We start from the raw sequence: 57,245 nt of genomic DNA on the forward strand, positions 1-57,245 counted from the left end.
CAGCCCGTAGCGCAAGATAAAACAAGCATGCTTGCCTTTTTTTGACCTCGCTGCGATGCTGGACCACGGCGGCACACGAAGCGGTGTGCCCGGACCGGCAGGGGAACTGATGGCTGACCTAGAGGCGTTGCTCGGCGACTTCGCCGACGAATGCGCGGGCCTGGAACGACTCGTCGCCCCGTTGGCACCCGCGGAGTGGGCGCGCGCCACCCCCGCGCCCGGCTGGACCATCGCCCATCAGATCGGCCATCTGGCTTGGACCGACGAAATCGCGACGATCGCCACCGCGGACGCCGCCCGATTCCAGCAGTTGCTGGCGGAAGCCGGGCCGCGGGCGCTCACGTTCGTCGACGAGGCCGCCGAGAAAGCCGCCACCGAACCACCGGCCGAGCTGCTCGATCGCTGGCGGCGTGGCCGCGCGGGACTCGTCGCCGCGCTGCGCGCGACGCCTCCGGGCGTGAAGTTGCCGTGGTTCGGTCCGCCGATGAGCGCAGCGTCGATGATCACCGCCCGCATCATGGAGACCTGGGCACACGGGCAGGACGTGGCCGATGCCCTGGGCGTGCACCGCACTGCCACGGCGCGGCTGCGCACCGTGGCCCATATCGGCGTGCGCACCAGGAATTTCGCCTACACCGTGCACGGAAAGACCCCGCCCGCGGCGGAATTCCGGGTGGAACTGACCGCACCGGATCGCACGATCTGGGCGTGGGGCCCCGAAGACGCCGAGCAGCGGGTGACCGGATCGGCACTCGATTTCTGCCTGCTGGTGACCCAGCGCCGCCATCCGGACGACCTGGCGATCCACGCGGACGGCGACGACGCCGCGGAATGGCTCACTATCGCACAGGCTTTCGCGGGCCCGACAGGTGAAGGAAGGACAGCGGGCCAGTTCACCTGACCCGCCCCACACCCGACCCGATCGGTGACGATTCGGGAGCGGGCGAGCGCCACACTTGGGTGCGCCGTGTTCATGTCGACGGCCGGACGCCGTTGGCCGGGTGTCTCGAGATGGCAGTCGAGAATGGCGCTCGCCAGCTACCCGAATATTTACCCGTCCGTGTGACCACGGAAACATTGCCGCCATGTAGGCCGTAGCGTGCATCTCTCCTCGCGCTGACCTGCCGGGATGGACAGACGGCTGTGATCCTGCTCGCATCGATGCCGTATCCCGCGCCGCCCCACAGGTAATCTGGACGGGCGTACAGCTTTCCGCGGTGCCGATCGCCTGTGGGAGCAGCGTCGCAGGGAAAGGAACGCATCGTGACAGCACACCGACCTGTCCAGGTCGCGCGGCATGCCGCCATCGTGCTCGCCGGTGCGGCCAGTGTGAGCCTGACCGCCGCAGCGGGCGCCTATATCGTCCAGCAGATCGCCGACATCCAGCGCCCGGATACTCGGATCGCCGCGCCGGTCGTCCCGACCGCCCCGCATGCACCGGACCATGGCCGCGCATACGTCGCCTATCCGGCACTGACAAGCAGCAGTGTCGTTCTGCCCGTTGACATTTCCACCGCCCCCGCTACCGAGCCGGAGATCGCCGAACCGCTCGTCGATTCGCCCGCCGCGCCGCCCCCGCCCGCACCACTCGCCGGCAGCGTCCGCGTCGGCGAGGCCTATGTCGGCGCGCGAGTCACGCGTACCGAGGCCGATACCGTCTCGGTCACCGTGGACACGAACGCCTTGACGATGCTGACCGGTTTCCTCCGCGCGGATCCCGCGCGAGAGAAGCCGGGCACGTCCGCCGTGACCACGATGCGCACCGACTTGAATACCCGGAACGGTGAAGTGCGGCTCGCGCTTTCGGACCCGGGATCGGGCGAGCGTGACCTGCACCTCGATCGCCACGCCAGGCCCGCGTCCACCGGGCAGGCGACCACCGAACACCCACCCGCGACATCGCCGGACAAGACGAGTTCCGCCACGGTGTGACCGACCGCCTACTCTGCTCGGCATGAGCGCCTACGACTTCTGCGTCATCGGCGGCGGCATCGTCGGTGTGGCCACCGCGCACCGGATCCTGGCGCGCAATCCCGGGGCGAGCCTCGTGCTACTGGAGAAAGCCCAGCGTCTGGCCGCCCATCAGACCGGGCACAACAGCGGAGTCATCCACTCCGGCATCTACTATCCGCCGGACAGCCTGAAGGCCACGCTGTGCCGCCGTGGCGCCCGCTGGACCAAGGATTTCGCCGCGGCACACGACATTCCGTACCGGGTCTGCGGAAAATTGCTGGTCGCCACCGACGACGCCGAGTACAAGCGAATGCTCGCGCTGCACGAACGTTCGATCACCAACGGCGTGGCCGTCGAACTGATCGACACGGCGGAACTCACGCGGCGCGAACCGCGCGTCACCGGCGTCGGCGCCCTTTTCGTCCCGGACACCGGCATCATCGACTTCACCCGGGTGGCCGAAGCGCTCGCCGAGGAAGTCCGCGGCGCGGGTGGTGAATTCGTGCTGGGCGCCGAGGTGACCGCGCTCACCGAGAGCACGGACGCGGTGACCGCCGCGGGGCCGACCGGCTCGTGGACGGCGCGCCGCATGGTGGTCTGCGCGGGGCTGCAAGCCGACCGGCTGGCCCGGGCGGCCGGACTGCGCACCGACTTTCGCATCGTTCCCTTCCGCGGCGAGTACTACCAACTGCCGCAGGAGCGCAACGGGCTGGTGCGCACGCTGATCTATCCGATCCCCGATCCGGAATTGCCTTTTCTCGGAGTGCATTTGAGTCCCATGATCGACGGTTCGCTGACCGTGGGGCCGAACGCGGTGCTCGGATTGGCCAGGGAGGGGTATCGCAAAGGCAGCGTCGACCTGACCGACGCGCGAGAAGTGCTCGGATTCCCCGGATTTCACCGTGTCGCCAAGGCGAACGTGCGCACCGGCCTGCGCGAGCTGCGCAACTCGCTGTTCAAGCGCGGATACCTGGCGCAGTGCCGCCGCTACTGTCCGGAGCTGACGCTCGCCGATCTGCTGCCCCGGGAGGCGGGCATTCGCGCGCAGGCGGTCTTGCGGGACGGAACGTTGGTGCACGACTTCATGATCGAGCGCACGGAACGCTCGGTTCATCTGCTCAACGCGCCGTCACCCGCGGCGACCTCGGCCATGCCGATCGCGGAGCACATCGTCGACCAGCTCTGAACGCCTTTCCTTCCCAAGCAACCAGTCGGTCGCACTCTTGCGAATTGGGTCGACCAAATCGTCCAGAGCCCTCGAATAAAGAGGAGAGCTGTAGTACTTTTAACGCCAGTCGTGGAACAGGGAGGGCCTATGGGCCACATCAAGTACGCGAGTGACGTCGGAGCGCCCGTCGAGGTCGCTTTCCATTACACGGACAACCATCTGTTCGTACCGGACTGGATGTTCGGCATCGCGGACTTCGTCCCGACCGGCGAACAGGACCGCGGACTCGGCGCGGTCTTCGCCACCACCACCCGCCTCGCGCTCTGGCAACCGACATCGACCTGCGAGATCACCGAATACCGCCACAACGCGGTGATCGGGTACACGCTGCGCGGGCGCGTCTCCGGCACGCTGCGGCTGCGCTTCGATCCGCTCGGTTACGGACGCTCGGTGCTGACCTCCGAGGCGGAATACCGTCCACCCCGCGGACCGGTCGGGCGCGTGAGCGCGGGTCTGGTGGACGCCGCGGTCAAATCGGCGCTGCGGCGGACGGAGTCGCGGTTACGGAGGGAGATAGAGGAATTCCACGGTACCGATCTTGTCGGTCGGATTGCGTAGGGTGCCAGCCATGATCATCGTGAGCACCGACGGATCCTGCCTCCGCAATCCCGGCGGCGCCATCGGCTGGGCTTGGGTCAATCATCAGGGCTCCTCGGCCAGTGGGGGAGCCGCATCCGGAACCAACCAGGTCGCGGAGTTGCGCGCGGTGCTGGAGGCGATCGTCGCCCACCCCGGGTCCGAACCACTGCTCATCGAGAGCGATTCGCTCTACGCGATCAAATGCGCCTCGGAATGGGTGTCGGGGTGGCGGCTCAACGGCTGGCGCACGTCCACCGGCGGCGCGGTGAAGAACGTCGAACTCGTCCGGCAGATCGATCGCGCCATCCAGAGCAGGCCGGGCCCGGTCCGTTTCCGTTGGGTCCGCGGACATGTCGGCAACTACTTCAACGAGCAGGCCGACGCACTGGCTGGAGAAGCGGCTCGGCAGGCCGCGGTCACCGCGGCTGTCGCCGAGGCGAACACCGTGGAGATGCTCGCGGTGACTGTGGAGGAAACGCCGACGGCGCCGGAAGCGCCGAAGAGCAAGGCCGCGGGGAAGGCGGCCGCGCCGTCGGCGCCACAGACTTTGACGCTGTTCTGATTCGCCGGGCGAATCGCCGCAGGGCCGCCCGAATGACCTCCGGCGGTGGTGGCTCGGCCCACCGCCGGAGGCGCTCGGCTAGTTGCCCGGCTGCGGTGCGGGCTGACCAGACGGTGCCTGCTGCGGAGCCGGAGTGCCGCCCGGCGCGGGAGCGCCAGGCAGGCCGGTGCCCGCGCCCTTCAGCATCGGCGAATCGAGCTTCTCGACCAGCCACTTGTCGCCGGACTTCTGCAGCTGGGCGATCACCACCACGAACTGTCGCTCGGGGTTGGTCTGGGTGAAGTTGGTCCGATACTGCGTGAGGGTCACCAACACCTTGGCCGAGGTCTTGTCACCGGCCTGGTATCCGCACTGCACGTCATCGACCCAGGACTTGACCTGCGCCTGCACCATGGCGTCTTTCAGCGCCTTGGTCGCGTCATCGAACTCCTTGAGGAACTCGCCCGTCGAGCCGGCCTTCACCGTGGTGAAGTAGTCGTCGAGGTTCTTCGAGTAGTCGTAGACCGAGACGTCCTTGCCGAATGCGCACGCGGCGTCGGTCGAGTCGCGAATCGCGTCGAGCTTGTCGCCGCGATCGGACCCTTGCAAGAAGAACACCACCACCGCGGTGATCGCCGCGACCGCGAGCACACCGGCCGCGAACGCGGCCACCAGCGGAAGCGAGGTGGATTTCCCGGACGGTGCGGGGCCCGCCGCCTTGGGCGCGACCTTCTTCTCGGCCGGCTTCGCGCCGGTCTCGGCCTTGTCTGCCTTCTCCGCCTTGGACAGCTCGGGCTTCGCCGCGCCGGCGGCGTCCCCCGACTGCGCGGTCACCGCGTCGGTGTCCTTGTCGGAGGCGGCGGCCGTGGTCTCGGCGTCCTTGTCGGTCTCGGCGTCGTCGGTAGACATCGATAAAACCTGCACTTTCCCGGCACGCATCGGTGCGCACCGATTGGCTTCAGCGGCCCGCGGCAGCGAACCTTACGCGTTCCACCGGCGAGTATGCCCGCCCGACGGGATGACCGCCGGGCCGGGTACGACTCACCGCACCGGAGGCAGGGTCCGTTCGTTCGGATCCACGCCCGGCGGCATGTGCGCGCCGTTGTTGGGCACGTCGGGCCGCGGCGCGTTGGCGGCGCCGCGGATCTGCTGACCCGGCGGCGGGTTCTCACAGTAGTTCCACTTCGGGATCGTGCCGTCCTGCACGACCTCGTTGCGCATCTTCGGAGTGTTGTAGGTGCAGAACGGCCGCGGCCAGATGTCGATCATCGCGTGGAACTCGCCGTCGTGCGCCGGGACGCCGAGCGCCTCGCCGCCGAGCGCGAGCGAGGGGAACAGGGCGCGCAGCGCGGGCAGCCGCAGCTGCGCCGCCTTCGTGATCGCCTGGAAGTTGGTCGCCAGGCTGGTGATCGGATCGGCCGTGCGGTCCACCACCGCGCCGAGACTGGTGAGCTGCCCGGGGGCCTGCTCGAGCACGCGCTGCAGTTCCGCGTTCGCGTTGTTGAACTGCTCGAACAGCACTCCGGAGTTGCGGGTCAGCGTGGCCAGATCCGGCTGCGCGTTGGAAGTCGTACTGGCGATGGTCCGCAGATTGGTGATCAGATTCGTGGTCTGCGGCAGCAGCGAATCCAGTCCCGCCGTCGCCAAGCTGATGCCGTTGACCAGGCCGCGCAACTGATCCGGGCCACCGCTGAGCGCGATGTCCAGCTCGTTCAGGATGACCTGGAAATGATCCGGATTGATCTGCGCGATCAGGGCGCTGGAGTTGTCCAGGACCGACCACACCGGCGTGGGCGTGTGGATCTTGTCCGGATCGAACTTGATCACCGCGCCGTTGGCCAGATACGGCCCCTGCTCGGCGTTCGGCCGGAAGTCGATGTACTGCTCACCCGCGCCGGACAGCGCCTGCACCGCGATCTGGGTGTCCACCGGGATCTTGTACTTCGACTCGATCTGCGCGGTGGCGGCGATGGCCTGCCCGCGATCGGTCAGCTCGATCGAGGTCACCTTGCCGATGCGCCAGCCGCGCAGCGTCACGTCGTTGCCGGGCTGCAGACCGCCGGAACGGTCCAGATTCACCGTGACGGTGTAGTCGGACCGCAGCGGGTTCACCCGCATCACGTTGATCATCAGGTACGCCGCGCCGACCAGCAGCACGAGCACCAGACCCACGTTCGAGAGGAAGATCTTGCTTCCGAAGAGTTTGCGCGCGGAGGTCATCGCTGTCCGCCCCCCACTCGACTCTGGACCAGTTGCAGCACCTGGATCAGGCTGCCCGCGAAGTCCTGCAGGTCGTTGAGATCCTGGAGCTTGCCGTGTTGCGGATCGGTGAGCGCGCTGATGTCCAGGTTGGTCGCGGTCGCGTACACCGCGAAGCTGCTGCCGCGGAAGGTCGCGTCGACCTTCGGCCGGATCACCCGCAGCCGATCCAGCAGGACGCCGAAACCGTCACCGGTCTTGGCGATCGCGTCCATCAGCTGGCGGGTGTTCTCCAGCAGCCCGTTCAGGCTCTCGGTCGAGGTGTTCGCGTAATCGCCCAGCGCGGCGCTGGAAATGGACAACTTGCTGAGCAGTTCGCCGAGGGCCCGGTTGTTCTCGGCGATGGCGCCGATCATCTGCGGCAGCGTGTCGGCCACCTCGCCGAGCTCCGACCGCCGCCCCTCGATGGTGTTGGCCAGCGTGCTGAATTCACCGAGCACACTGTCGACGCGAGCGGAGTTGGCGTTCAGACTGCCGACCACGCCGGTCATCTCGGTGATCAGGTGGGCCAGTTGCTCGCCGCGGCCGCCGACGATGGAGTCCAGTTCGGCGCCCAGCTTGGAGAGGCTGGCGATGCCGCCGCCGTTGAACAGCATGGAGACCGAGATGAGCAGCTGCTCGACGGTCGCGCCCGCGGAGGTGCTGTCGATGGTGAGCGTGTCGCCGTCGTGCAACATCTGCGCGCCGGAGTCGGTCTTCGGCTTGGACACCGCGACGAAGACGTCACCCAGCGGAGTGGCCTGGCGCAATTCCGCCGTGCTGCCCTTCGGCAACTCGATGTCCTTGCGGATGGTCAGGTCCACGATAGCCTGGAAGTTCTTGGTCTTGATGTCGGTGACCACGCCGACATCCGAGCCGCCGATCTTCACCTTCGCCTGATCGGGCAGATTCAGCGCGTTCTCGAAGACCGCGTGGATCGTGTAGGTCTCCCCGCCCTGGCCCGGTTTCGGCAGCGGCAGCTTCTCCACGGTGAGCCCGCAGCCGGAGGTAACCGCCACGCCGGCCACCGCGGCGAAGGCGACCAGCGCCCTGCGTGCCTTGATCGTCATTCGGTACGTCATTTCGTCAGTCCGAGCAGTGCGGCGGTGAGCCCGTAGTCGGGTCCGAAGTCCTGCATGTTTCCGGTGCGGCAGCCGTCGGCCTTCATCTGGATGCGCTCGCAGAACAGGCTGACGATCTCACCCGACAGCGCGGTGCCGATCACCGCGTGCAGCCGGACGTACCCGTGCTCGCGGTTGATGATGTTGTCGACGTTCTGCATGACCATCGGCGCCAGGTCCGCGACCTCGGTGAGGCCGTAGGCGTTGTCGCGCAGCTGCTGGGTCACGTTGGTCAGGCCGCTCATCGTGCCCTGCAACTGATCCTGGTACTGCGTCAGCGTGGTGCTCGTGTTCCGCAGGAAGGCCAGCAGCTGATCCAGCGTGGCCTGCAGACCCGGGGCCTGGTCGGCGAGCAGGCCGGTCATCTGGGTCACCCGGTTGCTGAAATCACGCACCGACTGGTCGTTCTCGGCCAGCATGGTGGTGAGGTCGTTCAGCTTGATGATGATGCTGGAGATCGCGTCCTTGTTGTCCACACCGACCTTCAACGCGCTGGACAGCGCGTTGAGCGTGTCGCGGATCTTCTCGCCGTTGCCGTTGAGCATCGGGTAGAGCACCCGGCCCGACAGCGGGCCGATGCCCTCCTGGCCCGGCTCCGGCTTCAGCGCGGCGGCGAACTGATCGATGGTCTTGATCATCGTGTCCAGTTCGACCGGCGTCTTGGTCCGCGCCTTGGGCAGATGATCGCCGTCGGACAAGGTCGCGCCGCCGGTGTAGACGGGGGTGAGCTCGACATGCCGGTCGGTCACGATGGACGGCGAGACGATCGCGGCGATCGCGTCCTTCGGGATCTTCACGTCCTTGTCGATGGACATGTGCACCTCGACCAGGGTGCCCTTGGGCACGATCTTGTCGACCTTGCCGACATCGAGCCCGAGCACCGTGATCGGGTTGCCCTCGTAGATACCCGCGATGTTGTCGAAGTCGGCGGTGATTCGCAGGGTGTTGCCCAGCGCGTCGTTCACCGAACTCGGCAGCAGCGAGCAACTGCCGACCGTCAGTGCGGCGGCGCTGATCATCAGCGCCTTCGCGACGGTCCTCAGCGGAAAGCCCGTGCGGAATCTCATCCCTGGCACCCCTCGATGACTTGGGCGAAGCACAACCAGTTGTCCGGGAACAGCCACGGCAGGCCGACATCGCCGTACGGACCGCTGCCGCCCCAGGAGTTCGCCAGGTAGCGCAGGGTCGGCGGCATGATCGACAGCATCCGATCCAGGTTGTCCTTGTTCTTCTGCAGGCCTTCGGCCATGGTGTTCAGCTGCTGGATGGTCGGGCCGAGCTGATCGTTGTTCTCCGCGCCGATCGCCTCCAGCTGCTTGGTCAGCGTCGCGACGTTGTCCAGCAGCTGGCGCAGCAGCGCCTGGCGCTCCATCACCCGGTTGGCGATGGCCTCACCCTGGGTGATCACCAGCAGGATGCTGTTGCGGTTGTCGCCGAGGATCCGGGTGACCCGGTCCAAGTCCTTCAGCAGCGTGTCGACCTCGGCCTTGCGGCTGTCGATCACCTTGGCCAGCGCGCCGACGCTGTCCAGCGCCTGGGCGGTGAGCTGGGGCGAGCCGTTCATCTGCTCGTTGATCAAGTTCAGCGACTCGGCCAGCTTCTTGGTGTCGAGCGCTTCGAACTTCGGGGTGCCGACCTGCACCACGTCGGCCAGGTTGTACGGAACCGTGGTGTTGGACACCGGGATCCGCTTGCCCTTCAGGCCAGAGCCGTCACCCGGCTCGAGGTCGACGTACCTGGCGCCGAGCAGCGTGGCCATCTTGATCGAGGCGCGCGCGTCCGGGCCGAGCTTCACGTCGTTGCTGACGCTCAGCGTGAGCAGCACGTGGCTGCCCTCGAGCTCGGCGTCGACCACCCGCCCGGAGGACACCCCGGCGACGTTCACCTTGTCGCCGACCCTGATGCCCGCGGCCTGCACGAACTCGGCCTTGATCGACTGCTCGCCGACGCCGATGAGCTTGTAGACGCTGGACACCAGCAGCAGCACCACGATGAGTACGCCGCCGATGATGCCCAACCAGAAGTACCGGTTGCTCTCGAACCTGGACCTGAGTTTCGTCATCATGGGCGGCACACCGCCGAGTGCGAGGTGCCGCCGATCTGGGAGAACAGACCGCGCGGGAACAGGACGCCGTAGAGCGAGACGTCCAGCCCGCACAGGTAGGCGTTGGCGTAACCGCCTTCCGAGGTGTGCCTGCCGGCCGCGGACAGGACGTTCGGCAGGTCGATCGCCGCTTGGTCGAGCTTGGCGCCGTTGTCCAGCAGCAGCGTCAGCGCGGCGCTGGTGGAGTTCTGCGCGTTGCGCAGGCTCGGCTGGATCCGGTCCATCATGCCGACCAGCGACGTGGTCGCGCTCGCGATCTGTTCGGTCGAACCGAGCAGCGACTGCCCTTGTTCGTACAGCCCGCCGATCAAGGCCCGGGTCTGGGTCACCAGGGTCTCCAATTCATCACCTCGTTTCGCCAACCCCGACATCACGCCCGACAGGTTGGTGATCACATCGGACAGGATCGCGTCCCTGCGCTGGAAGTCGGTGGCCAGCTGGGCGGCCTGCACGATGAACGCGCTCAACGAGACGCCGTCACCCTGCAAGGCCTGGATGAAGGTCTCCGAGAGCCGGTTGACCTGTTCGGGCTGCAACACCTGGAACAGCGGCTGGAATCCGTTGAGCAGACCGGACACGTCGAACGACGGCTCGGTCCGGTCGATCGGGATGGAACCGTTGTTCTTCAGCGGCGCCGGGCTCGACGACTTGCCGGGAGCCAGCGCCACGTACCGCTGACCGATCAGGTTCTGGTAGCGGACCAGCGCTTTGGTGTCGTTGTAGATCGTCTGGTCGCGCTGCACGACGAAGGTCACCTTGGCGACCGACTTCTTCAGGTTCGCGTCGCGGCCCAGCTCGATCTTCTCGACCTTGCCCACTCGCACGCCCGCCATGCGGACGTCGTCGCCCTCGTGCAGGCCGAGCACATCGGAGAACGTCGCGGAGTAGGTGTAGGTGTCACCGCTGACGATGCGCGCCAGTGTGTTCCACACCACCACCGTGACCAGGATCGACACGATCGCGAAGATGCTGAATCCGATCAGCGGTTTGCGAATGCTCATCGGCGGGCACCGTTGTCGGACACCTGCATGGTTCCGCCCTTCAAAATCGAGCTCAGCAGCAGATATTCGGCTGTGGTCGGCTTGCGGCCGAGCAGCGGGGTGATCGCGGACTCACCCCGGTAGGAGATCGGCGCCGCCGACGGAGCGCCCTCGGGCGCGGCGGCCGGAGCCACGGGCGCCGTGGGCGCGGCCGGCGGGAGCAGACCCGGCGGCAGCATCGGGAACAGGCCCTCGAGCGGGGTGCCCGCGAACGGAGCGGGTGCACCGCCGGTGGGAGCGGCCGCGGTGGCGCGGTTCGGATCGGGGGTGGTGACGCCGGGGATCAGCGGCAGGCCCGGCATCGGCACCACCGGCGGAAGCCCGGCGGCCGAGGCGAGGGCGCGCGGCTTCAGCTGTTCCGGCAGCTCGCCGACATCGGCGACGGCGGGAGCGGTGTAGCAGCTCGGCCCGACCATGTCGCCGTAGCGCGGGCAGTCGGCCACGGTGTAGGGCCGGTACGGGGTGAGCGTGATGCCCGCGTCCCAGACCTGCTGCTTCTGCGGACCCCACTTGAACGTGGTGTCCATCCGGCGCATGGTCTCGCTGAGGTTCAGCAGGCTCCTGGTGATCGCGTCCGGGTCCGCGGCGAGAGCGCCGAACATGTCGTTGGTTCCCGCGGTGACCTCGATGCCCACGTTCGGGTTGCGGGCGAACAGGTCGTTGACCGTGTCGATGGTGCCCGAGGTACCGGTGATCAGCGAGACCAGCTGGCTGCGGCGGTCGGCGATGGTGCGCGCGGTCTGCACCGAGCTGCCGAGCACGTCGACCAGCTCGGGCGCGGACTGGTTGAGCGCGTTGAACGACGCGGAGAAGTCGCCCAGCAGCACCCCGAGATCGGGAATCGACTCGTCGACGGCCAGCAGCCAGCGGTCCAGCCGCTCGACGGTGGAGCCGGGCATGCGGCCGCTGCCGTCCAGCGCCTGCGACAAGGTGCCCAGCACCCGGCCGAACTGCACCGGATCGATCTTGTCGAGGATGTTGCGGACCGTGGTGAGCGTGTCCTGCAGCGCGATGGTGCCCTTGCTGCGGTCTTCCTCGATGACCGAACCCTCGTGCAGGTACTGGTCGGCGGGGCCGTTGAAGACCAGCTCGACGGAGGTGACGGCGAACAGGTTGCTCGGCACCACGCGTGCGGTCACGTTGGCCGGGATGTCGCCGGCGAACTCCGGCTTCATCTCGATGCGAACCTTCTGCAGCTCGCCCTTGGCCGCGACGTCGACCGTCTTCACCGCGCCGACGAGCACCCCGCGGAACTTGACGTCGGCCTGCTCGGGCAGACCGTCACCGGTGGTGGTCAAGTTGGCGGTGACGTTGACCTTCTCCTGGAAGTAGCCCTTGTAGCGCAGCATCAGGAAGCTGAGCACCAGCGCGAACACGACCAGGCCGCACACGCCCGCGATCAGCAGCTGTCGCATCGTGGGCCCGCGCCCACTGGGATCGATGATCATCTGGTGTCTACCCCGAGATCCGGATGCCGGGGTTGACACCCCAGATCGCCAATGTCATGAACAGGTTCGCGAAAACGACCGCGATGATGCACATCTTGATCGCGCGGCCCGCGGCCACGCCGACGCCCTCGGGGCCACCGGAGGCGAAGAAGCCGTAGTAGCACTGGATGAACGTGGTGATCGCGACGAACAGGATCGCCTTGATCAGCGAGTAGATGACGTCGGTCGGAATCAGGAACTGATAGAAGTAGTGCTGGTAGGTGCCGGTGGCGGTGCCGCCGATCAGCTGCACGGTCAGCGAGCAGGAGATGTAGGCCATCGTCAGACCGAGGCAGTAGAGCGGGATGATGGCGATCATCGCCGCGAACATCCTCGTGCTGATCAGGTAGGGCAGCGGCCGGATCGCGATGGACTCCAGCGCGTCGATCTCCTCGGAGATGCGCATGGCGCCGAGCTGCGCGGTGAAGCGGCAGCCCGCCTGCGCGGCGAAGGCCAGCGTAGCGAGCAGCGGGCCGAGTTCGCGAGTGGTCGCGAACGCCGAGATTGCACCGGTGATCGGGCTCAGGCCGAGCAGGTTGAGCGAGTTGTAACCCTGGATGCCGACGGTCATGCCGCCGAAGGCGCTCAGGATGACGACGACGCCGATGGTGCCACCGCCGACGACGAGATTGCCGTTGCCCCAGGTGACGTCCGAGAGCAGGCGCCACACTTCCTTGGGGTAGTGCTTGAGCGCCAGCGGAATCGAGCCGATCGAGCGCAACAGGAAGAACACCTGGTGGCCGAGCCTGGCGAGCAGATCGACCGGCGCCTGAGCGGATTTCCGGAGCGTCTGGAGAGGCCGCAGCAGCGGCGGTACATAGGTTGAGGACACCGGCTCAGACCACCTGTGACGGGAATAGTGCGTTGTAAACCTGGGTGATGATGAGGTTCACCCCGAACAGCATGATGGCGGAGCTCACCACCGCTGAATTCACCGAGTTCGCGACGCCGCCCGGGCCACCCCGGGTGTTCAATCCGGTATCGCAGGCGATGATTGCCGCCAGCAGACCGAATATCAGCGATTTCGCCAGCGCGACAAGAAGATCGGTGGTCACGGCGAACGACGAGAAGGTGCCGACGTAGGAACCCGGCGTACCGTTCTGCGCGAAGATATTGAAGATGTAGCCGGTCAAGAAGCCCACGAAGACGACGAAGCCGCACAGCAGCACGCTCACCAGCATGGCGGCGCCGAGCCGCGGGGCGACCAGCCTGCGCATCGGGTCGACGCCCATGACCTTCATGGCGTCGATCTCCTCGCGGATCGTGCGCGAGCCGAGGTCGGCGCAGACCGCGGAGCCGACGGCGCCCGCGATCATCAGCGAGGTGACCAGCGGGGCGCCCTGCTGGATGATGCCCAGGCCGTTGGCCGCGCCGATGAACGAGGTGGCGCCGACCTGGCCGGCGACCGACCCGACCTGGATGGACACGATGACGCCGATCGGGATGGCGACCAGCAGCGTCGGCGCGGCGGAGACGCTGGCCATGAACGCGCACTGCCGGACGAACTCGCCGAACGGGAAGCGCCTGCGGAAAATCGAGACGAACAGTTCGGCGACGGCCGCGAAGCCCATCGTGATCTGCCTGCCGAAGGTCTCCAGCGAACGCTTGGGGTGATCCTGCCAGTAAGACCTCGTCCAATCGACCGCACCACTGACCCGTGACCCTGATGGTGGACTCTCGGTCGACTGCACTGGCTAATCCTCCTCGACGCCGGTTGGCTGCCCCGGCGACTCGTTTGCTTGACGCACCTTACTACGGAGTAGTGCAGAACACACCATCCACTTGTGATCGCAGTCATAGATGTCGCTCACCGTTGCCGGAAAGCAATGCTTAAGCCGCGGAACATTGGGAACGAGCCCAAACGCCGTGCCCTTACCTCTGGCACAAGTTACAGCCCAACTGGGCGAATCCGCGCTCCGCGGCGACGGAACGGCGAATTACTTCGGATATTTATCATCGAAAATCGGATTTGTTTCCGGAGACCAACATCGCGACTCCTTACTATCACCGTGACACTAAGGGGCACGACATTTTCACAATTGCGATAGCGGAATGCTATTGAGCCCGTAAGATACATTCCATCTCAGTTGTATGAAATGGGGTTGAAGCGCGGAACAGTGGGGACAACCCCGTAGTGGTGACGCGCCCGAGGTCGATTACTGACACGATGGGTGCGACAGATTGATATCGTGCGGGCTTCCGACGTCTGGAGGGACATGTTCAGCAAACTCGCCAAGGTGGCCAACGCCGCCTTCGCCGTCGCCCTGGGCGCGGCGCTGCTCGGCACGGGCGCAGGGGCCGCTAATGCCGACCCGGGCCCGCCGGTCTTGGGCGGTGGATCCGGCATCATCATCGACAACCAATTCGAGTGCACCGTCACGACTGTCGGTCACGACAACGCGGGACGTCTGGTCGGCCTGACCGCAGGCCACTGCGGCGACCCGGGCGCACAGGTCTACGCCGAAGCCGATCGGGGCGCCGGCGTGATCGGCCGTTTCGTCTACTCCAACCACGACCTCGACTACGCCGTCATCCAGTTCGACCCGGGCAAGATCACCCCGGTGAACCGGGTCGGCAACGTCACCATCACCGGTCTCGGCGGACCGGCCAACTTCCCGCAGATCGTCTGCAAGGAAGGGCGCACCACCGGCAACACCTGCGGTATCGCCTGGGGTGACATCTTCAGGACGAACGTCGAGACCTGGAGCCAGATGTGCGTGGTGGAAGGCGACTCCGGTGCGCCGGTGGTCGTCGGGACGACGCTGGTCGGCATGGTGAACGCCTACCTGGCCATCGCCTGCTTCGGTCCTGAGGTCGGTACCAACATGAGCGCGATCGTGGCCGACATCAACGCGCGCGGCGGCGTCGGCGCGGGCTACCTGCCGATCTGATCGGACGACATCCGCTACGAGCGGCCCGAAGGGAGCGATCCGTTCGGGCCGCTCATGCTTCGCTCCGGGCCGGCGCGACCGCCGGTCCCGCGACGCCGCACTGCGGCATGCAGTCGACGCTGTCCAACTTGGGCGCCCGCCGCATCGGGCGCAACAGCACGGCGGCGAGCACCGCGCCGGTCACCAGCAATCCGGCGCACAACCACATCGCGGTGGCGAAACCGTCGTCGAACGCCACCGGGTCGCCCAGCGCCCCCGAGATGCCCACGAGCCCGGGCAGCGTCGCCACCGCGAGCAATTGCGCGGTGCGCGCGACGGCGTTGTTCACTCCGGAGGCGATGCCCGCCTCGCTCGCGGGCACCGCGCCCAGCACCGCACCGGTGAGCGGCGCGACCAGCGCCGCGAGCCCCAGGCCGAAGACGACGACACCCGGCAGGACGTCGGTGAGGTACGCGGTGTCGGGTCCGATGCGCAGCAACAGCACCAGACCCGCCGCCGCCAGCAGCGGTCCGGCGGTCATCGGGATGCGCGGCCCGTGCTTCTGCGCCCAGCGTCCGGCGGGCGCCGAGAGCACGAGCATGACGAGGGTGACCGGCACGGTGGCGACGCCGGACATCAGCGGCGAGTACCCCGCCACCAGTTGCAGTTCGAGCACGAGCAGGAAGAAGACGCCACCGAGGGCGGCATAGACCGCGAGCGTCACGAGATTCGCGGCGGTGAACACCCGCGAGGCGAACAGCGCGGGCGGCACCAGCGGGTGGTCGCTGCGCAACTCGATCACGACGAACGCCCCGAGCAGCACGACACCGGCCACGACGAGCGAAGGCATGCTGTCGATCAGCCCGAGGGTCAGCGCACCGAGCGACAGCGCCACCACCAGTGCGCCGGGCACGTCGAGTTGGGCGGCCGCGTCGGGGTCACGGCTCTCCGGCACATGCCGTAACGCGACCAGCACGACGACGAGGGTCAGCGGGACGTTGAGGAAGAAGATGGACCGCCAGCCCGCGATCTCGATCAGCCAACCGCCCAGGAACGGCCCGAGCGCGCCCGCCACACCACCGAAACCGGACCACAGGCCGATCGCCGCGCCTTGATCGCGCCGATCGATGGACGAGGAGATCAGGGCCAGGCTGCCCGGCGTGAGCATCGCACCCGCCACGCCCTGCAGGATCCGGGCGGCGACCAGCATTTCGATGGAGGTCGCGACGCCACACAGCACCGAGGCGAGCGCGAAGGCCACGGTCCCCCAGACGAAGACCCGGCGCCTACCGAGTTTGTCGCCGAGCGAGCCGCCGAGCAGGATGAACGAGGCGAGGGTCAGCGTGTAGCCGTTCAGCGTCCACTGTAGTCCGGCCACGTCCGTGTCCAGCGATTCCCCGATCCGCGGCAGCGCGATGTTCACGACCGTCGCGTCGAGCGAGGCAACCGACGAACCGAGGATGGTGGCCAGCAGGATCCAGCGTCCGGTGCCGGATCGCAGCCGCGGTAGCTCGGTGGTGCTCACCAACCCAACCTAGCGGCCCGCAGGCGCTGGGAAGTCCGGGTCAGAGTTCCTGTACGCAGACCACGAAGCGGCGCTTGTCGTAGACGTATCCGGTGCCGCTGCCGCAGACGCTGACGTCATCGGCGCCCTGCTGGATCTTGACCACCTTCACGCCCTTCGAGGGCGACGAACCGGTGCAATCGATGCGCTTGGGGTCGTCACCGCCGACGTCCATACAGCCACCGACCACCCAGTCGATGTCCAGGCACAGCGCGCCCTGTTCGATGCCGTTGATGGTCTCGGCGTAGTAGTTGTCGGCGTCGCTGCTGCACTGCGAGCTCTTCGCCGCCTTCGCGATCACCTTGTAATTCGACTCGCGGCTGCCGCACGACGCCTTCTCGATGGTGGCGTTGGTGGTGGTGCCGCCCAGCTTCACGCAATCGTTGACGTTCGCGTCGAAGTCGGTGCTGCCGCTGGGCTTGCTCGTCGTCGGCTTGCTGGTGCTCGGCGTGGGCTTGCCCGAGGAGGGCTTCGGCGTGCTGGTCACCGACACCGCGTCGATCGTCCCGTCCACGGCGGGCTGGGCGGTACCGCTGACCGTGGAGCTGCAGCCGACCAGTGACAATCCGGCCGCGACGGCGAATCCGGCGAAGGCGAGACGCCCCCAGGCCAGTTGACGAGACACGTACAGTCCTCCCGAGCTGTAACGCCGGCGAACTCACGCCCCCGTAATCCGAAGTTGCCATGGCTGCGCTTGAAATACCACGCCATGAATACACCATCGAGCGAGCGCGCGTCGAGCCGGAGACGGAAAACAACCGCTGCCAACGGGTCTGGGTATGGTGGGTGCCCAGGTGCGAGAGGAGCCCCCCGATGAAGCTGATCAGCGCAATCGTGTGTTCGACCGCGGCGATCGGAGGCTCTCTCGTCGTTCCGGGGGCTGCTTCGGCCACCGACGTGCACTGCCGATCGGAACACGGTTCCGACGTCACGGTCATCGATGGCGAGACGGCCTGCCGCGCGGCGACCGACGGCAACGGCCTGGCCAGGGCCAGCGGGATAGATGGAGTCGGCTACGCCAACGCGACCTCGGGCGCGACGGCCATCGGCATCGGCGCGGCCGGAGGCGTCGGCGCGAGCGAGGGCGCGGGCGGGGTTCCGGTGGCCGTCGGCTTCGGCCCGGACGCCGTCGCCCTGACCTCGACCGTCGACGAGCCGGGAACGCGGACGTTCGCCATCTCCATCGCGCTGGAAGGGTCGCGGGCGGGGGTGGAGACCGGCGAACAGGCGGTGGTCTGCCTGGGCGTGGCGGCCTTCGCGTGGAACGCCGACAGCGGCGACGCGTGCTTGGCCACCCCTTTTGGGCTCTGGCAGACCGACTGAACGGGTTACCCTGGTTGACCAGCCCGGATAACGGCGGTCAGGAGGTGACCCCATGGTTTCGGCAATGGCGGCGGACGACTTCGAGCCCGCCGATTCGGCGCGCGAGAAACTGGCGGCACCGCACGAGATGCTGGTCGACCCGCGTTTCATCCGGTTGGCCGATCAATTCTTCGGCCTGTTCGCGCAACCGGCGCGCGGTGGCGGCGCGCTCGCGGTCTACCTCGACGGCAAGCCCGTGGTCGACATCTGGGCCGGCTGGGCGGACAAGGAGCGGCGCTGGAACGGTGACACCGTCGCGCTGACCTTCTCCACCGGCAAGGGCGTGGCCTCGACTGTCGTCCACCGCTTGGCCGAACGGGGTCTGATCGCCTACGACACGCCGATGGCCGAGTACTGGCCGGAGTTCGCCGCGCACGGCAAGGACGACATCACGGTCCGGGACGTGCTGTGCCACCGCGCCGGTTTACACCGGGTGCGCGGCCTGGTTCCCGGCCGTGAAGGCATCCTGGACTATGACGCCGTGGTCAAGGCGCTGGCCGACAGCCCGCCGGACCCCCGGCGCATCCGCACCTCCGGCTATCACGCGATCACCTTCGGGTGGCTCGTCGCCGAACTCGTGCAGCGGGTCACCGGCAGGCCGTTCACCGAGGTGCTACGCGCGGAGATCGCCGAGCCGCTCGGTCTGGACGAGTACTGGTTCCGCGTTCCGGAATCCCAACGACATCGGATCGCCAAGATCTTCCGGCCCCTCGGTCCGCCCGGCATCCGCTGGAACACCGCCTCCTCGGTGCTGTCCTGGGTGCGGCCGGTGCGCGGGCTCGCCGAGGCGGGCATGCCGGAGAGTTTCGACGAGCTGGTTCGCGACCCCCGGGTACACGACTCGGTGATGCCGGGCTGGAACGGCGTGTTCTCGGCGCGCGCTCTGGCGCGGATGTACGGCGCGCTGGCCAACGGCGGAGTTGTGCACGTCGGCCGCTCGGGACGGGGCGTGCACGGTGTCGACGCGCCCGGATCCGAGCCGGTCGTGCGGCTCCTGCAGCCCGCGACGATCGCGACCATCGCCCAGGTCCAGCCCACCCACAGCCGCGACTACGTGCTCGGTCTGCCGATCCACTTCACGCTCGGCTATCACCGCCCGGTCCTGATGTCCAAGCAGCAGCCGCGCAACGCCTTCGGCCATTACGGCGTCGGCGGCTCCGGCGCGTACGCCGACCCGGATCTCGGCATGTCGATCGCGTTCGTGACCAACGGGCTCGGCAGCATGGTGACCGCGCTCGGCGACGCCAGGCTGGCACGGCTGGCCGCGACCGCGCAGGCCACGGTGCGCAAGCACAAGCAGGCCCCGAGCTAGCGTCGAACCGCTCCGGGGGCGACTACGTGTTTCTCGGTATGACTGTGCGGATGCCGGAAGCCGAGACGGGCGCCGGACCTCGGGTGCCGCGCTCGACGGCGCTACACGCCGTGGCCGCCGGCGTCGATTTCGACCGGTACTTCCGTTGGCGCAGGGCGCGCGAAGGCGACCCGTTCTACGTGCGCTTTCCCGGTTTCGGCGCCGTGCTGTTCACGGGGACGGCCGTCGGTGCCCGCGAGGTGTTCCGGTCGCCGGTGGAGTTCTCCGAACCGCCGCGTCCGAACCCGATCGAGCCGATGGTCGGCGCCGCGTCGCTGATCCTGGCCTCGGGGGAGCGCCATCGCCGCGATCGCGCGCTGCTCGCTCCCGCCTTCCACAGCGCCCGGATACGGGAGTACGGCGCGCTCATCCGGGAGGCCACGCTGCGGGAGCTGGCCGGGGAAAGCGGCCCGGCATGGGTGGCGGGCGCGCGCGTCGATGCGCGGGCGGCGGCGCGGGCGCTCACGCTGCGGGTGATCGCGACGGCGGTGTTCGGCGTGCGCGACCCGGGGCGGCAAGCGGAGTACACCGCCGCGGTGACGGACTTCCTCACCGCGTTCTCCGGGCCGTTGCTCCTGGTGCCCGCGCTGCGCCACGGAATGCGCGGGCACGGCCCGTGGGACCGGTTCCGCGCCGCGCGCGACCGGCTGGATCGGTTGATCCGAGCCGACATCGTGCGCAGGCGCGAGCACGTCGCCGCGGAACCCGCCGACGTGCTCGACGTGTTGCTGTGCGCGTACGAGGGCGACGCCGACGAGGAGCTGTGCGAGCAGATCCGCACCTTGCTGGTCGCCGGGCACGAGACCACCGCAACCACACTGGTCTGGGCGCTGTTCCGGCTGCACCGCGCGCCGGAGGCGCTGATCCGCCTGCGGCGGGAACTGCACGACGCGGGCCGGGACGCGAGCCCCGCCGAGCTGGCCGCACTGCCGTATCTGGACGCGGTCTGCCAGGAGACGCTGCGACTGCATCCGCCGGTGCCGATCGTGCTGCGCCGCCTCACCGAGCCCTTCACGCTGCGCGGCGTGGCGCTCGCCCCGGGCGACACCATGGGGATCGCGGTGCCGTTGCTGCACTCCGATCCGGAGGTGTGGTCCGACCCGCGGCGCTTCGATCCGGGCCGCTTCGCCGAGCGCCGCTACCGGCCGTTCGAGTTCGCCCCATTCGGCGGCGGCCACCGGCGCTGCGTCGGCGCGGCACTCGCGGACTACGAACTGCGGATCGCGCTGGCCACGATCCTCGGGCGGGTGCGCCTGCGACCGGCCCCGCGATACCCGCGCGGGCGCATCCCGCGCTCGGTGCCGCACAACATCGCGACCGGTCCGCGGCGCCCGATTTCGTTCGACGTGATCAGTGAGCTTGGTCACTAACTAGTTTGGGGCGAACCATCTTTCGCACGCCCCCTCGTGCCGACCGGAGGTCGTCCGATCCGTCGTGACCGGGAGGTTTGCCCGCATCTATACCCAACGGTAGCGTTTGTGACCCATATCACTCGTCATGCGGTATGCGAATCACTCTGAAACGCCGGTAGCTTCCGGCCGCGCCGGGACGGTAGGAATGGACGACGGGTCGGGCCGTCGATACCCGCGGGGCGCTCTTCTGGCTCCGCGCTGAAATGAAAAATCTCGCTACGCGCGCGTACGCGTGCGCGCGAGAGATGGAATGGACGAGAAACCTATGCATGCCGCTTTGCACACCGGGTCGTTGCCTGCTCGCCGCAAGGGAGCGCGGCTGACCCGCCGGATGCGCGAGGGCGTCCTGCTGTCGGCCGCGATCGCGGCAGCCGGTGTTCTGCTCGTCGCGCCCGCACATGCCGAACCGATTCCGGGGATCGGCACCGGCTCGGCCGCCGCGGCCACCGAGCCCGAGCCGCAGGCGAACTTCGCCCCGCCCTCGATCAACATCGCCGACGGCGAGGTCGTCGGCGTCGCGCAGCCGATCATCATCACCTTCAAGGAGCCGGTGACCGACCACGCCACCGCCGAGAAGGCTATCAAGATCACCTCCTCGAAGGCCGCGCCCGGCCACTTCTACTGGCGTGGCGACAAGCAGGTGCGCTGGCGGCCGGACGAGTTCTGGCCGGACAACACCGACGTGCAGGTGCAGGCGGGCGGCACCACCAGCTCGTTCCGCATCGGCGACGCCTTCGTGACCACCGCCGACGACACCACCCACACCATCACCATCACCCGCAACGGCGAGGTGGTGAAGGAGATGCCCACCTCGATGGGCAAGCCCAAGCACGAGACGCCGAACGGCACCTACATCGTCGGCGAGCAGCTGCGCAAGATGACCATGGACTCGTCGACCTACGGCGTCCCGATCACCGACCCCGAGGGCTACAAGCTCGAGGTCGAGTACGCCACCCGCATCTCCAACAGCGGCATCTTCGTGCACGCGGCTCCGTGGTCGGTCGCCCAGCAGGGCGTCTCCAACGCCAGCCACGGCTGCCTGAACGTCAGCACCGAGGACGCCAAGTGGTTCTTCGAGAACGCCCGCCGTGGCGACCCGGTGATCGTGCAGAACACCCAGGGCGGGACGCTCAGCGCGAGTGACGGCCTCGGAGACTGGAACTAACAGCCGGTAACCTCCGGCTCGACGCGAAGCCGAACATTACGATCAACTACTCGAAGCAGCTGATCGTAGTGTTCGGCTTTTGCTCTACTCGGTACGTGCGCGAGAAGTTCGCGCAGCTACCAGATCTTCACGCGCTCAGCGGGTTCCAGGTACAGCGCATCGCCGGGCTGGACGCCGAACGCCTCGTGGAAACTGTCGATGTTGCGCACGACCGCGTTGCAGCGGAACTCCGGCGGCGAGTGCGGATCGGTGGCGAGCCGGCGGATGGCCTCCTCCGCGCGGGCCTTGGTGCGCCACACCTGCGCCCAGCCGTAGAACACCCGTTGCAGGCCGGTGAGCCCGTCGATCACCGGCGCGTCCGCGCCGCCGAGCGAAATCTGGTACGCCGCCAGCGCGATGGACAGACCGCCCAGGTCACCGATGTTCTCGCCGATGGTGAACTGGCCGTTCACCGTGTGCTCGTCCGGCAGGTCCTTCGGGGAGAGCACGTCGTACTGGTCGATCAGCGCCTTGGTGCGCTTGCCGAATTCGGCGCGGTCCTCGTCGGTCCACCAGTCCACCATGTTGCCGTCGCCGTCGTACTTCGCGCCCTGGTCGTCGAAGCCGTGCCCGATCTCGTGGCCGATCACCGCGCCGATCCCGCCGTAGTTGGCCGCGTCGTCGGCGTTCATGTCGAAGAACGGCGGCCGCAAGATGGCGGCCGGGAAGACGATCTCGTTCATGCCCGGGTTGTAGTAGGCGTTCACCGTCTGCGGGGTCATGAACCACTCGTCGCGGTCGACCGGACCGCCGAGCTTGCGCAGATCTCGATCGTGTTCGGCCGCGTAACCCCTGCGATAGTTGCCGACCAGATCGGCCGGGTCGATCGTCACGCCCGAGTAGTCCCGCCACTTGTCCGGGTAGCCGATCTTCGGCGTGAACTTCTCCAGCTTCGCCAGCGCGGCGACCCTGGTGTCCTGGCCCATCCACTCCAGCTCGGCGATATTGCGGCGGTAGGCCTCCTGCAGGTTGGCCACCAGCTCGACCATGCGGGCCTTGGCCTCCGGCGGGAAGTGCTCGGCTACATACAGTTTGCCCACCGCCTCGCCGAGCAGGTCCTGCACCAGCGTGACGCCGCGCTTCCAGCGTTCGCGGTTCTCCTCGGCGCCGGTGAGCGTGCGACCGTAGAAGTCGAAGTTCTCCTCGACCACCGCCTCGGTCAGGTACGGCGCACGCGAGCGGAGCACCCGCCAAGCCGCCCACGCCTGCCAGTCCGCGAGCGGCTCATCGGCCCAGAGCCGCGCGAACGTGCGCAGATAGTCCGGCTGGCGCACCACCGACTCGGCGAACAGCTCGGACCCGGCCCCCTCGACGCCCTCGGCCAGCGCGGAAGTCCATGCGGCCCAGTCGAATTCGGGGTTGTCCGCGGCCAGGGCGGCGAAGGTGGTGAGGTTGTATCTGAGTTCGGCGTCCCGGCGGCGCACCACGTCCCAGTGCCCGGCGGCCAGTTTCCGCTCCAGCGCGAAGACGCGTTCGCCGACGGTGTCGAGTTCGTCCGGCAGCAACCCGGCGACCTGCGGGTCGGCGGCGGCGAGGGCGAACATGCGGCCGATGTGCGTGATGTACTTCGCGCGGATCTCGGCGAACTCGTCCTGCCGGTAGTACGACTCGTCGGGCAGGCCGATGCCGGACTGGGTGACGTGCGCCAGATAGCGGTTGGAGTCCTTGTCGTCGGTGTCGACGAAAACGGCGACGGCGCCCCCGACGCCGGTGCGCTGCAACCGGCCGAGCAACGCCGCGAAAGCCCTCTTGTCGGCGACCTCGGCGATCGCCGCGAGTTCGGCCGCGATGGGGGCGAGCCCGGCGGCGGCCACCGCGTCGGTGTCCATGAAGCTGGAGTACAGGTCACCGATCTTGCGGGCCTCGCTGCCCGGTTCGGCGTCAGCGGCCGCGGCATTCTGGATGATTGCCTGCACGTCCAGCTCCGCCTGGTCGTAGAGCGCGCGGAAGGCGCCGTCGACGGCCCGGTCGGCAGGGATCTGGTGCTCTGCCAGCCATTTGCCGTTGACGTGCGCGAACAAGTCGTCCTGCACCCGCACGCCCTCGTCGAGGTAGGACAGATCGATACCGGAGGGACGGGTCAGTTCGGAAGTCACGGAGTCCAGTATGCCGACAAGCGGGTGGATCGGCCCCCGGGCGCGGTCGGCCCGGGGGTGGTGAACAGGGAAATCAGGCAGGGGAGACGATGCGATCGAATTCGCCGTCGTGCGCGCCGAGCAGGAAGGCGTCCCACTCCTCCGGGGTGTAGGTGAGAGTGGTTCCGCCGTGGCGCAGTGCGATGTGACCGTTGGCTGCGGGATGTGCGCCCAGTTCGCCATGTGATCGCCCGCTGCGCAGTGCGTCGAGGAAGGCGGTCCATTCGGCTACGGTGACGGTGATGACGGGCTCTTCGTCGAGGCGGTTTGCCGGGTCACGGCGATATTTGCTGTCACGGATGAGCACCGCGTCACCAGCGAACCGGACCTCGACGCATTGGTTGCCGTTGTTCGATCTGGTCGATGTGAACCAGCCGGTGTGTTCCGGCCGTGCGGTGATGGCCATGGGCAGGATTTTACACGCGGGAATAGTGCCTGATCAGGGCCAATGACTCCGCTCGCGACAGCGATTGCTCGACCGCGCGCAGGTACGCGAAGCGCAGATCGCGGACCAGATCCGGGTCCTCGACGGCCCCGCCGAAGACCGCGCTCTCCACCCAGCCGAAAGTGGGCAGCTGTTCACCGGCGAAGTCGATGAGGTGGAAACTGGAGCCGCCCAGCACCGCGCCCGCGGTGGCCGCGAACGGGATGACGCGCACCTCGACGGTGTCCAGTTCCTCGATCAACTCGGCCAGATAGGTCAACTGCCCGCTCAGCACGTCCGGACCGCCGGTCTGCTGCAGCAGCGTGCCCTCACCGAAGACCGCGGTGAGTTCCACCGGGTCCGCGCCGCGCAACCGCTCCTGGCGCCGCATCCGGATCGCCACCAGCTGCTCGACCTGGACCGGCCGGATCATCACGTCGGCGCTGATCAACGCGCGGGCGTAGTCCTCGGTCTGGAGCAGGCCCGGTATCACGAGGCTGTCGTAGCTGCGGATGCTCTGCGCGCCGTATTCCATGCCGTAGAGGCGCTGCAGTTCCGGGCCGATCAATGCCGAGGACTTCGCCCACCATCCGCGCTGCTTACTGGCCTCCAGCAGGGCCAGCAGCTCCGCGCGTTCCTCGGGTTCCACGTCGAGCAGTTCGAGCACCGGGCCGATGGTCTTGGTGGTGAGCACCCGGCGGCCCTTCTCCACGTGTGACCAGTTGGCCGGGGTGAAGCCCACTCGCCTGGCGAAGCCCGCGGAGTCGAACCCCCGCTGTTCGCGCAGTTCACGCAGCCGAAGCACCAGCTCCCAGCGGGCAACGGTGGGGGACACGGGTGCCATGTGCAGGATGCTACGCCCACCCTTCCGCACGCTGTGAGTGACTATTGTCAAGCTACTTGACCAGGACTAGGGTCGAGACAGCGATCGATTCTTCCGAGCACGCGTCCACCACAGCGAGGCGAGGTTGTTCGTCATGAGTACATCGCGCATCGAATCGGCCAGGCATCTCGCGTCCACGGACTTCCCCTCGATCCAGGACGCGTTCGCTCGCTGCCGTCACTATCGCGAGAGCAATGGCCTATACGGTCTCGTGGACCCGATCCTGGGCCGCATCATGCTGGAGGTCGGCGCGGTCGGCGCGGTCGTGATGCCCGCGGAAGTCGGCAGGCGCGTACGCGAGCGCCTGACCGCAGGCCCCGAGCCTCGGCCGGGGCCGATCATCGCGCATCCGCGCGCGGATCGCTGGACCTTCCTGACCGGCCCCACCGACAACTCGTACCTGGACACCGGACTGTTCGCCGACCTGTTCCGGGTCTGCGCCTCGATCGCCCTGCCCGGCAGCCACATCGTGCTGCCGTCACCCACCGACGAGCACGGCGGCTACCGCACCTGGGTCGTGGCGCCCGACGGGGACTTCCGCCGCGAATTCGCCGAGGTGATCGCCGCGACCCGGGTGTGCGCCGCCGCTAACGGGGCGTCGGAGCGGGCGCCGGAGTGAGCGTGATGCTGTATTTGTCCTGCAGCTTCTCGTTCCAGTCGCGCTCGCACTGCTCGATCTTGGACTGGTCGTTGCCCGCTTTGTTCACGCAGTCCACGAAGTCCTTGCCGCCCGAGTCGACGAAGAAGTTGTAACCCACAATGGTGAGCAGGACGGCTCCCACGATGCCCAGCACGCCGAGGACGACACCGGTGATCGCCATGCCCATGCCCCCGGCGGTGCCCGCGCGGGCCTTGAACACCGCGACGATGCCGAGGATGACGGCGAAGATACCGCAGACGTAGCCGCCGATGATCGTCCAGAAGAACAGCAGCGCGAGGATGCCGAGCACCAGCGCGGTGATCGCCAGGCCCCGTCCCTTCGGCGATTCCTGCCAATAGGTGGGCTGGCCCGGGTACTGGCCGCCGGGCGGCGGGGGGTATTGACCCGGCGGCGGGTACTGGCCGGGCGGCGGGGGCGGATATTGCGACATGGACTTCCTCTCCGTCGGTGCCTCGCGATGCTCGGTCCGGACGAGGCGGTCCGAGGGTGCGCGGCGGTCGCCTACTGATCGCCCGCCCAACGGACGGATGTTAATGCGAACCGGCTACTGGGCGCCCAGCCGCGCGTGCATCTCCCACACCAGGATTTCCGAAGGTTGCCGCGCCACCACGCGTTGGCCGCCCGACCTGGTCAAACGCACCGCGTCGCCCTCGTAGAGCGGGCCCACTCCCTCCATGTCCACCTCACCGCGCGCGACGAACAAGTGCAGGTACGGCGCGTCGGGCAGGTCGACCACCTGCTCGGCGCCCGGCTCCGCGCTCGCCATGCGCGCCACATGCAGCGCCGAATGGCTGCTGTTGATGGCGATGGCGGTCCGATCGCGGTAGCGGGGCAGCCCCGAGGCGACCGTGACCAGACCTCCTCCCGCGAGTTCGTCGTCGATCTCCAGCTGCTCGTAGCCTGGGGTCAGCCCCGGTTCGTCGGGCACCACCCACATCTGCACGAAATGCACGGGATCCTCGTGCTCGGCGAGGTGGCCGTCCAGGCGCCACGAGTCGTTCTTCTCCGAATGCAGGATGCCGGTGCCCGCGCTCATGCGCTGGGCCAGACCGGGATAGATGACACCGCTGTGGCCCAGCGAATCCTGATGGACCAGACTGCCGCCGAGGACCCAGGTGACGATCTCCATGTCGCGGTGCGGATGGGTGTCGAAGCCCTGGCCGGGGGAGACGATGTCCTCGTTGTTGACCAGCAGCAGGCCGTGGTGGGTGTTGTCGGGATCGTAATGTTCCCCGAAGGAGAACGAATGCTTCGAATCCAGCCAGGAGACCCGCGTCTTCATGCGGTCGCCACCACGGTGGACATCGATGTGTGGTGTCGTGAGTGTGGACATCATGGTCCTCCTCTCGGGACCGTGCACCGATCGCCATTCAGGGTAGGAGCACTTCCGCCGTGGTACTCCGCATTCCTAGTAAATTGTGCCGCACTCGGCATTTTACGCGAGCGACCGGAAGGTGAACGGGAGGCGAGCAGAACCAACCGGTACGTCGAAACGTCGGGCCACCTCGTCGGATATCGCGGCCCGGCCCCGATTGCCCAGCGCCACAACGCCAACCGGAGGTAACGACGTGCTGGACCCCGATGACCTCGCCCGGCTGGAGCAGCAACTCCGCAGCGAAGCGCGCCGTGACGGCATCGCGCATTTCGTGATCGGCGTCGCCGTGTTCCGCGAGGGCCGGCTTCTGGTGGTGCGACGGGTTGCCGACGACTATCACGGCGGCATGTACGAACTGCCCGGCGGGGGCGTCGAATCGGGGGAGACATTCGCCGAGTGCGTCGAGCGGGAATTGCTGGAGGAAACAGGGCTGCGGCTGCGCGCCGTCGTCGACTTCCTCGGTGGATTCGATTACGCCACGCGGACCAAGGCGAAAGTGCGGAAATACACCTTCGTCGCGGAGGCCGAATCGGGCGATGTCACCCTCGCCCCGGGCGAGCACGACGCGTTCGCCTGGATCGACGCCGGTGCGCTCGACGAACTGCCGATGGCGCCGGATATGCGAGCGACAGTGAGCGCGCTGGTCGACCGGGTCTGACGCGCGGCGCTGGGCCGACGCGCGAGCATGCGACATCGTCGGCGTACGCAGTAGTCTCGCGGACGTGTCGACTGGTCACGCCGAAGGCCTCACTCCCGCGGAGCAGCGGCCGGAGGGACTGCTCGCCACACTTCGGCAGAGCCCAGGCGTGGCGCGGCTGGCCGTGGTGCGTTTCGCCGGGCAGTTCGGCGACGGGATGTTCCAGGCGGCGTTGTCGGGCGCGATCCTGTTCAACCCGGAGCGGCAGACCGATCCGCTGGCCATCGCCGCGGGCTTCGCGGTACTGCTGCTGCCGTATTCGCTGATCGGGCCGTACGCGGGCGCACTGCTGGATCGCTGGGACCGGCGCGCCGTGCTGCTGGTGGCCAACGTGCTGCGCGCCGCACTGATCGCGCTGGTCAGCGTCGGGCTGCTGGCCGGAGTCGGCGAGACGCCGCTGCTGTTGCTGGCTCTGGCGGTGGTGGGTGTCAGCAGATTCGTCCTGGCAGGCGTCTCGGCCGCACTGCCGCGGGTGCTGGCGCAGGCATGGCTGGTGCCGATGAACTCGGTGCTGGCCACGGTCGCCTCCGGGTGCGCGGGTGCGGGTGCGGCCATCGCGGTGGGCGTGATCGGTCTGATCGGAGCGGGAGACTTCGCCTCGGCGGTCGCGGTCGCGATCAGCGGCGCCGGGTCGTTGCTCGGCGCGGCGCTGGCGGCGGGGTTCCGGCGGCGCGTGCTCGGCCCGGCGTCCGGCGCGGCGGTGGGCGAGAACACAGTGCACGCGATCGCTATCGGTCTGCGTACCGGCGCCACGGCGGTGTGGGAGTCGCGGGCGGTCACGACGGCGATGCTCGGCATCGGCACGCACCGGATCGTCTTCGGCGTGAATACGCTGATCATGGTGCTGGTCCTGCGCCAGGCCCCGGTGGACGGCACCGGGCTCAGTGGCGGACTGGTCGGTTTCGGCGTCGCGATCGGCGCCACCGCAGGGGGCATGCTGGTGGCCGCCGTAGTCGCGCCGCTGCTCATTCTCCGGCTGGGGCGGGCACGCACCGTGGTCGCCGGGCTGATCACCGCGATGCTGGTGCAACTGACCCTGGTCACGCCGATCGCGTTCGCCGACGCGGGCGCCGCGGTGCAGCGTGCGCACGAACTGCTCTTGGCCGGCGCCTTTCTGCTGGGTCTGGCCGGGCAGACGATCAAGCTGGCCGGTGACGCGACCATGCAGATCGACATCGATGACGCTCGCCGGGGCCAGGTCTTCGCCTTGCAGGACACCGTTTTCAACATCACGTTCGTGCTGGCGATCGCGGCCGCGGCCGTGATCATTCCGGATGACGGCAGATCCGCGGCGGTGGTGCTGTCGGGGGCCGCCATCTACGCGGCGGGCATCGCGGCCATCGCGGTGAACAAGCGCCGCCGCGCGGTCAGCTGAGAAACAAATCGTCGCCTGGGTCGCGGCGGGCGCGGTTGAGCCAGTGCGCGAGATGCTCGGGCAGCGCACCGGCGCCGGCATCCTCGGGACCCGGCTGCGACTCCGATAGTCGCTGGTCGCCCAACAGGCGATCCGGTGCGTCCGCGTCCGTGCGCACGATCCAGTCCAGCGGCTCACTCGCCGCGTCCGCGGGCAGACCGGTGATCTCGTGGTTCCACGTCCCGAGGCCGGTGGGATCGGTGAAGAAATGGTCGGGCACGCCGTCGTCGTCGAGATCCAGCGCCGCGACCTCGGCCCGGCCCGCACCGGCCGGATCCCACAGCGCGTCGTCGGCGATACCGTCCCCGTCGAAGTCCAGCCGCACCGCGTCGGCCGCGCCCGTGCTGCCGAGTTCCAGGTCGGCCTCGCTGGTCCAGACGTGCACGCAGCCGTCACCGGTACCGAACACGTACTCGATCTCGTCCATATTCCCTTGGACGCACGCGCCACGGCCCCGGTTCCATTACGCAGGCTTTTTTCGATTCGCCGTCCCCCGTTCGCGGCGGTTGTTCCGGTAAGTTGACCTGTCAGCGGCCGACCGACAGGAGTCGATACGACATGGGTTTTCCGGTGCACAACCCCGATGCGGTACGAGAACTGCTGGGCGCGTGGGAAACTCGGTCCGCTGCCGCGCACCCGATCGCTTGACGACCGCGGCCGGGCCGACCTGATGCGCACCTCCGCGATCACCTCCCCTCGTGCACCGGCTCTGTTCGGCGCACTGCTCATCGGCGCGCTCACCGTGCCGATGCCGACCGCGCAAGCCGCGCCGTTCCCGTGGGCGCCGCCGCCGGTGAACACCTGCGGCGAAGTCGGATTCGACCCGCTCAACCGCGAACCCGATCCGGCGCAGCCGCCACCGCCTCCGTTGCCCCCGCAGATCGACATCCCCGTCCCGATCCCGGAACTCACTCCCGTTCCGGTGCCCGACCCGCCGCAGGACAACACACGGATCGTTCCCGATCCGCTGCCGGAGAATCCGTGCGACAACCCATGCCCGGATATCAGGGACTATCCCGAGCACCCCGGAACCGATCCGGCTCCCAGCCCGACGCCCGAGACCGGCACCGATGAGGGGACCGGTTCCTCCGGCTCGGCCTCGGGCTCCGGTTCGGGCAGCGCTTCCGGGTCCGGGTCCGGCAGCGGCTCGGGTTCCGGTGCGCCCGTCAAACTTCCGCGCGTCGAGTTCAAACCGGAGATCGAGCCGATTCCGGTCCCCGTGCCCGGCGGTCCCAGCGAGGAGCCGCAACCCGCCCCACCGCCGGTGGTGCATCCGGCCGAACCGGGACCGCTCACGGCTCCGGTGGCCGCGCCCGCGGTGGAGTCGGTTCGGCTGGTCGGGCAGGTGACCGGGCACGGCTCGGAGAACCGGACCGACATGCGCTGGCAGGTCGACGGCACCGATCTCGGGTTGATGTGGGAGACGGCGCCCGGTGAGGTCGCCGTCGTCTTCGGCGACACTTTCGGCAAAGGCTGGGGCGTCGGCGGCGCGGGTAACGACGACCAGGACTGGCGCAGCAACGTCATCGGTTTCAGCACCGACCACGACCTGTCCGACGGCCTGACGCTGGACACCTTCGCCCAGGACAGTCGCTGCCACGCCGCGGAGATCCTGGGTAGCCGCAAGATCAAGAACTGGGAGACCACCACCATCCCGACCTCCGGGTTCGCCGTCGGCGACCGGCAGTACCTCAGCTACATGTCGGTGAACAGGTGGAGCCGCATCCCGGGCCTGTGGTGGACCAATTACGGCGGCATCGCCTACTCCGACGACCTCGGGCGTACCTGGCGCAAAGACCAGCACGCCAAGTGGGAGAACCTGTTCGGTCTGGGCAAGTTCCAGGTCGCGGCGATGGTGCCGCAGGGCGGGTACGTCTACATGTTCGGCACACCCAACGGACGCATCGGCACGATCGCACTGGCCCGCGTGCCCCAGCAGCAGATCCTCAACAAGTCCGCCTACCAATATTGGGTGGGCGGCACCTGGGCGCCCGCCGCCGAGAACCAGGCCACCCCGTTGGTGCTCGGCATGGCCAGTGAGCTCTCGGTGCGCTACGACCGGTCGACCGGACAGTGGCAGATGGTGTACCTGGATTCGGCGCGGGGCGCGATCGTGCTGCGTACCGCGGCGAGTCCGCAGGGCGCGTGGACGGAAGCGATCCCGCTGGTGTCCACCGCCGACTACCCGAAGTCCTACGGCGGGTTCATCCATCCGTGGTCGACCGGCGAAGATCTGTACTTCATGCTCTCGGCATGGGACACCTACAACGTGTACCTCATGCACGCCCGGCTGATGCCGAGCGCGACCCAGGGTCAGCCCGCGCGCACGAACCGCACCGGCTGACCGGGCCGGGTCTGCGCGATCGCGTCGACGTCGGCGTCGACCACCACCGCGACTACCGGATAGCCGCCCGTGACCGGGTGATCGGCGAGGAACACGACCGGCTGTCCGCTCGGCGGCACCTGGATCGAGCCGAGTGCCATGCCTTCCGTCGGCAGTTCGCGAGTGACCTTGCGGACCAATGGCGGTCCGGTGCGGCGGGCCAATCGGGCGCCCACCCGGTCGGTGTCGGCGGAGATCTCCCACTCGCCCTCGAACAGGGCCGCGGCGTCGGTGAACCAGTCGTCGCGCGGACCGGGCACAGCACGCACGGTGACGACATCGGCGGGCAGCTCCGCGACCGGGGCGACGTCCACGACCGGGATCGTGTGCGGAGAAGGCCCGACCGGGAGGCGATCGCCCTTCGCCAAAGGCTCCGGCCCCAGGCCCGACATGGTGTCGCGGCTCCGGGAGCCGAGCGTCTCCGGAACGGAGATGCCGCCGCGCACCGCGACGTAACTGCGCAGTCCGACGGAGGCGTAGCCGAGCCGGAGTTCCTGCCCGGGTTCGAGTTCCAGCACGCTGGCGTGACCCACCGGTCTGCCGTCCACGGTCACGGGTGCCGGCGCGCCGGTGACCGCCAGCATGACGTGCTCCTCCGCGTGCAGCGCGAAGCCTCCGAGCAGCACTTCGACGGCCGCATGCCCTTCCGGGTTGCCGACCAGGCGATTGGCCAGCCGCAACGACCCGCGGTCGGCCGCTCCCGCGACGCCGACACCGGAATCGAACCATCCTGGCCGTCCGAGATCCTGGATGGTGGCGAGTGGTCCCACCTTCTCCACGACGATCATCGGCCGTCTCCCGCATCGATGAATCGCACCGCGGCGCCCGCGCGGATCAGCGCGGGCGGGTCGCGCTCGACATCCCACATCTCGAGGTCGGTGCTGCCGATCAGCTGCCATCCACCGGGTGTGCTGCGTGGGTACACGGCGCTGTATCCACCGGCGAGCGCGACCGCACCCGCCGGAATCGACGTGCGGGCCTGGGCTCTCCGGGGCACCGACAACCGGCCGTCGGGCGATTCCAGGTAGCCGAAGCCCGGCGCGAATCCGACGAAAGCACACCGCCACACCGTGCCGGTGTGCGCGGCGATCACCTCCGCGGGCGTGACCTCCAGCATCCGAGCCACCTCGTCGAGGTCGGCGCCGTCGTAGCGCACCGGAATCGACACCGGTTCGCCGTGGAAGGCGCTGTCGGGCAATGTTCCACGGGAAACAGGCCGTTCGGCGTGCAGGTCGACCAGCAGCGTCGTCAGCGCCCGGCGGACCGCTTCCGCCGCGCCGGGAGCATCGAGCGTCAGGAGTACCGTTTCCGCGGCGGGCAGCAGGTCCTGCACGCCGGGTACCGGACGATCCCGTAGCGCCGCCACGAGTTCCGCGACCATGTCCCGTCGCTGCGGAGTGATCAACAGCGCCCGATCGCCCGCCGCGCGGATCGCCTCCTCGGCCGCTTGCCGCTGCGCGTGCGTCACCGCGTCTTTTGTCCGCATGTCCCTGCCTCAGCCGAACGGCTCCACCGGCACGCCGACTTCGTCCAGCGCGGTGCGGATGTGCCGGGCCATCTGCACCGCCGCCGGTGAATCACCGTGCACACAGATGCTCGCCGCACGCACGGCGACCTCACCGGAGCCGTCCGCCGTCCGCGCGGCCCCGGACTTGGCGATCGAAATCGCCTGGGCGACCGCCTCCTCCGGCGCCAATACCGCCCCTGGCGTGCCGCGCGGAGCCAGCGACCCGTCCAGAGTGTAGGCACGGTCGGCGAAGCCTTCCCCGACGAAGCGCACTCCGGTGGCCTGCGCCGCCGACTCCAGCTCGGTGCCGGCCGGGCCGAGCAGGGCCAGCCGCGGGTCGTACTCGGCGATCGCGGCCAATACCGCGTCGGCCAGGCTCCTATCGCGCGCGGCCGAGTGGTACAGCGCGCCATGTGGTTTCACGTAGCGCACCCGATCCCCGGCGGCTTTCGCGAAAGCGTCCAGGCCGCCGATCTGATACAGCACCTCGTCGCGCAGTTCGCCGGGCGCCACAGCGATCTCCCGCCTACCGAAACCGGCCAGATCGCGATACCCGACGTGGGCGCCGATCCGCACGCCCTTCGCCACCGCGAGCGCGCAGGTCCTGCGCATGATCGCCGGGTCGCCCGCGTGGAAGCCGCAGGCGATGTTCGCACTGGTGACGATGTCGAGCATGGCGGCGTCGTCACCCATCGTCCACGGCCCGAATCCCTCGCCGAGGTCACTGTTCAGATCCAGCGCCATGTGCGTCCTCCCAGCGGTGTGACAGCCGGCCTTCCGATTCTCCTGCCCGAGCCTTCACCTGGGCAAGGACGTCCGCTCCGCGCGACCTGGGTCACAGCGCGCGGGCTCGGGCGCCCGCGCCAAGTACGCTCGATCCAATCATGGCCACGTATTTCGATCCGAAGTCCTGGTCGCCGTTGCGGGCCGTCGATCTCGGAAAGCGCCTGTTCGATCAATCCTGGCTGGAGCAGTGGGTCGCGCTCAGCACGGCTTGGATGGATCCGGTCGCCGACCTCGGCGCAGGCACCGTCACGGCGCTGCTGCCGGACGTGCTGATGACCATGCTCAGCGAGGGCATCCTGAGCCGGTTCGGCGGGCAGGAGGTCAGCGCGACCCTGCTCGGGCATGACCTGCATGCCACCTTGCAGGTGCTGAAAGTGCGCCGCCGCGGCGCGCACTTCCAGACCAAGACGGTGCTGTCGCGGCTGCGCTGGGACGATCACCCGATCGAGTCCGTGACGGTGATCGCCCACGGCGTCCGCCTGATACCGGGCGTGCCGACCAAGGTGCGCACCGCACGGCTCGATCTCATCGGCACCGTCACCACGGCGGCGCTGGTCGGGTGGCTCAACACCCAGCCGCTGGACTGGGACCTCGACGTGCACCCGAGCGGGCTGATCCGGGCCAGGCACCGCCGCCGGCTGGTCACCGCCCTGGTGGAGGCGTCCGTCACGGACAACCGGCTGGACATCGCGATCCGCCGGGTGACCTGGTGCGGCGTCCGCATTCCGCGACGAATGATCGACGTTCCCGCCGTACCGCTCGAGCACCTGCCCAAGGACGCGCGGATCGTGCGCGCCGTGCGGGAGGGCGACCTCATCCGTTTCCGCGTCGAACTGCCGGAGATCGCCGGGTCGTTCGACCTGGCCCAGATGCGCTCGGCGATCCTGGCCGGCACCACCCTGATCGTCTTCTGACCCGATCAGCTCTGCGTCTTCCACCATTCCAGTAGCGCGGCCTCGGCCTCGTCCCGGCTGAGCGGGCCGTGGTCGAGACGCAGCTCCTTCAGGTGGCGCCACGCCCGCCCCACGTCGGGTCCCGGAGACAGACCGAGCAGTTCCATGATCGCGTTGCCGTCCAGATCCGGGCGGACCTTGGCGAGGTCTTCCTGCTCACGCAACCGTTCGATCCGTGCCTCGAGCTCGTCGTAGGTGGCGCGCAACGCGGCGGCCCGGCGCTTGTTGCGGGTGGTGCAGTCGGCGCGGACGAGTTTGTGCAGGCGGGGAAGCAGGTCGGCGGCATCGGTGACGTAACGGCGGACCGCGGAGTCGGTCCACTGGCCTTTGCCGTAACCGTGGAAGCGAAGGTGCAGGAACACCAGCCGGGCGACGTCCTCGGTGAACTGCTTCGGGTACTTCAGCGCCCGCATCCGTTTGCGCACCATCTTCGCGCCGACCACCTCGTGGTGGTGGAAGCTGACGCCGCCGCCCGGCTCGTTGCGCTTGGTGTCGGGCTTGCCGATGTCGTGTAGCAGCGCGGCCCAGCGCAGTACCAGGTCGGGGTCGCCGTCCTCCTGGTCGATCGCCTGCTCGAGCACGGTGAGCGAATGCCAGTAGACGTCCTTGTGCTGGTGGTGCTCGTCGATCTCCAGTTTCATCGCGGGCACCTCGGGCAGCACCCGCTGCGCCAGCCCGGTCTCGCACATGACGTTGATGCCGTCGATCGGGTGCGCGCCCCCGATGAGCTTGTCGAGTTCCACCCGCACCCGCTCGGCGGTGATGCGGTCGATCTGGTCGGCCATCGCGGTGATCGCGGCCCGCACCCGCGGATGCGGCTCGAACCCCAACTGGGAGACGAACCGCGCGGCGCGCAGCATGCGCAGCGGATCGTCGTTGAACGAATCCTCCGGCGCGGCAGGCGTGTCCAGCACGCCGTCGAGCAGGGCGGTCATGCCGTCGAGCGGATCGATGAACTCGAGCGCGCCGTCCGCGCCGATCTTCACGGCCATCGCGTTCACGGTGAAGTCGCGCCGCACCAGGTCTTCGTCGAGCGAGTCGCCGAAGGTCACCTGGGGGTTGCGGGACACCCGGTCGTAGCTATCCGCGCGGAAGGTGGTGATCTCCAGCTGCTGCCCGTCCTTGGCCGCGCTGACCGTGCCGAACGCCAGACCGCCGGTGTCCCACAGATGGTCGGCCCACCCGCGCAGGATGTCCTGCACCGCCTCCGGCCGCGCGTCGGTGGTGAAATCCAGATCGGTCCCCAACCGGCCGAGCACCGCGTCCCGCACGCTCCCGCCGACCAGGTACAGCTCGTGCCCCCGCGCCGCGAACATCTCGCCGAGCGGCGTCAGCACATCGGCCAGCCCCCCGAGCGTCACCGCCGCGGCGGCCAGCAGTCGGGTACGTCTATCCAGCGCAGCGTCCTGAGACTTCGGCGAAACCACGAATGAGCAGCTTACCGAGCCACGCCAACGATTATCGCAGCCCAGCCCACGCAGTAGCCCGGATATATAAGGACACCGACATGAGCCCAGCCAGCGACGTCCGCACAGCGCGCACCATCCCACTCCTGCCGACTACGCAGCCGCCACAACCGCGACCCTCCAGAAGCGAGACCGAGCATCCGCCGTTCGCGGCCCGGCTCGCGTCCGAGCGGCCGCACTTCCACGACAAACCACCAGCACCGGCCAGGCTCGAGATCACCCACTACCAGCCGCGCACCCCGGACCTCGAACTCGAAGACCGACGCACCCAGCCCACCCCGACCACGTCTTCCGAGCGAAGCGAGACCGAGCATCCGCCGTTCGCGGCCCGGCTCGCGTCCGAGCGGCCGCCGCGTCCGCGACGCAGTCGCCAGCGGCGGTCGCTCGAACGCGAGCCATGAGGGGGCCGCGAACACCCAGCGCCGCAGGCGCTGGAAAACAAACACAGTAGGATTGCCAGGTGTCTCCGGCCGATCGTGCGAACAGTCGACGCCGCCAGCCTCGGCGCCGCGGTTCGGCCACCAATGCCGCGAAGCCGCGGATGCGCACGGTGCGGGAGACCTCGGCGGGTGGGCTGGTGGTCGACGGCTTGGACGGCCCTGCGGAATCGCGTAGCGCGGCGCTCATCGGGCGCACCGATCGCCGCGGCCGGTTACTGTGGTCGCTGCCCAAAGGACATATCGAAGAAGGTGAGACCGCCGAGCAGACCGCGATCCGCGAGGTCGCCGAGGAGACCGGCATCAACGGTGTCGTGGTCGCCGAACTCGGCAGCATCGATTACTGGTTCGTGACCGATGGTCGGCGGGTACACAAAACGGTGCATCATTATCTGCTGCGTTCGGTCGGTGGCGAACTGTCCGACGCCGACGTGGAAGTGACCCAGGTCGCCTGGGTTCCGTTGAGTGAACTGGATTCTCGGCTGGCCTACGCAGATGAGCGGCGGCTGGCGGAGATGGCGAACAAGCTGATCGACCGGATGGAGACCGGCAAGCGATGACGCGTGGACTGTTCCGGATCTTCGTGGCGGTCCTGACCATCCTCGGCCCGGTGACGACGCTGCCACTGCTCGATTCCGCGTCGGCCGTTGCGCAACCCGCTGGATCCGGCACTTCGACGAATCCCAAATTCTTGAAGTTGTCCCTCGATTCGGTGACGCCGACCACAGTGACCACCAGCAGCGACTCCCAGCTCACGGTGGCGGGGACGGTCACCAACATCGGCGATCGTGTGGTGGACGACGTCAGCATCCGCGTCCAGCGGGCGGCGGCGATCACCGCGCCGGCCGGATTGCGCGCCACGTTGCGCCTCGACGAGGTCAATTACGACGTGAACGGCGAGTTCGAGGACATCGCGCAGCGGCTCAATCCGGGCCAGCGCAAACAGTTCACGCTGAGCATCCCGTTGCGCTCGGAAAGCGGCGCCACGTCGTTGCGCATCACCGAACCCGGCGTCTACCCGCTGCTGCTGAACGTGAACGGCGAACCGGCTTACGGCACGCAGGCCCGGCTCGACGACGCCAGGTTCCTGCTCCCGGTGCTCGGCGTACCGCCCGCCCCTGGCGACGAGGCTCCGCCGGTGCCCGCGCCCACCGACGCACCGGTGGCGACGACGTTGCTGTGGCCGCTGGCCGACCGGCCGCGGCAGGTCGGTGGTCATCCGGGCAGCGTGGACGGCAAGGTGGAACTCACTGACGACGAATTGGCCGCTTCGCTCGGCAAGGGCGGCCGTCTGGATCAACTGCTGGCCGCGCTGGAGGGGACGTTGAACCCGGGCGCGGGCCGCGGCAACGCCGATCTGGCCTCGGCCGTGTGCCTGGCCGTCGACCCCGACCTGCTGCTCACCGTGCGCGCGATGACCAAGGGTTACCGGGTGCTGGCCAGCCCGTCCGATCCCGACGGGGCGACCAGGGCGGGCGCAGGCGCCGAGCAGGCGCAGACCTGGCTGGACCGGTTGCGCGCGCTGGCCGGCTCGATGTGCACCGTCGCGCTGCCGTTCGCGCAGGTCGACCTCACCGCGCTGGCCGCGGTCAACGACCCGGCGCTGTCGGCGCGTGCGATCAACGAACCGGCCGAGATCATCGACTCGATCCTCTCCACCCGGTCGGTGCGCGGGGTCAGCCTGCCGGATTCGGGCAGTATCGACCACGGCGCGGGCGTCCTGTTGCGCAGTCACGGTTTCGGCACCGCCGTGCTCGCCTCGACGGCGGCCGTTGCGCAGGGCAGCGCGGATTGGGCACAGTCCAGTAGTGCGAGCGGCCAGGCCACGACCGGCGCGAACGAGGTCGCCTCCACCGCGGACCCGGCGATCCCGGAAGTGGTGCGGCTGCCCGAGATCACCGCGAGTCAGCCGACCGCACCGGCACCCGCACCACCGGTCACGGGGAATCCGGCGCCGCCCGTCGCGAGTGCGCCCACCCCTGCCGCCGACCCCGCCCTGCATGCGGTGACGTTCGACATCTGGTCGGCGACGGCGCTCGCCGCAGTGGGCTCGAATCCGCCCACCCCGCCGTTCACCCCGTCCCGCGTGCGCTACGACGTCACCAACGACTCGCGCGCGGCACGGTTGCAGGACGCTCTCGGGGCCATCTCCTGGAGCGCGCTGCACCCGGAGACGAACCGGTCGCGGTCGCTGTTGCTCGCCCCTCCGCAGCAGTGGGGTGCGAACCGGGACGAGGCCACCGCCCTGCTGCGCCAAGTCGACCAGCTGTTGCGCGGCAACCTCGCCACCGCGCGTCCGTTTCATGATCTGGTGGCGCTGCCGCCGGACCCCCAGCCCTACGAGCTGGACTATCTGCCGCAGGCGGCGCAGGACGCGGTGCCGGACCGGTTCCTGCCGCCCGTGCGCGACCAGAGCCGTCGGATCACCGAGATGATGCGCGCCCTGGTGGACGTGCCCGAGGCCGAACCGACGCCGCACGATTTCCTGACACCGCTGCGCGACGACCTGCTGCGCGTGCTCAGCCTCTCGGATCGGCGCGCAGGCGACGCCGCGCCGCCGGATACGTTCGCCCAGCGGCGGCTGGACCAGAACACGCGCACGATGGACAAGCTCTATCGCTCGGTTACCGTGCTTCCGCCGGGCGGTGTGTACACGCTCGCGTCCGAGCAGAGCCCCCTGCTGCTGGTCGCCCGCAACGATCTGCCGGTGGCGATCCGGGTCAGATTCCGGATCGAGGCGCCGGCCGAGACGCAGATCACCGATCCCGGCGAGCAGCAGCTCCCGGCGAACGGGTCGCGGTCCTTCCAGATCCCGACGGAGGTCAGCGACAGCCGGAATCTGGTCATCCCGATCTCCCTCACCACACCGGAGGGCGTCGCGCTCGGCAATCCCACCCAGGTCTCGGTGCGTTCGAATGCCTACGGCAAGGCGTTGGCGATAATTACGGGATGCGCCGCACTCCTGCTGCTCCTGCTTGCCGGTCGCCGTTTGTGGCGCCGGTTCCGCGGGCAGCCCGATCCGGCCGACGAGGGCTTCGATCCGGGAACCAGGCGGCGGGTGAACCGATACCGGCGTGCGCGCCTGCGCGTGCTGCGCGCCCAGGAACAAGAGCGCGAGCAGCAGCAGCTGCAGGAGACGCGGTGACGGATCCCGCTTCGACGGGGCCCCGAGAACAGCTGCTACCTGCGTCGATGTGGGGTACCGGGGTGTCGTGTGGCACGGTGGAGGACAATCACAGTGTTCCTGAGCCGGTCCGATCCGGAGGGGGACCATTGACAGAATGTTCGCCGACCATGGCGGACCGTTGCGGCGAGTCGCGGCTCACCGCACCGATGGGGGTGCGGACATCCCGGCTGGTACAGGAGGCATGATGAGCGACGATGACATATCGGCTCATCGCCCTCGACCAAACGACCGACTCGACGGGCCACCGGCTCGTCGAGCGCCGGTCGCTCCTTGGGAACGCGGCCCTGCCCACTCCGAAGCCGAGCAGCCCGGCGTGAACGGCGGCCCCTATCCCGAGGGCCGGCCGCCGCGGGTGCCGCAGGTCAGTCGTCCTCCGGCCGGGCCGCAGCGGCCGGACCAGCGCATGGCTCCGCCGCCTCCTCCTCCCGCCCGGCCCATGCCGCCGGTACCACCACCACCGCGCCCCGGGCCCGTGCCGAACCCGCGGCCGTATCCCGCTCCGCCGCCTGCGGCCGGTCCGGGACAACCGCGGCCGGTTCCTCCTGTGCCCGCTCGTCCGGGCCCCGTGCCTGCCGGTCCGCCGCCAGGCTCCGCCCGGCAGGCGCCGCCGCCTATCGCACCGCGCGGTCCGCAGTCCGGCGCGATTCCGGCCGCGCCGCGTCCACCCCGATCCGGCGCCATACCTGCGGTGCCGCGTCCCCCGCAGTCGGGCCCGATCCCGGCCGCGCCGCGTCCGGCCCGGTCCGGGCCGATGCCGGCCGTCGCGCCGGAATCCGAGCGGGTGCCGCCGCCGCGCTACGCTCCGCCGCAGCCACAGCAGTTCCCGCCGCCCCGCCAACGGCCCGCCGCCCCGGTCCGGCACGAGCCCGCGGAACCGGATCGCCCGCGGACGAGGGAGTGGCCTGCCGCCACCGACACCGCGGAGCCGCCGAAGACGGATGAATCGAAGCAGAGCGCGAGCTCCCGGTTGCTCAGCGACTCGGGATCGATCGCATTCGCGACGCTGATCAGCCGGATCACCGGTTTCGGCAAGCAACTACTGCTGCTGACCGTGCTCGGCCCGGCCATCGCCAGCGCGTTCACCGTCGCCAGCCAGATTCCGAACATGATCGCGGAACTGGTGCTCGGCGCGGTGCTCACCGCCATCGTGGTACCCACGCTGGTGCGCGCGGAGCAGGAGGATCCGGATCGCGGAGCGGCGTTCGTCCGCCGCCTGGTGACCGCCGCTTTCGTGGTCCTGGCGACGGCCGCGCTGCTGGCGACCGCCGCGGCGCCGGTGCTCACCACGCATGTTTTCCTCTCCGACGACGGCCAGGTCAACACGGCGCTCACCACGGCGCTGGCTTTCCTGCTGTTGCCCGCGATCCTTTTCTATGGCATGTCGGCGCTGCTCACGGCGATCCTGAACACCCGGCAGATGTTCAAGCCCGGCGCGTGGGCGCCGGTGCTGAACAACCTGGTCGTGCTCACCGTGCTCGGCTTGTACGTGCTGATGCCCGGGGAGATCACGCTGGACCCGGTCCGCATGAGCGACCCGAAGCTGTTGGTGCTCGGCGTCGGCGTCACGGTGGGCGTGGTGGTGCAGGCGGTGAGCCTGCTTCCGGCGATCCGGAGGTCGGGCATCGACCTGCGCCCGCTGTGGGGAGTCGACGATCGCCTCAAGCAGTTCGGCGGCATGGGCGCGGCGATCATCCTGTACGTCCTGATCAGCCAGGCGGGCTTCGTCTTCGCCACGCGGATCTCCTCGCACGCGGACGCGGCGGGCCCGGCCATCTACAACAACGCCTGGCTGCTGCTGCAGTTGCCCTACGGCGTGCTCGGGGTCACGGTGCTCACCGCGATCATGCCGCGGCTGAGCCGCAACGCCGCCGCCGACGACACGCCGGCTGTGGTCGACGACCTCTCCGCCGCTACCCGGTTGACCATGATCGCGCTGGTCCCCGTGGTCACCTTCCTCACGCTGGCCGGTCCGCAGGTCGGGCAGGCGCTCTACGGCTACGGCAACTTCGGTTCGGACGCCGAGCGGCTCGGGCTCGCGGTCAGCTGGTCGGCGTTCGCGCTGATCCCGTACTCGTTGGTGCTGATCCACCTGCGGGTGTTCTACGCCAGGGAGCAGGCGTGGATTCCGACTTGGATCATCCTCGGCATCACCGCCGCCAAGATCGTCTTCTCCGCGCTGGCTCCGGTCATCACCGACGCCGAGCACGTGGTGATCGCGCTCGGCGTCGCGAACGGCCTCGGTTTCGCGGTGGGCGCCGTGGTGGGCGGTTTCCTGCTGCACCGCAGTCTCGGGGATCTCCGGATGGCCAATGTCGGCCGCACAGTGACTCGTGTCGTGCTTGCGTCACTCGCGGGCGGCGCGGTGATGTGGATCGTGGACCGGGTACTCGGTCTGGATCGGCTGACCGCGTCCTTCGGCGGCCCCGGGTCCCTGATCCGGGTGGCGATCACCGCGATCGTCATGTTCGCGGTGGCCTTCGGCCTGATGCGACTCGCCGGTATCCCGGAGATCGTCGCCATCACCGTGGCCATCTCGCGGCGCCTCGGCTGGACGCCGCCCGCGCCGGATCTCGATCTGGAGAGCCCGGCCGAGGATCCGTACGTCACGCAGGTACTGCGCAGGCCCGATCCCTACCTGGCATACCCGCGGTTCGATCCGTACATGGATGCCCAGACCATGGTGCTGCCGGTAATCAGACCCGATGCCGTTGACCGCACCGGCATGGGGGAGTTCCCGTACCCTGTTCGGCAGAGAAGCACAAGTGGCGAATTCGCCGGAACCTCGACATACCAGGGCGAAGGAGGACCGAGGGTGAGCGACGACGCGGTGGGCGGCGTCCCGGCCGCCGATTCTTCTGCGACCACGCCCGGCGGATTGTCCACCGATGTACCGCCGACCGCGGGGGAGCAGTCGGATCCCGCGTACGCGAGCAAGCAGCCGGGCACGGCCGCACCGGATCAGGACGCGCCGAGATCGCAGGAGAATCAGCTGCCGCCGCGCGATCCGATGTACGACACCGGGATGATTCCCATCGGCTCGCCGGAGATGCCGCCGATGGGCGGGGAGAACCTGGGCGCCCGGCGGATCCCGCGCGGCCCCAAGCTGATCCCGGGCGCTTCGGTGGCAGGCGGCCGCTATCGCCTGCTGGCCAGCCACGGCGGCGCCCGCGGCTTGAAGTTCTGGCAGGCGCTGGACATCAAACTCGATCGCGAGGTCGCGCTGACCTTCGTCGACGCCGACCAGAAGGCGACGGAGAACTCCGGGCAGGACGGCCCGCAGGCGATCCTGTCCCGGACGCTGCGCCTCGGCCGGATCAACTCGCCCGGCCTGGCCCGCGTCTTGGACGTGGTGCGCGGCAGCTCCGGCGGCATCGTGGTGGCGGAGTGGACGCCGGGCCGTTCGCTGCGCGAGATGGCCGAGACGGTGCCCTCGCCGATCGGCGCGGCGCGCGCCATCCGCGCCCTCGCCTCGGCGGCCGAGCTGGCGCACCGCGGCGGTGGATCGCTGTCCATCGATCATCCCGACCGGGTGCGCATCAGCGCCTCGGGCGATGCGGTGCTCGCCTTCCCCGGCACGCTGTCGGACTCGGACGCGCAATCCGACGTGCGTGGCCTCGGTGCGATGCTCTACGCGCTCATCACCGCCCGCTGGCCGATCCGCTCGGGCGGCGTCACCGGCACCGCCGCGACGGTCGGCGGACTTCGGCTGGCGGACTTCGGCCCGGACGGAACTCCGGTGGAGCCGCGCCAGATCCGTCCCGAGGTGCCGTTCGAGATCTCCGCGGTCGCCGTGCGCTCGCTGGAGTCGAACAAGGGCGTGCGGACGGCGGCGACGGTGCAGCACGTGCTGGAGCAGGCGTCGGTAGTCGATCAGAAGACCGATTTCATCCCGGTGCTGCGCCTGGGCCAGCGGGCGCCCGCGAATATGGACGACTCGCTCGCCGATCCGGAACTGCTCGCGGCCGAACGCGAACGCTCGCAGCGAATGATGTGGATCATGGTCGGCCTCGGCATTCTCGCCGCGCTGGTGGTCGGCATCGTGATCTGGTGGATGGTCAGCGTGTTCGCGCCGACCGCTTCCGAGGCTCCGCTCAACGAGCAGCGCAATATCGGCCTGACCACGAACAACCAGCCGGTGCCGACACCCGCCGCCGCTGGCCCGAACCTGACCTCGACCGGTGCGCCGGTCCCGGTGACAGGTGTGTCGGTGTTCTCGCCGGAGGGCACCGCCGACGGCGTCGCCAACGTCCAGGCGGTGCTGGACAACGATCCGGGCACCCAGTGGCGCACCGATCAGTACTTCCAGCAGTTCCCGGCGCTCAAGAAGGGCGTCGGGCTGCTCGCCACGCTGCCTGCCCCGGCCAAGCTCACGAACGTCTCGATCAACTCGCCCAGCGCGGGCACGTCGGTGGAGATCCGCACCTCGCCCACCGGCTCGCCGACGCTGGATCAGACCCAGCTGATCGGTTCCGCCCGGCTCGACGACGGTGTCACCGACATCCCGGTGCGTGCCGACCAGGCCGCCCGCTACGTGCTGGTCTGGATCACCGGACTGGGGAATTCCGGAGGACAGTTCCAGACCGCAATTTCCGATATCCGTTTCGACGTCGCGCCGTAGCCGGCCTTCCCGCCGCGCTGTCGTTCGCGCGGATTCGTAGCGCACGTCGAGCATCGCATTGCTCCGTACCGGCTCGACACTTGGTTGCTGCCAAAACGTTACGGACGATATGATCTTCGGGCGCTCTCAGCAGGGGAGCTTCCCGGGTTCTGGCGTATTCGTTCCTGGATGCTGCGAAGTCTCGGTAATGGTCGATCAGCCCATTGCCGCCGTGAGGGCCGTCCAAGGGGTTGGCATTGTCGTCCGAAGTGAACGAGGAGCTCGGCAGGGGGGCGTCGCGGCAGGTGATGTGTCACGGGCGTTCCCTCGTACTCGGTGAAGCCACCGATGTGGAGTTGTTGCGGGCGCATGTGCGTGGTCAGCGTCACGCGTTCGCCGAGTTGCTGCGCAGGCACAACGATCACCTGTGGCAGACCGCGTTGCGGACGTCCTACACGCGCGAGGACGCGGCCGATTCGCTTCAGGAAGCGCTCTTGTCGGCGCATCGCACGGCTGCCTCGTTCCGTGCGGAGGCGGAGGTGCGCAGCTGGCTGCATGCGATCGTGGTGAACGCTTGCCTGGATCGGATCCGCCGCAACAAGACCAGACGCGCGGTGTCGCTGGCGCCGGAGTCGCTGCCCGAGCCCAAGGACGATCGCGACGAGATGGCCCAGGTGGAGATGTCCATGGACATCGATCGCGCGCTGTTCTCCTTGCCGCCGGATCAGCGGACCGCGCTCGTCGCGGTCGACGTGGAGGGGTATAGCGTGGCCGAGGCGGCCGCATTGCTCGGTGTGCCCGAGGGAACGATCAAGAGCCGGTGCGCTCGCGCGCGGCAGCGGTTGAAAGAGCGATTGGATTATCTGCGTGATCCGGGGAACCGGAGGTAGTTGGGATGCGTCATTAATAGTGACGAACCCCTGAACGATTCAGAGGCAGGCCCCGTCGGCGAGGGGATCCCCGCGATGTCAGATGCGAACAACGGAGGTGCGATGGCTACCCGGTCCGTGCCGCAGCCCCCGTTCACGTCCGAATTGCTGGCTGACTTGCACGCCGACAACGTGACGCCGGAGCAGCGTGCGCAATTGTGGCCCGTGGTCTCCCGTGATCAAGAGGCCGTGCGATTCCTGCGCGGTTTGGACGACGTCACCGCCGAGTTACGTGCTCTCGGCCGGGATGAGCGCATCATTCACCCGATGCCGGAGGATGTGGCGGCTCGGCTCGCTCTGTTCGTCGACGAACTGGAACCGCCGGAGGACGCGCCCGACGCTACCGTTCACGAGCTTCCGCGGGCGTGGGCCGGCGAATCCGCCGGGGAAACAAGGATTTCCGAATCCCCGCCGGTGGCACTGGACGAGCGGCGCCGTGGCCGATTGCGGTGGTTCGCCGCGGCGGCCGCGGCGATCGTCACCGTGGCGGGTGCGGGGGTGTGGGTCTCGACGTTGCGCGGCGGTGACGCTCCCGCGCCCACCGCGCAGCCGACCACGGGGAACGACGAATGGGGCGACGATCTCACCGCCACCATGGCCCTCAGCGCGCTCGGCCGTCACACCGTCACCGGCTCCCTGGCCGGCCCCGGGGCACTCGAGCGCTGTGTCCGGGCGAACGGTCTCGACCGCACGGTCCTCGGATCGACAGACATCCGATTCCAGGGCGGGAACGCGGTACTCATCCTGCTCAACGGCCCGCAGCCGCCCAAGATCACCGCCCTGGTGGTCGGAACCGGTTGCGGTACGGGCGATCCCCAGCGCAAGGCACTGCAGGACATCGGCTGACCGTGCGATCTGGACCACCCGCGCGGTGTGACCCCGCCGACGCGGGAACAACAGCCATTACCCTGTTGTTGACCGACACGTCCGATCGAATCTTCCCGGAAGGGCCCCATGAGCGAGCGTAGCGAGCAAGTAAGCGACACCGGCGCGCCAGTTCGCGATCTGATCATCATCGGCTCCGGACCTGCCGGCTACACGGCCGCCGTCTACGCCGGCCGCGCCGAGCTCCAGCCGCTGCAGTTCGAGGGGACCCAGTTCGGCGGTGCGCTGATGACCACCACCGAGGTCGAGAACTTTCCCGGCTTCCGCGGCGGCATCATGGGCCCGGATCTCATGGAGGAGATGCGCGAGCAGGCGAAACGGTTCGGCGCGGACATCCGCACCGAGGACGTGGACGCCGTCGACCTGACCGGCCCGGTCAAGAAGGTCGTCGTCGGCGGCGAAACTTTCGAGGCCTACGCCGTCATCCTCGCCATGGGCTCGGCCGCGCGCTACCTGAACGTCCCGGGCGAACAGCGGTTGCTCGGCCGCGGCGTCAGCGCCTGCGCCACCTGTGACGGCTTCTTCTTCAAGGGGCAGGACATCGTGGTGGTCGGCGGCGGCGACTCCGCGATGGAAGAGGCGACCTTCCTGACCAAGTTCGCCTCCAGCGTGACCATCGTGCACCGCCGCGAGGAATTCCGCGCTTCCCGCATCATGCTGGAGCGTGCGAAGGCGAACGAGAAGATCAAGTTCGTGCTCAACGCCGAAGTGGTCGAGGTGCACGGTGAGAACAGCGTCACCCACCTGACCCTGCGGGACACCCGCACCGGCGAGACCTCCGAACTGGCCGCCACCGGCCTGTTCGTCGCGATCGGCCACGACCCGCGCAGCGAGCTCGTCAGAGGCCAGGTCGCCCTGGACGACGAGGGATATGTGCTGGTGAACGACCCCACGACCGCGACCGACATCCCCGGCGTCTTCGCCGCGGGCGATCTGGTCGACCACACTTACCGTCAGGCGATCACCGCCGCGGGCACGGGCTGCCGCGCGGCCATCGATGCCGAGCGCTGGTTGGCCGAGCAGGGCGACATCACCTCGAACACTCTCGCCCACGCGGGCGAGTCGGTGACCGTCCCCGCCAACTGAGTTCGCACCGGACCAGCTACACACCTTTCGTTTCGCTGTATCGCTAGGAGAACACCCATGTCCAAGTCCGCCAACACGGTTGTCGTCACCGACGCGACCTTCGCCGACGACGTGCTGCTGAGTGAGAAGCCCGTCCTCGTCGATTTCTGGGCCGACTGGTGCGGGCCGTGCAAGATGGTCGCGCCCGTCCTGGAGGAGATCGCCGGTGCGCACGCGGACAAGCTGACCATCGCGAAGCTGGACGTGGACGCCAACCCGAGCACCGCCCGCGATTATCAGATCCTCTCGCTGCCCACTATGATGCTGTTCCGCGGCGGTAAGCCGGTCAAGCAGATCGTCGGGGCGAAGGGCAAGGCGGCTCTTCTGCGCGAACTCGAAGACGTCATCTGACGACGCGATCCGACGACGCGCCGTAGGATGCCCTGGACCCGGGGTTGTCGAAACCTGGTCCGGGTCTGAGACAATCGACCGACGTTCCGGTCGTGCGAAGGTGTATCCCATCGCATGAGTGGGTACCTGCGGGTTGACGGAAGGAAAGGGCTCTCACGCATGCACCGACTTCGTCACGGCGATTCCGGTCCAGCCGTAGCAGAGGTTCGGAGCACCCTGGCAAGCCTCGGGTTCCTACACGCGCACGTCGGTACCGATCAGGCGGACGCACGCGAATATTGGAAGGACACGGAGGTGTCCTTCGACCACCACCTCGACTCCGCGGTTCGCGCGTTCCAGCAGCATCGCGGTCTGCTCGTCGACGGGGTGGTCGGTCCGGCGACCTACCGGGCGCTCAAGGAGGCGTCCTACCGGCTCGGCGCGCGCACGCTGATCTATCAGCTGTCCGCGCCGCTCTACGGCGACGACGTGGCCACGCTCCAGCGCAGGCTGCAGGACCTCGGCTTCTACGTGCACCGGGTCGACGGCTACTTCGGTCCGCACACCCATGACGCGCTGACCGCTTTCCAGCGGGAGATCGGGCTGTCGGCCGACGGCATCTGCGGACCCGACACGCTGCGCTCGCTGGACCTGCTCGGCGCCCGGGTGACCGGAGGCAATCCGCACCGGATCGCCGAGGAAGAAGTGGTGCACCGGGCGGGGCCGCAGCTGACGGGCAAGCGAATCGTCATCGATCCGGGTCTCGGCGGGTCGGACAAGGGATGTGCCGTACCCACCGAGTACGGCGACGTCTACGAGTCGGAAATCCTGTGGGACTTGGCCAGCCGGCTCGAGGGACGGATGGCGGCCACGGGTATGGAGACCTTCTTGTCGCGTCCGTGGGGCGCCAACCCCACCGACGTTGAGCGCGCGGACACGTCCAACGCCTTCGACGCGGATCTGATGATTTCGCTGCGCTGTGCCACCAACCCGAGCCCGCTGGCCAACGGCGTGGCCGGGTTCTACTTCGGCAACTCGCACGGCTCGGTGTCCATGATCGGACAGGTGCTGGCCGGCTTCATCCAGCGCGAGGTGGTCGCCCGGACGTCGCTGCAGGACTGCCGTACCCATGCGCGCACCTGGGACCTGTTGCGCCTCACCAAGATGCCGACGGTGCAGGTGGACATCGGTTATCTGACCAACGAATACGACGCTTCGGTGCTCACCAACCCGCGCATGCGCGACGTGATCGCCGAGGCCATTCTGATCTCGGTGAAGCGGCTGTATCTGCTGGGGCAGGACGACCAGCCGACCGGTACGTACACCTTCGCGGAGCTGCTGGCCGAGGAGCTGGCCGCCGCGGACCGGATGTAGCTTCGCCTTCCATCTTTCGAAGCGCCCCCTGACCTGTCGAATCGGCCAGGGGGCTTTTCGTTGTCTGGCTCAGCGCGCTCCGATACGAGTCGGCACGGTCATCGACGCCGCGGCGAGCAGCTGATCCAACGCCCGTTCGACGTCTTCCTTCCAGCCGTGGTCCGAGTCGAGTTCCAACCGCAACCGCGGGAACCGGTGATGCGGGGCCACCACCTCGAAGCCGACATCTTCCAGGAAGTCGGCATCGATCATGCAGCTCTCCGGTGAGCACTCGGTCGTGGCGCTCGCGCTCTTGATCGGGGCGACGATCCGCTCGAGCAATGTCATCGAGCCGGACCGCTCCGACAGCGCCTGCGTCGCCGGGTGGGTCCGGATGCCGAATGCCTCCAGAGCTCGCACGCCACGGCGCACCAGGTCCGCCACCACAGCCTGGATGAGGTGGTGGGCGACATCGGCATCCCGATAGGGAAATTCGGCCCGCAGCGTGGTCAGCAGGACCGCGTCCGGGCTCACCGGGGAAGTGGGGAAGAGGGTGGCCCGGGGCACCGCGCTGGGCGGTGCGTAGAAGGCGCAGCCGGCGACGTTACCGTCGACGTTCGCCACCTGCCCGCACGAACCCCACTCCAGCATGACCGTGGACAACCAGGCTTCCTTCTCGAACACCGGATCGCTGAAGTTGCGCGAATCCTCGGCCACCGCGGGGTCCATCTCCCAGAAGACACAGCGCCGCGCATGCGCGGGAAGCTTCTCCAGTCCGCCGAGGGTTAGTGCTGTGACGCTGGTCGACACCGCTCTGCTCAGCCTCCAGCTGTCCGATTCATCCACGCTCACGTCGCATCAACGTTTGCTCGCCAGCAAGAATAAGCGATCAAGGGGAACCCGCCTCATTCCATGTCGCTGTGCTGTTGGTCAGAAGAACTTGTGTTGCTTCGCCGGGAGCGATGGGCGCTCCACGGCCGCGTGAATTCCTGCCGTCACAGTGACGTTTCGGCCCGGAACTCGCGCCTATGGAAACCACAAGTTGAATTTCGTCACTTCTGTCACACGGTAGGTGCGTTCTGCTCCATCAGGGCGACAATCCGCTCGAGGTCTTCCACCGACCCGAACTCGACGACGATCTTGCCTTTGCGCTTGCCCATACTCACCAGGACCCGAGTATCGAAGGAGCCGGACAACCGATCGGCCACGGCTTGTAGGCCGGGCATCTCGATCGGCTTGCGACGGACGACGGGAGAGGGCGCGGCCGCGTCCTGCTCTCGGTTCGCCAGCATGACGGCTTCCTCGGTAGCCCGGACCGAGAGTCCCTCGGCGACGATTCGGGCGGCGAGCACCTCTTGAGCGTCCGCACCCGCTTCGAGACCGAGCAGTGCTCGCGCGTGTCCGGCGGACAGTACGCCCGCCGCGACCCGGCGCTGCACCGGGATAGGCAACTTCAGTAGACGGATCATATTCGTCACGACCGGGCGAGAGCGGCCGATTCGGGCAGCCAATTCCTCGTGGGTGACATCGAATTCCTCCAGCAGCTGCTGGTAGGCCGCCGCCTCTTCGAGTGGATTCAGCTGCACCCGGTGGATGTTCTCCAGCAGGGCGTCGCGCAGCATCGACTCGTCCGCGGTCTCCCGCACGATCGCGGGAATGGCAGCCAGCCCCGCCTCCTGGCAGGCCCGCCAGCGCCGCTCGCCCATGACCAGCTGATAGCGATCCACGCCCGGCTCGGTCCGGCGCACCACGATCGGCTGCATCAAACCGAACTCACGAATCGAATGCACCAACTCGGCCAGCGCGTCCTCTTCGAAGACTGTGCGCGGCTGCTTCGGATTCGGTTCGATCTGGTCCGGCGGGATCTCACGGTAGACAGCGCCGCCTGCCTCGAGTTCGGCGTTGTCGGCGGGATCGGGTACCCGATGCAGGTAGGTTGCGGGCGGCTGCGGCCCCACCGGATCCAGACCGATGACACTCGCAGCGGCGCTGCTGAGGCCCGGTGCTGTCGTCGGTGTCGTCGGGATCAGCGCGGCGAGACCGCGCCCGAGCCCACCCTTCTTCGCCTGACTCATCGGTCTACCGACCCCTTCCTCGTTCCGCCACCAAACCGGACTGTGCCGAGCATCGACACCACTGGCCGAATCACTCCGCCGACTTCGTCGCGGCGACGCGCGGAGCCACCGCGCGGGCCGCCATCTCGCGTCCGGCATCCAGGTAGCTCATCGCGCCCCGGGAGCCTGGATCATAATCGAGCACCGTCATGCCGTAACCCGGCGCCTCCGACACCTTCACACTGCGCGGAATCACCGACCGCAGCACGACATCGCCGAAGTGTCCGCGGACCTCCTCGGCGACCTGGTCGGCCAACTTGGTGCGTCCGTCGTACATCGTGAGGATCACGGTGGAGACGTGGAGTTCGGGGTTCAAGTGCGCCTGCACCAGACCGATATTGCGCAGCAACTGGCCGACGCCCTCCAGCGCGTAGTACTCGCACTGGATCGGGATCAGCACCTCCTTTGCCGCGACGAGCGCGTTGACCGTCAGCAGCCCCAGGGACGGCGGGCAGTCGATCATCACGTAATCGATGTCGTATCCGGCGATATTCGCCTCTTGGATTGCGGCTTTCAGCCGGCCCTCCCTGGCCACCATCGACACGAGTTCGATCTCGGCGCCCGCCAGGTCGATGGTCGCGGGGATGCACAGGAGACGTTCACTGTGCGGACTCGTCTGGATAGCTTCTCTGACCGAGACCTCGCCGATGAGCAACTCGTAGCTGGAGGGGACACCCGAATGATGCTCGATGCCGAGGGCAGTGCTGGCGTTGCCCTGGGGGTCGAGATCGATCACGAGAACCGTCATCCCTTGATGCGCCAGGGCGGCCGCCAGATTCACCGCGGTGGTCGTCTTCCCGACGCCGCCTTTCTGATTGGCGATCGTGATGATCCGTTGCTCGTGCGGTTTCGGCACAGTCACCTTTCCTGGATGGAGGACCTGACTTGCACGTTGCGCTTCGGCAGCTATCGGGGTCTCACTAGGGGAGATGTGCCCGAACGGGGTACTTCCGAATGCATCCGCGTCGAAATTGCTGGAGTCCAGCATCCCCGGCACGCGCGACGTTGTTTCCCGTGAAACATTCGCCGGACCGCTCGACATAGACAGCTCCTAACCCGAGAACTTCAGAACACGTACGCGCGACGGGACGGATCGGCGCCGTGTGTGCAACAGCCTTTGTCGGATCGAACACGATGCACAACCGGGTTCGCGGCGCCCGATCGACCGAGCGGAGCTCCTCGCCGTTGTGACAACCAGATCCCTCCGTGGCACCTACGCTCACGCCCGACGCCCACTAGCTTGCCAGCACTGAGCGGTTTAAGAAAGCTGAATCGCGGCGAGGCGCAGAGCGACACGCGAATCCGCACGAATTCACCCCGCCGCGCGCGCTGTTTCACATGAAACATTGGCTTGTGCCGCGCGGCCGACGGTGGGGAGTAGGCGGCGCCGGGTGCGACGCGGCCCTCTGCGGATGCCGGATAACCACTCACAGCGACGGTTTGACCGTTGGGTGGTGATCGTCAAGCCGGGACGTCGGACGTGCTGCCGTCCGGCGCGAGACCGGCCGCATCACCGCCCATCGACTTATCCCGCGCCGACCTTTTCGTGTCGACATGGCGGCGCACCAGTTTGACTGCGCGCCAGAAGCACGAGCGGACGAAGCGGCGCGCCATGCCCTGCCCCATGCGGTGAGCGAGAAGCTCACGAGGTGCGAAGTTCTGCTTGGCGGCGGTGTCGCAACCAGCTCGGTTCACGCCCGAGCGTGAGTTCTCTACGGGCGCTGGGCGTTCAAGGTCGAGCCGAACGCGCAGCATGATTCACGTGAAACATCGCCGAATCTCGCTGCCACCACGTCAGGCAACGAGCTGCCGGTCAGCGTCGAGGTCCAGGTGCGCGGCGAGCTGGCCGCGCAGGAGGTCGCCGTGCTGGAGCTGTCCGCGCTGCGCGGCATCTTCTCCGCGCTGGTCGAGGACCAGGTCACCTTCGTCATGAGAACGCGCTCGGTTTGCATCGTCATACGGGGTCGAATGATCGGTCGTTCGGGGCTGTCTCGGCGATGCCTAGCTGCCACTGGATTCACGTGAAACATGCGGCACAGTTCAGGCCTCAGCGGCTAGGCGTCCGCTCGCGGAGCGGGGACAGTCTCGGTACCGCGCCCCAGATCGGAAGTACTCCACAGATCGGGTTCGAGTCATGGTGATGCGCGCCCATTCGAGTGCGCCGCACCATCCACACGCACCGTGTGACCAAGGTCAGATCAACCATTCCGTCAGGGTGACGAAATGACCGCTGGTCCCAGCTCGAACCGGGAACCTTCGCGATCGAAGCTGCTACTCGGCCTTGCGTGCGGCACGCTTGCGCGCGCGGTCCGTTGCTGTCTTGCGAACCGTCTTGCCTTCGCGTTCGACCGCTCGTTCGGCGCGCCGCCGCGAGGTGCGCTCGGCGCGAGGAAGTCGCTCCGCGCTGATCACCACGGTGGGCGTGTCCACCAGACCGACGCCGCATTCCAACACGATGGCATTGCCGGCTCCGGCTTTCGCCAGCGCCTCGCCGTCGCGTTCGAGTTCCTCTGCCGCGCTGGCGCCTTTGAGAGCGAGCATGTGTCCGTGGTCGCGAAGGAGGGGGAGAGACCACTGAGCGAGTTTCCCGAGGGGGGCCACCGCACGGGACGTGACAACGTCCGCGCCGCCGGCCTCCTTCATCACGCCGGACTGTTCGGCGCGCCCACGTACCACGGTCACATCGAGTCCGACCGATTCGATGAACTCGCTCAGGAAAACGGTTCGGCGCAGCAGGGGCTCGACCAAGGTGATCCGGAGGTCCGGTCGAGCGATCGCGAGCGGGATGCCGGGCAAGCCCGCGCCGCTGCCGATGTCGACCACGGAAGCGCCCTCGGCGATCAACTCACCGAGCACCGCGCAGTTGAGCAGGTGGCGATCCCACAGGCGGGGCACCTCGCGTGGGCCGATCAACCCGCGTTCCACGCCCGCGGTCGCGAGCGCTGTGCAATATCGACGCGCGAGATCGAGTCGGTCGCCGAAGACGGTGGCCGCCGACGCGGGTGGTTCCAGCTCCGCGGGTACGGCGGTGGTTCCACCGAGATCTCGTTCCACGTGAAACATCCTTCCGAACTCGGTTCGATCTACGAGCGAGCAATCGGGCTCCGAACACGAACAAGGCCCCCGGTCCGAAGACCAGAGGCCCTATCCAACCACTACCCGTCCGGGCCGCGAAACATGCCGCCCGCTTCGGGGATGCCACGGCTCAGCCGGGAACGACCACCACGTGCCGGTTCGGCTCGACGCCTTCGCTCTCGCTGCTGACGCCCTCGACGGCCGCCACCGCGTCGTGCACGATCTTGCGCTCGAACGGGGTCATGGGAGCCAGCGATTCCGGCTCACCCGAGGCCAGCACCCGCTGCGCCGCGGCCGCGCCGAGCTCGCTCAGCTCGGACCGCCGTTTCGCCCGCCAGCCCGCCACATCCAGCATCAGCCGACTGCGCACTCCGGTCGCCTGCTGCACAGCGAGACGAGTCAGTTCCTGCAACGCGTCGAGCACCTCGCCGTTGCGTCCCACGAGCTTGGTCAGGTCGCGGCCGCCGTCGATGCTCACCACGGCGCGGTCGCCTTCCACATCGAGATCGATGTCGCCGTCGAAGTCCAGCACATCGAGCAACTGCTCGAGGTAGTCACCCGCGATCTCGCCTTCTTCGATCAGCGCTTCCTCGGCATCGCTCACGACATCGCCGGTGTCCGCTCCGGCGCTCGCCGTCGTCGTCGTCACGGTGGCGTCCCCTCCGTCGGTCTCAACAGTCATTTGATTTCCTTCATCTGCTCATCGCGCGCGCCGGGCAATCGCCGCCGGGCGGTATTCGCGATCAAGGGGTTGCTCAGCGATAGAGAGAGGTGGGCGGCTCGGCCCACCGATCGGGTATCAGCGCCTGCGCTTCTGATTCGCCCTGCCCCGGTTGCCAGGCCGTTTCTGGCCGGCCGGGCGGCGTTGGCCCGCGGACTGCTTAGACGGCTTCGCGGTACCGTTCGACGAGGCGACCGGAGTGTCCTCGTCCGTGGCGGTGTCAGCAGCCGCGGTGGGGGCGGGCTTCTTCTTCACGTTGACCGGTTTGGCGCCGGGCTTGGGCGCGTTCTGCGCGCGCTGCTCCAGCTTCGCCTGCTTCTTGGCTTCCTCTTCTTTCGCCATGCGACCGAACACGAGGTGCTGCTGCCCGTAGGTCCAGATGTTGTTGGAGACCCAGTACAGCAGGATGGCGATCGGCAGGAAGGGGCCACCGACGAGCACACCGAGCGGGAACACCCACAGCGCGAGTTTGTTCATCATCGCGGCCTGAGGATTGGCCGCGGCTTCCGGCGTCTGCCGCGCGACCGACGCGCGCGCGTTGAAGTGGGTCGCCAGACCGGCGATGACCATCAGGGGGATGGCGACGAGCGCGATGCTCAACTTGCTCGGCACACCGCCGTAGTCGGCGAACGCCTGCAACTCGTTGACCGGCGTGGTGATGAACGCGGAGATCGGCGCCCCGAAGATGCGCGCACTCAGGAAGGACTGGACGTCAGCTGCGTTGAAGACGTAGTTCGCCGTGTTCGCGTTCTGCTCGGGCGTCATGCCGAGCTGGCCGAAGCCGTGCCCGGTCCGGTTGAACGACCGCAGCACATGGAACAGCCCCAGGAACACCGGCACCTGAGCGAGGATCGGCAGGCAACCCATCAGCGGGTTGAAGCCGTTCTCCTTCTGCAGCTTCTGCATCTCGAGCGCCATCTTCTGGCGGTCGTTCTTGTACTTCTTCTGCAGCTCTTTGATCTGCGGCTGCAGTTCCTGCATCTGCTTGGTGGTGCGCACCTGCTTGACGAACGGCTTGTAGAGCACCAGGCGCAGCGTGAACACCAGGAACACCACGGCCAGCGCCCAGGTGAGACCGTTGTCCGCGCCGAACGCGAACCCGAAGACCCGATGCCAGAACCAGAGGATCCAGGACACCGGGTAATAAATGAAGTCGAGCACGGCTCTATGCACTCCCGTCGTTCGTGTCGCCGATCACCGCGGGCGGCGATCCTTTACAAGCGTTCGGCTCCGACCGCGGTCCGGCGGGCAGGCTCGATTCCTGCGTCGCCGCCTCGGTCGCTGCCCCATCCGTCGGCTCGGTGCGAAGTCCGGTCCGCTTCCGCTCCGGGACGGGGTCCCACCCACCAGGGTGCCAGGGCGCGCATTTGGCCAAGCGCACGACCGTCAATACGAGCCCGATGAACAGGCCCCGGGTGCGCAGCGCGGTGACCGCGTACTCGCTGCAGGTCGGGGTGAATCGGCACACCGGCATGCGGGTGGGGGAGACGTAGGTCCGATACAGCTCGATCGAGAAGATCAGCACATTCGCGGGCAGTCTGGCGATCGTCGCCCAGAGGCTCATGCCGTGCCACCCGTCGACACGCCCGCTGCGGCGCCGACGCCGAGCTTGCGCAGCGCGGTGCGCAGCTGGCGCAGCAAATCCTCCGACGACGCCGTGGCGGCGCCCGGGAGCGCACGAATCACGACATCGGTCCCGGGCGGCAATTCGTCGACCACCTGGGCGCACATATGACGCAGGCGGCGGGCGACGC

The 57,245-nt window shown here is 68.2% G+C and carries 53 protein-coding genes and 1 pseudogene (1 of these 54 cut by a window edge); 25 read left to right on the forward strand and 29 right to left on the reverse strand.

All coding sequences use genetic code 11. The features are described from left to right. The first annotated feature begins 109 nt into the window (after window positions 1-109). The 5 genes from QMG86_RS31230 (at window position 110) to QMG86_RS31250 (ending at window position 4,322) form a co-directional block, all read left to right on the forward strand. Complete coding sequence (locus QMG86_RS31230; protein ID WP_281876454.1) at window positions 110-901, forward strand: TIGR03084 family metal-binding protein; 792 nt, start codon at window positions 110-112, stop codon at window positions 899-901. Between the two features lie 362 nt (window positions 902-1,263). Further along, window positions 1,264-1,932 carry a hypothetical protein gene (locus tag QMG86_RS31235; protein ID WP_281876456.1) on the forward strand — a complete coding sequence of 223 codons (669 nt, stop codon included), beginning with the start codon at window positions 1,264-1,266 and terminating at the stop codon, window positions 1,930-1,932. Window positions 1,933-1,954: 22 nt separating this feature from the next. After that, window positions 1,955-3,139, forward strand: coding sequence for an L-2-hydroxyglutarate oxidase (lhgO, locus tag QMG86_RS31240; RefSeq protein ID WP_281876458.1), 1,185 nt, complete (start codon window positions 1,955-1,957; stop codon window positions 3,137-3,139). A gap of 129 nt (window positions 3,140-3,268) precedes the next feature. After that, a complete protein-coding gene (locus QMG86_RS31245; RefSeq protein WP_281876459.1) occupies window positions 3,269-3,739 on the forward strand; it encodes an SRPBCC family protein in 471 nt (156 codons plus the stop codon). A 10-nt stretch (window positions 3,740-3,749) separates the two neighbouring features. After that, window positions 3,750-4,322, forward strand: coding sequence for a ribonuclease H family protein (locus tag QMG86_RS31250; RefSeq protein WP_281876460.1), 573 nt, complete (start codon window positions 3,750-3,752; stop codon window positions 4,320-4,322). 78 nt (window positions 4,323-4,400) lie between these two features. On the opposite strand, the gene QMG86_RS31255 is transcribed toward QMG86_RS31250, so the two are convergent. The 9 genes from QMG86_RS31255 to QMG86_RS31295 all read right to left on the reverse strand — a co-directional run bounded on the left by QMG86_RS31255 (window position 4,401) and on the right by QMG86_RS31295 (window position 13,982). Further along, window positions 4,401-5,210, reverse strand: coding sequence for a hypothetical protein (locus QMG86_RS31255; RefSeq protein ID WP_281876461.1), 810 nt, complete (start codon window positions 5,208-5,210; stop codon window positions 4,401-4,403). 132 nt (window positions 5,211-5,342) lie between these two features. Further along, a complete protein-coding gene (locus QMG86_RS31260; RefSeq protein WP_281876462.1) occupies window positions 5,343-6,521 on the reverse strand; it encodes an MlaD family protein in 1,179 nt (392 codons plus the stop codon). Beyond that, on the reverse strand, window positions 6,518-7,609 hold the full coding sequence (locus tag QMG86_RS31265) for an MCE family protein (protein WP_281876463.1): 1,092 nt from the start codon (window positions 7,607-7,609) through the stop codon (window positions 6,518-6,520). Before QMG86_RS31265 ends, QMG86_RS31260 begins: the two co-directional genes overlap by 4 nt. Window positions 7,610-7,617: 8 nt before the next feature. Beyond that, window positions 7,618-8,727, reverse strand: coding sequence for an MlaD family protein (locus QMG86_RS31270; RefSeq protein WP_281876464.1), 1,110 nt, complete (start codon window positions 8,725-8,727; stop codon window positions 7,618-7,620). Then, window positions 8,724-9,722, reverse strand: coding sequence for an MCE family protein (locus QMG86_RS31275; RefSeq protein ID WP_281876465.1), 999 nt, complete (start codon window positions 9,720-9,722; stop codon window positions 8,724-8,726). Before QMG86_RS31275 ends, QMG86_RS31270 begins: the two co-directional genes overlap by 4 nt. After that, complete coding sequence (locus QMG86_RS31280) at window positions 9,722-10,765, reverse strand: MCE family protein (protein WP_281876466.1); 1,044 nt, start codon at window positions 10,763-10,765, stop codon at window positions 9,722-9,724. Before QMG86_RS31280 ends, QMG86_RS31275 begins: the two co-directional genes overlap by 1 nt. Then, complete coding sequence (locus QMG86_RS31285; RefSeq protein WP_281876467.1) at window positions 10,762-12,252, reverse strand: MCE family protein; 1,491 nt, start codon at window positions 12,250-12,252, stop codon at window positions 10,762-10,764. The genes QMG86_RS31280 and QMG86_RS31285 overlap by 4 nt, the downstream gene beginning before the upstream one ends. A gap of 7 nt (window positions 12,253-12,259) precedes the next feature. Then, a complete protein-coding gene (locus QMG86_RS31290; protein WP_281876468.1) occupies window positions 12,260-13,123 on the reverse strand; it encodes an ABC transporter permease in 864 nt (287 codons plus the stop codon). Window positions 13,124-13,127: 4 nt separating this feature from the next. Then, window positions 13,128-13,982 carry an MlaE family ABC transporter permease gene (locus QMG86_RS31295; RefSeq protein WP_281876469.1) on the reverse strand — a complete coding sequence of 285 codons (855 nt, stop codon included), beginning with the start codon at window positions 13,980-13,982 and terminating at the stop codon, window positions 13,128-13,130. 525 nt (window positions 13,983-14,507) lie between these two features. Between QMG86_RS31295 and QMG86_RS31300 the strand changes: the two genes are divergently transcribed. Beyond that, entirely contained in the window at window positions 14,508-15,182 is a 675-nt protein-coding gene (locus QMG86_RS31300) for a S1 family peptidase (RefSeq protein WP_281876470.1), read from the forward strand. 52 nt (window positions 15,183-15,234) lie between these two features. On the opposite strand, the gene QMG86_RS31305 is transcribed toward QMG86_RS31300, so the two are convergent. Together QMG86_RS31305 and lppU are read right to left on the reverse strand one after the other, a co-directional pair. Beyond that, window positions 15,235-16,686 (reverse strand): MFS transporter, encoded by a 1,452-nt coding sequence (locus QMG86_RS31305; RefSeq protein ID WP_281876471.1) that lies wholly within the window; start codon window positions 16,684-16,686, stop codon window positions 15,235-15,237. A 40-nt stretch (window positions 16,687-16,726) separates the two neighbouring features. Further along, a complete protein-coding gene (gene lppU, locus QMG86_RS31310) occupies window positions 16,727-17,350 on the reverse strand; it encodes an LppU family putative lipoprotein (protein ID WP_281876472.1) in 624 nt (207 codons plus the stop codon). Between the two features lie 188 nt (window positions 17,351-17,538). Between lppU and QMG86_RS31315 the strand changes: the two genes are divergently transcribed. From QMG86_RS31315 to QMG86_RS31330, 4 genes are all read left to right on the forward strand, one after another. Beyond that, window positions 17,539-18,048, forward strand: a complete 510-nt coding sequence (locus QMG86_RS31315; RefSeq protein WP_281876473.1) for a DUF6764 family protein — start codon at window positions 17,539-17,541, stop codon at window positions 18,046-18,048. Window positions 18,049-18,175: 127 nt separating this feature from the next. Continuing rightward, entirely contained in the window at window positions 18,176-19,399 is a 1,224-nt protein-coding gene (locus tag QMG86_RS31320) for a serine hydrolase domain-containing protein (protein ID WP_281881217.1), read from the forward strand. A gap of 50 nt (window positions 19,400-19,449) precedes the next feature. Then, a complete protein-coding gene (locus QMG86_RS31325) occupies window positions 19,450-20,808 on the forward strand; it encodes a cytochrome P450 (RefSeq protein ID WP_281876474.1) in 1,359 nt (452 codons plus the stop codon). 307 nt (window positions 20,809-21,115) lie between these two features. Next, window positions 21,116-22,015 (forward strand): L,D-transpeptidase, encoded by a 900-nt coding sequence (locus QMG86_RS31330; RefSeq protein WP_434085626.1) that lies wholly within the window; start codon window positions 21,116-21,118, stop codon window positions 22,013-22,015. 116 nt (window positions 22,016-22,131) lie between these two features. On the opposite strand, the gene QMG86_RS31335 is transcribed toward QMG86_RS31330, so the two are convergent. The 3 genes from QMG86_RS31335 to QMG86_RS31345 all read right to left on the reverse strand — a co-directional run bounded on the left by QMG86_RS31335 (window position 22,132) and on the right by QMG86_RS31345 (window position 25,457). Next, window positions 22,132-24,150 (reverse strand): M13 family metallopeptidase, encoded by a 2,019-nt coding sequence (locus QMG86_RS31335; protein WP_281876475.1) that lies wholly within the window; start codon window positions 24,148-24,150, stop codon window positions 22,132-22,134. A gap of 73 nt (window positions 24,151-24,223) precedes the next feature. Continuing rightward, entirely contained in the window at window positions 24,224-24,595 is a 372-nt protein-coding gene (locus QMG86_RS31340; protein ID WP_281876476.1) for a DUF397 domain-containing protein, read from the reverse strand. Window positions 24,596-24,605: 10 nt separating this feature from the next. Further along, window positions 24,606-25,457: a helix-turn-helix domain-containing protein gene (locus QMG86_RS31345; RefSeq protein ID WP_281876477.1), complete on the reverse strand. Its 852-nt coding sequence runs from the start codon at window positions 25,455-25,457 to the stop codon at window positions 24,606-24,608. A gap of 133 nt (window positions 25,458-25,590) precedes the next feature. Between QMG86_RS31345 and QMG86_RS31350 the strand changes: the two genes are divergently transcribed. After that, on the forward strand, window positions 25,591-26,115 hold the full coding sequence (locus QMG86_RS31350) for a hypothetical protein (RefSeq protein WP_281876479.1): 525 nt from the start codon (window positions 25,591-25,593) through the stop codon (window positions 26,113-26,115). Here QMG86_RS31350 and QMG86_RS31355 read toward each other — a convergent pair. Both QMG86_RS31355 and QMG86_RS31360 read right to left on the reverse strand, forming a co-directional pair. After that, a complete protein-coding gene (locus tag QMG86_RS31355) occupies window positions 26,084-26,587 on the reverse strand; it encodes a DUF4190 domain-containing protein (protein ID WP_281876480.1) in 504 nt (167 codons plus the stop codon). The genes QMG86_RS31350 and QMG86_RS31355 overlap by 32 nt on opposite strands. 114 nt (window positions 26,588-26,701) lie before the next feature. Beyond that, the gene (locus tag QMG86_RS31360) at window positions 26,702-27,490 is read right to left on the reverse strand and encodes a pirin family protein (protein ID WP_281876481.1); all 789 of its coding nucleotides are present in this window, start codon (window positions 27,488-27,490) and stop codon (window positions 26,702-26,704) included. 235 nt (window positions 27,491-27,725) lie between these two features. On the opposite strand from QMG86_RS31360, the gene QMG86_RS31365 reads away from it, so the two are divergent. Further along, window positions 27,726-28,190 carry an NUDIX domain-containing protein gene (locus tag QMG86_RS31365; RefSeq protein WP_281876482.1) on the forward strand — a complete coding sequence of 155 codons (465 nt, stop codon included), beginning with the start codon at window positions 27,726-27,728 and terminating at the stop codon, window positions 28,188-28,190. A 118-nt stretch (window positions 28,191-28,308) separates the two neighbouring features. Continuing rightward, a complete protein-coding gene (locus QMG86_RS31370) occupies window positions 28,309-29,604 on the forward strand; it encodes an MFS transporter (RefSeq protein ID WP_281881219.1) in 1,296 nt (431 codons plus the stop codon). Here QMG86_RS31370 and QMG86_RS31375 read toward each other — a convergent pair. After that, window positions 29,597-30,070: a hypothetical protein gene (locus QMG86_RS31375; RefSeq protein ID WP_281876483.1), complete on the reverse strand. Its 474-nt coding sequence runs from the start codon at window positions 30,068-30,070 to the stop codon at window positions 29,597-29,599. The two genes, QMG86_RS31370 and QMG86_RS31375, sit on opposite strands and share 8 nt — an antisense overlap. 321 nt (window positions 30,071-30,391) lie before the next feature. Between QMG86_RS31375 and QMG86_RS31380 the strand changes: the two genes are divergently transcribed. Beyond that, window positions 30,392-31,987: a glycoside hydrolase family 183 protein gene (locus QMG86_RS31380; RefSeq protein WP_281881220.1), complete on the forward strand. Its 1,596-nt coding sequence runs from the start codon at window positions 30,392-30,394 to the stop codon at window positions 31,985-31,987. Here the strand turns inward: QMG86_RS31380 and QMG86_RS31385 are convergent. From QMG86_RS31385 to QMG86_RS31395, 3 genes are read right to left on the reverse strand one after another with little or no spacing between them, the layout of a single operon-like run. Beyond that, window positions 31,957-32,814, reverse strand: coding sequence for a 5-oxoprolinase subunit C family protein (locus QMG86_RS31385; protein WP_281876484.1), 858 nt, complete (start codon window positions 32,812-32,814; stop codon window positions 31,957-31,959). The genes QMG86_RS31380 and QMG86_RS31385 overlap by 31 nt on opposite strands. Then, entirely contained in the window at window positions 32,811-33,512 is a 702-nt protein-coding gene (locus QMG86_RS31390) for a 5-oxoprolinase subunit B family protein (protein ID WP_281876485.1), read from the reverse strand. Before QMG86_RS31390 ends, QMG86_RS31385 begins: the two co-directional genes overlap by 4 nt. Window positions 33,513-33,521: 9 nt before the next feature. Further along, complete coding sequence (locus QMG86_RS31395; RefSeq protein WP_281876486.1) at window positions 33,522-34,277, reverse strand: LamB/YcsF family protein; 756 nt, start codon at window positions 34,275-34,277, stop codon at window positions 33,522-33,524. A 140-nt stretch (window positions 34,278-34,417) separates the two neighbouring features. Between QMG86_RS31395 and QMG86_RS31400 the strand changes: the two genes are divergently transcribed. Then, window positions 34,418-35,233 carry a hypothetical protein gene (locus QMG86_RS31400; RefSeq protein WP_281876487.1) on the forward strand — a complete coding sequence of 272 codons (816 nt, stop codon included), beginning with the start codon at window positions 34,418-34,420 and terminating at the stop codon, window positions 35,231-35,233. A gap of 5 nt (window positions 35,234-35,238) precedes the next feature. On the opposite strand, the gene QMG86_RS31405 is transcribed toward QMG86_RS31400, so the two are convergent. Beyond that, window positions 35,239-36,699: a CCA tRNA nucleotidyltransferase gene (locus tag QMG86_RS31405; protein WP_281876488.1), complete on the reverse strand. Its 1,461-nt coding sequence runs from the start codon at window positions 36,697-36,699 to the stop codon at window positions 35,239-35,241. Between the two features lie 80 nt (window positions 36,700-36,779). Here QMG86_RS31405 and QMG86_RS31410 point away from each other — a divergent pair, with 80 nt between their 5' ends. The 9 genes from QMG86_RS31410 (at window position 36,780) to QMG86_RS31450 (ending at window position 49,602) form a co-directional block, all read left to right on the forward strand. Beyond that, window positions 36,780-37,139: a hypothetical protein gene (locus QMG86_RS31410; RefSeq protein ID WP_281876489.1), complete on the forward strand. Its 360-nt coding sequence runs from the start codon at window positions 36,780-36,782 to the stop codon at window positions 37,137-37,139. Between the two features lie 59 nt (window positions 37,140-37,198). After that, a complete protein-coding gene (locus tag QMG86_RS31415; protein ID WP_281876490.1) occupies window positions 37,199-37,735 on the forward strand; it encodes an NUDIX hydrolase in 537 nt (178 codons plus the stop codon). Continuing rightward, the gene (locus tag QMG86_RS31420; protein ID WP_281876491.1) at window positions 37,732-40,320 is read left to right on the forward strand and encodes a DUF6049 family protein; all 2,589 of its coding nucleotides are present in this window, start codon (window positions 37,732-37,734) and stop codon (window positions 40,318-40,320) included. Before QMG86_RS31415 ends, QMG86_RS31420 begins: the two co-directional genes overlap by 4 nt. Window positions 40,321-41,113: 793 nt before the next feature. After that, window positions 41,114-44,980 (forward strand): lipid II flippase MurJ, encoded by a 3,867-nt coding sequence (locus QMG86_RS31425; RefSeq protein ID WP_281876492.1) that lies wholly within the window; start codon window positions 41,114-41,116, stop codon window positions 44,978-44,980. Between the two features lie 287 nt (window positions 44,981-45,267). Beyond that, window positions 45,268-45,849 (forward strand): RNA polymerase sigma factor SigM, encoded by a 582-nt coding sequence (sigM, locus tag QMG86_RS31430; RefSeq protein WP_281881222.1) that lies wholly within the window; start codon window positions 45,268-45,270, stop codon window positions 45,847-45,849. Window positions 45,850-45,951: 102 nt separating this feature from the next. After that, complete coding sequence (locus QMG86_RS31435; RefSeq protein ID WP_281876493.1) at window positions 45,952-46,734, forward strand: RsmA family anti-sigma factor; 783 nt, start codon at window positions 45,952-45,954, stop codon at window positions 46,732-46,734. Between the two features lie 108 nt (window positions 46,735-46,842). Then, the gene (gene trxB / locus QMG86_RS31440; protein WP_281876495.1) at window positions 46,843-47,859 is read left to right on the forward strand and encodes a thioredoxin-disulfide reductase; all 1,017 of its coding nucleotides are present in this window, start codon (window positions 46,843-46,845) and stop codon (window positions 47,857-47,859) included. Between the two features lie 57 nt (window positions 47,860-47,916). Next, on the forward strand, window positions 47,917-48,249 hold the full coding sequence (trxA, locus tag QMG86_RS31445; protein WP_159840992.1) for a thioredoxin: 333 nt from the start codon (window positions 47,917-47,919) through the stop codon (window positions 48,247-48,249). A gap of 159 nt (window positions 48,250-48,408) precedes the next feature. Continuing rightward, window positions 48,409-49,602, forward strand: coding sequence for an N-acetylmuramoyl-L-alanine amidase (locus QMG86_RS31450; protein WP_281876497.1), 1,194 nt, complete (start codon window positions 48,409-48,411; stop codon window positions 49,600-49,602). 69 nt (window positions 49,603-49,671) lie between these two features. Here the strand turns inward: QMG86_RS31450 and QMG86_RS31455 are convergent, their stop codons facing one another. From QMG86_RS31455 to QMG86_RS31465, 3 genes are all read right to left on the reverse strand, one after another. Continuing rightward, window positions 49,672-50,391 carry a GNAT family N-acetyltransferase gene (locus QMG86_RS31455; protein WP_281881224.1) on the reverse strand — a complete coding sequence of 240 codons (720 nt, stop codon included), beginning with the start codon at window positions 50,389-50,391 and terminating at the stop codon, window positions 49,672-49,674. A 251-nt stretch (window positions 50,392-50,642) separates the two neighbouring features. Beyond that, a complete protein-coding gene (locus QMG86_RS31460) occupies window positions 50,643-51,656 on the reverse strand; it encodes a ParB/RepB/Spo0J family partition protein (RefSeq protein ID WP_281876498.1) in 1,014 nt (337 codons plus the stop codon). 70 nt (window positions 51,657-51,726) lie between these two features. Next, window positions 51,727-52,683 carry a ParA family protein gene (locus tag QMG86_RS31465; RefSeq protein WP_434085640.1) on the reverse strand — a complete coding sequence of 319 codons (957 nt, stop codon included), beginning with the start codon at window positions 52,681-52,683 and terminating at the stop codon, window positions 51,727-51,729. Window positions 52,684-53,495: 812 nt separating this feature from the next. Between QMG86_RS31465 and QMG86_RS31470 the strand changes: the two are divergent. After that, window positions 53,496-53,624, forward strand: a pseudogene (locus tag QMG86_RS31470) (hypothetical protein); the annotation flags it as partial. A gap of 342 nt (window positions 53,625-53,966) precedes the next feature. Here the strand turns inward: QMG86_RS31470 and rsmG are convergent. From rsmG to rnpA, 5 genes are all read right to left on the reverse strand, one after another. Then, window positions 53,967-54,758 carry a 16S rRNA (guanine(527)-N(7))-methyltransferase RsmG gene (gene rsmG / locus QMG86_RS31475; RefSeq protein ID WP_281876500.1) on the reverse strand — a complete coding sequence of 264 codons (792 nt, stop codon included), beginning with the start codon at window positions 54,756-54,758 and terminating at the stop codon, window positions 53,967-53,969. A gap of 142 nt (window positions 54,759-54,900) precedes the next feature. Then, window positions 54,901-55,452: a Jag family protein gene (locus tag QMG86_RS31480; RefSeq protein WP_281876503.1), complete on the reverse strand. Its 552-nt coding sequence runs from the start codon at window positions 55,450-55,452 to the stop codon at window positions 54,901-54,903. Between the two features lie 117 nt (window positions 55,453-55,569). Further along, window positions 55,570-56,652: a membrane protein insertase YidC gene (yidC, locus tag QMG86_RS31485; RefSeq protein WP_281876505.1), complete on the reverse strand. Its 1,083-nt coding sequence runs from the start codon at window positions 56,650-56,652 to the stop codon at window positions 55,570-55,572. A 4-nt stretch (window positions 56,653-56,656) separates the two neighbouring features. Further along, a complete protein-coding gene (yidD, locus tag QMG86_RS31490) occupies window positions 56,657-57,055 on the reverse strand; it encodes a membrane protein insertion efficiency factor YidD (protein ID WP_281876507.1) in 399 nt (132 codons plus the stop codon). Further along, window positions 57,052-57,245, reverse strand: partial view of a ribonuclease P protein component gene (gene rnpA, locus QMG86_RS31495; protein ID WP_281876509.1) — the 3' end only. 238 nt of this gene lie beyond the right edge of the window; the window shows 194 of its 432 coding nt (coding positions 239-432); its start codon lies beyond the right edge, outside the window — the gene reads right to left on this strand; it ends in the stop codon at window positions 57,052-57,054. The genes yidD and rnpA overlap by 4 nt, the downstream gene beginning before the upstream one ends.

Origin of the sequence: Nocardia sputorum, from assembly GCF_027924405.1 — a bacterium.
GTDB lineage: Bacteria > Actinomycetota > Actinomycetes > Mycobacteriales > Mycobacteriaceae > Nocardia > Nocardia sputorum.

Bases quoted from the DNA above. Each gene is read 5' to 3' on its own strand.
- QMG86_RS31315 (WP_281876473.1), top strand. From the start codon at position 17,539: ATGAAGCTGATCAGCGCAATCGTGTGTTCGACCGCGGCGATCGGAGGC.
- QMG86_RS31400 (WP_281876487.1), top strand. From the start codon at position 34,418: ATGGCCACGTATTTCGATCCGAAGTCCTGGTCGCCGTTGCGGGCCGTC.
- QMG86_RS31320 (WP_281881217.1), top strand. From the start codon at position 18,176: ATGCTGGTCGACCCGCGTTTCATCCGGTTGGCCGATCAATTCTTCGGC.
- QMG86_RS31380 (WP_281881220.1), top strand. From the start codon at position 30,392: ATGCCGACCGCGCAAGCCGCGCCGTTCCCGTGGGCGCCGCCGCCGGTG.
- QMG86_RS31250 (WP_281876460.1), top strand. From the start codon at position 3,750: ATGATCATCGTGAGCACCGACGGATCCTGCCTCCGCAATCCCGGCGGC.
- QMG86_RS31245 (WP_281876459.1), top strand. From the start codon at position 3,269: ATGGGCCACATCAAGTACGCGAGTGACGTCGGAGCGCCCGTCGAGGTC.
- QMG86_RS31385 (WP_281876484.1), bottom strand. From the start codon at position 32,814: ATGATCGTCGTGGAGAAGGTGGGACCACTCGCCACCATCCAGGATCTC.
- QMG86_RS31425 (WP_281876492.1), top strand. From the start codon at position 41,114: ATGCCGGCCGTCGCGCCGGAATCCGAGCGGGTGCCGCCGCCGCGCTAC.
- QMG86_RS31340 (WP_281876476.1), bottom strand. From the start codon at position 24,595: ATGGCCATCACCGCACGGCCGGAACACACCGGCTGGTTCACATCGACC.
- QMG86_RS31435 (WP_281876493.1), top strand. From the start codon at position 45,952: ATGGCTACCCGGTCCGTGCCGCAGCCCCCGTTCACGTCCGAATTGCTG.
- QMG86_RS31330 (WP_434085626.1), top strand. From the start codon at position 21,116: ATGCATGCCGCTTTGCACACCGGGTCGTTGCCTGCTCGCCGCAAGGGA.
- trxA (WP_159840992.1), top strand. From the start codon at position 47,917: ATGTCCAAGTCCGCCAACACGGTTGTCGTCACCGACGCGACCTTCGCC.
- QMG86_RS31345 (WP_281876477.1), bottom strand. From the start codon at position 25,457: ATGGCACCCGTGTCCCCCACCGTTGCCCGCTGGGAGCTGGTGCTTCGG.
- QMG86_RS31375 (WP_281876483.1), bottom strand. From the start codon at position 30,070: ATGGACGAGATCGAGTACGTGTTCGGTACCGGTGACGGCTGCGTGCAC.
- QMG86_RS31300 (WP_281876470.1), top strand. From the start codon at position 14,508: ATGTTCAGCAAACTCGCCAAGGTGGCCAACGCCGCCTTCGCCGTCGCC.
- sigM (WP_281881222.1), top strand. From the start codon at position 45,268: ATGTGTCACGGGCGTTCCCTCGTACTCGGTGAAGCCACCGATGTGGAG.
- QMG86_RS31275 (WP_281876465.1), bottom strand. From the start codon at position 9,722: ATGACGAAACTCAGGTCCAGGTTCGAGAGCAACCGGTACTTCTGGTTG.
- QMG86_RS31395 (WP_281876486.1), bottom strand. From the start codon at position 34,277: ATGGCGCTGGATCTGAACAGTGACCTCGGCGAGGGATTCGGGCCGTGG.
- QMG86_RS31230 (WP_281876454.1), top strand. From the start codon at position 110: ATGGCTGACCTAGAGGCGTTGCTCGGCGACTTCGCCGACGAATGCGCG.
- QMG86_RS31480 (WP_281876503.1), bottom strand. From the start codon at position 55,452: ATGACTGTTGAGACCGACGGAGGGGACGCCACCGTGACGACGACGACG.
- trxB (WP_281876495.1), top strand. From the start codon at position 46,843: ATGAGCGAGCGTAGCGAGCAAGTAAGCGACACCGGCGCGCCAGTTCGC.
- QMG86_RS31285 (WP_281876467.1), bottom strand. From the start codon at position 12,252: ATGATCATCGATCCCAGTGGGCGCGGGCCCACGATGCGACAGCTGCTG.
- yidD (WP_281876507.1), bottom strand. From the start codon at position 57,055: ATGAGCCTCTGGGCGACGATCGCCAGACTGCCCGCGAATGTGCTGATC.
- QMG86_RS31450 (WP_281876497.1), top strand. From the start codon at position 48,409: ATGCACCGACTTCGTCACGGCGATTCCGGTCCAGCCGTAGCAGAGGTT.
- QMG86_RS31355 (WP_281876480.1), bottom strand. From the start codon at position 26,587: ATGTCGCAATATCCGCCCCCGCCGCCCGGCCAGTACCCGCCGCCGGGT.
- QMG86_RS31390 (WP_281876485.1), bottom strand. From the start codon at position 33,512: ATGCGGACAAAAGACGCGGTGACGCACGCGCAGCGGCAAGCGGCCGAG.
- rsmG (WP_281876500.1), bottom strand. From the start codon at position 54,758: ATGTTTCACGTGGAACGAGATCTCGGTGGAACCACCGCCGTACCCGCG.
- QMG86_RS31350 (WP_281876479.1), top strand. From the start codon at position 25,591: ATGAGTACATCGCGCATCGAATCGGCCAGGCATCTCGCGTCCACGGAC.
- QMG86_RS31255 (WP_281876461.1), bottom strand. From the start codon at position 5,210: ATGTCTACCGACGACGCCGAGACCGACAAGGACGCCGAGACCACGGCC.
- QMG86_RS31270 (WP_281876464.1), bottom strand. From the start codon at position 8,727: ATGAGATTCCGCACGGGCTTTCCGCTGAGGACCGTCGCGAAGGCGCTG.
- QMG86_RS31280 (WP_281876466.1), bottom strand. From the start codon at position 10,765: ATGAGCATTCGCAAACCGCTGATCGGATTCAGCATCTTCGCGATCGTG.
- QMG86_RS31410 (WP_281876489.1), top strand. From the start codon at position 36,780: ATGAGCCCAGCCAGCGACGTCCGCACAGCGCGCACCATCCCACTCCTG.
- QMG86_RS31265 (WP_281876463.1), bottom strand. From the start codon at position 7,609: ATGACGATCAAGGCACGCAGGGCGCTGGTCGCCTTCGCCGCGGTGGCC.
- lhgO (WP_281876458.1), top strand. From the start codon at position 1,955: ATGAGCGCCTACGACTTCTGCGTCATCGGCGGCGGCATCGTCGGTGTG.
- QMG86_RS31260 (WP_281876462.1), bottom strand. From the start codon at position 6,521: ATGACCTCCGCGCGCAAACTCTTCGGAAGCAAGATCTTCCTCTCGAAC.
- QMG86_RS31460 (WP_281876498.1), bottom strand. From the start codon at position 51,656: ATGAGTCAGGCGAAGAAGGGTGGGCTCGGGCGCGGTCTCGCCGCGCTG.
- QMG86_RS31420 (WP_281876491.1), top strand. From the start codon at position 37,732: ATGACGCGTGGACTGTTCCGGATCTTCGTGGCGGTCCTGACCATCCTC.
- QMG86_RS31360 (WP_281876481.1), bottom strand. From the start codon at position 27,490: ATGTCCACACTCACGACACCACACATCGATGTCCACCGTGGTGGCGAC.
- QMG86_RS31465 (WP_434085640.1), bottom strand. From the start codon at position 52,683: ATGCTGGACTCCAGCAATTTCGACGCGGATGCATTCGGAAGTACCCCG.
- QMG86_RS31325 (WP_281876474.1), top strand. From the start codon at position 19,450: ATGCCGGAAGCCGAGACGGGCGCCGGACCTCGGGTGCCGCGCTCGACG.